This window comes from Leucobacter salsicius M1-8 (assembly GCF_000350525.1).
In the GTDB taxonomy this organism is placed as follows: Bacteria; Actinomycetota; Actinomycetes; order Actinomycetales; family Microbacteriaceae; genus Leucobacter; species Leucobacter salsicius.
The window spans coordinates 113,892-171,562 of sequence record NZ_AOCN01000015.1 but is presented as its reverse complement, the minus strand read 5'-3'; the positions used below and the strand labels follow the sequence as shown (position 1 = coordinate 171,562).

Here is a 57,671-nt window from a genome sequence, read left to right as displayed (position 1 = left end):
TCTGGCTGAGAAATGCGGCGAGCGCGCCGCGCACCAGAAAGGTACCCGGGTGGGATTCGCCGTACACCTCGAGGTAGAGCGGGATCAGGGCGCGTAGCTCGGCGACCGCCTGATCGTATTGGCCCGAGACGCCCAGTGCCTCGGCAAGCCCGCCCCGCGCCTCCAGCGTCTCTGGTGAGAGTGGCCCCACCATGGCTGAGAGGTCGGCAATGACCGTTTGAAACTGGCCGATCGCCTCTTCAGCGATTCCCACCTCACTCAATTGGCGGGCCAGGTCGCGGCGCACCGAAAGGGTCGCGATGTGGTGGGTGCCCGCGAGTCGCTCCATATCGGCGAGCAGGGTGCGCAGCTCCTCGATGGCGTCACCGGCTCGACCCGACTCCCCCATCCACTCGGCGATAACGAGCTGCATAGCCCCTACGGGGGCGACCTGGTGTTGGGAGGCGGCTTTGCCGGGGAGGCGGTGATCGCGCAGGTACTCGGCCGGGTAGTTTTCGCCCAACACCTGACGCAGCAGTGCCCGGGCTCGTCTGCCGTGAGAGATCGCCTCGGTGTAGTCGTTTCGAGCGGCCGCATCGCACGCCATGCGCCAGTGCGCGGCGGCGAGCGCCTCGGTCGGCGGGGGCGCGGCCGTCGCAGCCATGTGCGGGCCGGGCACGGGGGCGGGCGCCCTCGACAGCGCGATATACCACCGCGCGAGGATGGAAGCCGTCTCGGTCGCCGGAAGCGTGTATTCGTCGTGGGTGGCATCGATCCATCGCTCGATGTGGCGCCGCACGATCGCTCGGAGTGCGGTTTGCCCCTCTGGGGCTCGCACTGCGGCGCGTGCAACATCGGCGAGGAGACCCTCGCGAAAGTACAGTACGCCGCCGTCTTCGCGGCACCAACCGGCCGGTTCCACGGCCGCCGCGAACGCCTCCTGCAGCCGCTCGGGGGTTGCCGCAACGCCCAGGAACTCGGCAAACGCGGCGGCCATCACCTCAGGCACGACGTGCACGAGCCCGTCAGCGGCGAGCCCATCGACCGCGACCGGCGCGGCCGAGCGCCGACTCGCTGCGTGCGACCTGGCCGCGAGCGGATTCGCGACCACCGCGCACGAGAGCACCGCCCGCACCACCTCGGGCAGCCCGTCCCACTGCGCGGCCAACACCTGAGCGGCATCGGCGGGCAGGCTCAGCTCACGCAGCTCCAGGGCGCCGCCGTGTAGCTGGATGTGGCGGTGCACGGCGTCCGAGGTGAGCCACAGTTTGAGCGAGAGCGGGCCGCCCAGCCGCGCAACCGTTCGCATCGCCGTCGCGTCATCGGTCCGAGGCGCGGCCTCTCGCAGCATCGAGATCAGGTCTGCGGCGGGCAGCTGCACCACGTCAATGCACTCGACGAGGTCACGCAACCTCGCCATCCACCGTACAAACTCGGGGTGCTGCGGCGCACCGGCCTCGACTGTTCCGATGATAAGGAGCGGCCGATCCGGATCTGGCATGCTCGCCTCCTCGACCAGCGCCGCAAGCTCCGCCCCCATGAGATGCGCGTCCTCAATCACGATCACGCCGGGCAGGCGCGGGTGGCTGAGCGAGCGCAGGGCGCGCCCCAGCGCGATGCCCTCGCTGGGCACCTCGCCCGGGAGGTTGCGCACTGCGCCCCCGGCCGCTTCGTTCCGTGCGCGCGCCAGGGCCTCCGCGTGAGCCTGCCACTGCGATCGCACCTCGGCGGCGAGGCTGTGGGCCACGCCGGCGTTGAGGCGTTGGCCGTCGAATGCCCACCACCCAAACCCGGGCTGGGCATCGGTCGGCCCCACAAATCCCCTGCCCGGCGGCGCAATCTCCTCGCGGGCCAAGATCGGGCTTGCAGCGCCGGATCGCGCATCGCCCGCACGCTCGGGCCAGTACTGCGGGGCCCCGTTCTGTAGCTCATCGTGCTGCGCCCGCAGCCGCGCGAACAGCTCCCGAATGATCCGGGTCTTGCCCTCACCCGCGGCAGCATTCAGCAACACCACGCGGGACGCCGCAAGATCGCCGCGCTGCAGCGCGCGCAGTCGCGAGGCCAACTCCTCGACGATGCGCCTGTGCCCGCCCAGCAAGATGTCTGCCATAAGGCTCACACTACCGCGCCATAAACACACCGGGGCTCCCGGAATCTTGAGATTCTGGGAGCCCCGGTGCCGCTTCTCACGGCCGCTGTTAGCGGTGGTTGCTAGCGGTAGTTCACAAACTGCAGCGCGGTGTCGACGTCAGCACCCTTGAGCAAGGCCATCGTGGCCTGCAGGTCGTCGCGGCTCTTCGAGCTGACGCGAAGTTCGTCGCCCTGGATCTGGCTCTTGACGCTCTTGGGGCCTTCGTCGCGGATCAGCTTGTTGAGCTTCTTCGCGGTCGCCTGGTCGATGCCCTCCTTGAGCTTCGACTCGATGCGGGTCTCCTTGCCGCTGGGGTACGGCTCCCCCGAGTCGAGCACCTTGAGCGACATGCCGCGCTTGATGAACTTCGACTGCAGCACGTCGAGGACCGCGAGTGCGCGCTCCTCGGTGTTCGCCTTGATCATGATCGTCTCGCCCGAGAGCGACACGTCGGCGCCCACGTCCTTGAAGTCGTAGCGCTGTTCGACCTCCTTGCGGGCCTGGTTCACCGCGTTTTCGACCTCCATAGAGTCGACCTTGCTCACAACATCAAATGAAGAATCAGCCATACCTCTAAGCGTAGACGAAACGAGGCAGGCATGCCCGGGTTGGCAGGCATGCGAGGCTAGTGTGGGCCGGCGGCCGAGTGCTGCAGGCGGGCAGTGTTGATCTTCCGTGTGAGCCGGGCGAGAAACGGCCTCAGGTTTCGCAGGTCGTGTGAGGTCAATACGAGCACCTCCCAGCCAGCGTCACGCATGCGTTCGCGGCGCTCGTTGTTGAACTTGGCCTGCTCTGCACCGTTCTCAAAGTGATACGCACCGTCGTACTCGATCGCGATGCGCCACTGCGGGTAGCCGAGATCCGCGTGCAGTCGTCGCCCGGGCGTCTGTACCGGGCAGTTCGTCAGCGGTTCAGGGAGCCCTGCGCGAATGGCCTCCAGTCTCACCTTCGTCTCGGGCGGCGAGGCAACACCGCCTCTGACTTGCGGCAGCGCCTCGCGCAACCGGCCGACTCCCCGACACCCCGTGAACCGGTCGACTGCGTCTACGAGTTGGTCGAACGTGCACCCGGGGGTCTGCTTCTTTCGCACCTGCGAGATGAGGTGATCCGCCGCAATGACGAGGTCTTCGACCCCAACGACCGCGCCCATGAGCGCCCATACATCAGCGGGTTCAGGCAACCAATTGGGCGCGGCGGGCACCGAGTTCAGCACACCTGGGAGCACCTGATGCGCAATGACGCCTCGACGATCCGGTGGGCGACGCGGCCGAACTGCTCCGACCTCGAACTGAATTGGAACACTCGGGCCCTCCGGCGCCCAAGGTATCGGGATCTCTAGAAGCTTGGCAGCGCTGCGGCGAGACACGAACTGGCCCGGGGTGAGCACCAGTTGCAGCCCGGCCGCGCGCGCCTTCCACGTGGTGCCGTCAATGTTCGGGCTGGCCCGTGTGCCCCGCATAGGCACGTCAAGATCGCTGCAGTAACGACGCCAGCGTTTCACCCCGGCGTCTCGCAGCTCGCTCACTCGCACCACTTCGGCGGTGAGCCCGGGGGCGTTGATGGGAGAAAGTGGCCTCATGCATCCTGACGCTAGGGTGCATTCGACTCGACAAACGGCAATCCACAGGCTCACCTCTCCACTGCCCATTTTTGGCTAGTTACTGCGCCCTGTGGACGACCTGCAGGTCTCCCGTCACCCCATATGCCCCGTTCGCCCAAAATATGCGGGGGAACTTCCGTCTATGAGTGACCAGTAGACGGAAATAGTCGCGCAGATTTTGGGTGACCCGCATTACAGACGGGAAGGGTTGGGCGGTGAACGCAACACAGCGCAACGTTGCACTATAGGTGTCATAACGAAAGCGAATATGTGCGTATACTCGATACGGCCCATTTCGCGGCTCGCGCCCCCCCTCAGCCCGAGCCGCTCATCAACGAGAAGGAAACCCCGTGCCACTCGCCGAGACCCCCACCGCCACAGCGGCAACGCCGCACCCGGCACCCCAGCCCAAGCGCCGCCTGCCCGCATGGACCACCTCCTTCGGGTGGCAGATCCTCGCCGGCCTCGTGCTCGGCCTCGTGCTCGGCGGGGTCGCCATGACTCTCGGGCCAGATGGCGAAGGCAACAAGAACGGCCTCCACGCCACGCTCGCCGCGATCGGCGGCAGCTACGTTTCACTGCTCAAGGCAGCCGTCGTTCCGCTGATCTTCACCGCTATCGTGTCGAGCATCGTCGGCCTGCGCAGGGTGACCAATGCCGCCCGCCTCGCCGGCCAGACCCTGCTGTGGTTCGCCATCACCGCGCTCATCGCGGTGACCGTCGGCATCGTGCTCGGCCTGGTGCTCAAGCCCGGCGCCGCCGCCTCGCAGTCCGAGCTGGCGACGGGCGACCCCTACACGGTCGGCACCTGGTGGAACTTTCTCATCGGCCTCGTGCCATCGAACTTTCTGGGCCTCGGCATCGGCGGCAGCGTCGACGCCGACACCGGCGCGCTTGCCGCCTCGGCAAACTTCAACGTCCTGCAGGTGATCGTGATCTCGGTCGCGGTCGGTATCGCCGCGCTCAAGATCGGCGAAAAGGCCGAACCGTTTGTGAAACTCACCGAGTCGGCACTCGCGATCATCCAGAAGGTGCTGTGGTGGATCATTCGCATCGCCCCCATCGGCACCCTCGGCCTCATCGGCAACGCCGTCGCCGAGTACGGCTGGAACAAGATGGGATCGCTCACCTGGTTTGTCGCTACCCTCTACCTGGGTCTGGCAGTCGTGCTCTTCGTCGTCTATCCCGCCCTCATCAAGGCCCAGGGCCTCTCCATCAAGCAGTACTTCTCGGGCGTCTGGCCTGCGGTGCAGCTCGGATTCGTGAGCCGTTCATCGATCGGCACCATGCCGCTCACCGAGCGCGTTACTGAACGCAACCTCGGGGTTCCCCGCGGATACGCCTCGTTCGCGGTGCCCCTGGGCGCGACAACCAAAATGGACGGTTGCGCCGCGGTGTACCCCGCCGTCGCCGCGATCTTCATCGCTCAGTTCTTCAACATCGAACTCACGATCGTGCAGTACCTGCTGATCGTGCTCGTGTCGGTCGTGGGCTCGGCGGCCACCGCGGGCACCACCGGCGCGACCGTCATGCTCACGCTCACCCTCTCGACGCTGGGCCTGCCGCTGGAGGGTGTTGGCCTGCTGCTCGCCGTCGACCCGATCGTCGACATGGGCCGCACCGCGGTCAACGTGGCTGGCCAGGCGCTCGTCCCCACACTCGTCGCCAAGCGCGAGGGCATTCTCGACGAGTCGCTCTACAACGCGCCCCGCCGCGGCCTCGCCTTCGACAACACCGATGTTGAGGACACCGCTGTGGAAGGTGCCGCGCACACGGCCGATCCGGCGCAGGTTCCGGATCCGGCACCGCGTTAAGCCCCCGGGCCCCTCATGAGCGGGCGGCGAGTGCGCCGCGAGCAGCCACGCTCGCGGCGCACTCGCCGCCAGTCGGCATTATGACGCCGCGTGACACGCACCCCAGTGCACACTCACACAATGGTTCACTGAAATTTATGGAATCCAGAAGCAAGATTTCCTAAGCCCGGTCGACGCCGCACAGTAGACTCAGAACCAATTACAGCCGCCAGTCGCCTTAGATGCTCGCCATCGAGGTCGGTTCTTGGAGAAATCAATGAAGATTCGTCATGCATTCATCGCAGTTGCCGCCGCTTCAGCCCTGGGCCTCACGGCCTGCAGCGGAGGTGGCGGGGCAGCTGCACCCTCGAGCCCCGTCGAGTTGAAGGACAGCGGCAAGGAGATCGACTCTGTCACCGTCGCGTTCCCCGGGTCCCTCGCCAACCTGTACATCGGGCAAGAGTCAGGCATCCTGAACTACTACCTCGCCGGCAACATGCAGGAAGGCCTCGTCGCCATCGACGCCGACGGCAAGTTCGTGCCAGCCCTGGCAACCGAATGGACCACGCCCGACGACTCCACCTATGTGTTCACGCTGCGCGACGACGCCAAGTTTCAAAATGGCGACCCGGTCACTGCAGATGACGTCGTGTTTAGCGTGCAGCAAGCCGCAGATGCCGAGGTCTCACCCGGCACATCGTTCTATCTAACGAACATCAAGTCGGTCGCGAAGACCGGCGACCACGAGGTCACCTTCACGCTCAACAAGCCCGACGCAGCATTCCTCACCACCATCGCCAATGTGGGTGCACTCGTGGTCACCCAGCAAAAGTTCTGGGAGGAGTATGCCGGCAAGGTGGGCACCAGCGAATCGCTACTCCTCGGCTCGGGGCCCTACCAACCCACCGAGTTCGTCCCCGATTCGCACGTCACGCTCGATCGCGTCGACACCTGGTGGGGCGACCAGCCCAAGGTCAAGCAGATTCGCGTCGACTTCATTCCCGACGAAAACACCCGGCTGCTCGCCGCGCAGAAGGGCGACATCGACGTTGCATTCAATGTTCCACTGAAGCAGGCCGAGCAGTGGAGCAAGATCAAGGACGGCCGCGTCGAGGCCACCAACGATCTGTCATATGTTGGGTTGCTCTTCGACAACACCGTCGAGCCGTTCGACGACCCCAACGTGCGCGCCGCGATCGCCAGCGCGGTCGACCGCGAGGCGATCGTCGAAAAGCTGCTGCGCGGCTACGGCGAGGTGGCCACCGCGATCATGACGCCCGAGTCGCTGAGCCAGGCCTACGACCCCGAGCAGGCACGCGAGCAGTTGGACACCATCCCTCAGCATGATTTCGACCTCAAGGCCGCCGAGAAACTGCTCGCCGACTCCGCGGGCGCCGGTGGATTCAAAGCCGAGCTCACCTACCCCAACACGGGGCCCCAGCTGGGCACAGCAGCGCAGTCGATCGCAGAAAACCTGAAGCCGCTCGGCATCGATATCACGGTGCGAGAGGTGCCCATCGAGGAGTGGCTCGCATCCCTCGGTGACGGCGAACACGGCCTGGGCTTCATGTGGTATTTCTCGACGACGGGCGACCCGGCCGAGGTGAACAGCTACCTCCTGGGTGCCGGCAACGACAGCAGCATCGAGGACGCCGAGGCACAGAGCCTCATCGATGCGGCAAGCGCCGAGTCCGATCCCCAGAAGCGCATCGACATCTTGCTCGAACTCGAGCAGCTCAACGCCGAAAACACCTACGCCGCGCCGTTGTGGTGGGGACAGTCCCTCACCTACTTCGACAACAGCATCGGCGTGCACGAGTTCACGCCGTTCACGTTCCTCGGGTCCTGGGGCGCCCAACTGTTCTCCGCAGAGCCCGCGGGCGCAGCAGAGTAACGACGCCCATTGGCCACCATCGAGTCACTCGACGCGGCCCCCGCCCCGACAGTCCGGGGCGGGGGCCGCGCGCAACGCGCCCTCACACGCACGATCCTGCTTCGCATCGTGGGCGTGCTCGTGATCCTGCTCGTCATCTCGTTTCTCACGTTTTCACTCGTCTACCTCACCCCGGGTGACATCGTGAAAAACCTGCTGGGCAATCGCCCCTCGTCGCCCGACGCCATTGCCGCGATCCGGGCGCAGTACCATCTCGACGACCCCTTCCTGGTGCGCTATTTCGACTGGCTGTGGGGCGCAATCCGGGGCGACTTTGGCTATTCGATTCGCATGCAGCAGCCCGTCACCACGGTGATCGGTGCCCGCATCGGCAGCACGTTGGCCCTCGTCGTGCTCTCGTTCTTGGTCGCGGTCATCACGTCGATTCCGCTCGGAATCATCAGTGCTGCACGCGAGGGCCGGCCCACCGACCGCCTCGCGAGCGTGGTCTCACTCATCGGGCTCTCCGCGCCGTCGTTCGCCCTCGCAATCTTGCTGCTGTACGTGTTCTCGATGCTCATTCCGTTGTTTCCCGCGTACGGCGGTGGCAGCGGTGGCCTCGACACCCTGTGGCATCTGACGCTGCCAGCCGTCGCGCTCGCAGCTGGCATCGGCGCGATCCTCATGCGCATGACCCGCGCCGCAGTGCTGCGCGAGCTGCAGAGTGACGCCATCACGTTCGCCCGCGCCCGCGGGCTCTCAGAGCGCGAGGTGCGCACGATCGCGTTGCGCGCCGCGGCCATTCCGATTGTCACCAGTGCCGGTCTCATCCTCACCTTCATCGTCGGAGGCACGATCATCGTCGAAACGGTGTTCGCACTACCCGGCATCGGTTCGCTGCTTGAGGAAGCCGTACTGTTCAAGGACTTCCCGGTGGTGCAGGCGCTGACCCTGCTGGTGGCAGCCGCCATCGCGGTGATCACGATTCTCGTGGACCTGAGCTACCTCCTGCTTGACCCGCGGGTGCGCGCGAAGGAGCTGAACCGATGACCACCGTTCCCCTACGCCCCAAGACGCGCACCGTTACCCTCAAGCGGTCGCACCCAAACTGGGCCGTGCGCATCTCGACTGCGCTGCTCATCCTTGTCGTGTTGGCTGCGCTCGCCTCCCCGTTTTTGACCGAGGCGGCGAGCGCCCAGAGCATCCTTGATGCGCTGGCCCCTCCCGGCACTCCCGGCCACCCACTAGGCACTGACGAGCTGGGCCGCGATATCTTGCTGCTCACGATTGCGGGCACCGGATCGGCCGTCGTTGGCCCGACCGTTATCGCTGCCGGCTCCATGATTCTTGCCGTGATCTTCGGCACGCTTGCCGGCTACCGGGGTGGCATTACTGACACGGTGATCGGCCGGATTGTGGATGTACTGCTCTCGCTCCCCGTGATGCTGCTCGCGATCGTCGTCGCCGGGCTCTTCGGGGCGGGCTACTGGGTGACGGTCATCATGCTCGTGATTCTCTTTTGCCCGTCTGACATTCGCATCGTGCGTGCCGGCGTCGCTGAGCAGGCTCCCCGACCCTACGTGGAGGCGGCCCAGATGCTGTCATTGTCGTCGTCGCGCATCATGTTTCGGCACATCGTGCCCAACGTGTGGCCCCTCATTCTCACGAACTTCATGCTCAACCTCGGTATTGCGCTCGTGACCCTGTCTTCGCTGTCATTTCTCGGTATCGGCGTGGCGCCCGGCACCCCCGACTGGGGGCGGCAGATCGCTGACGGGCGCAGCGTGATGGGCGATAATCCCGCGATGCTGCTCATTCCCGCGCTCTTGATCGTGGGGGCCACCATGGCCATCAACCTACTCGGCGATCATCTTGGCGAACGCCTGCGTGAACGGGGGCTCCAATGAGCACGACCACCGGCCTTGAGGTGCACGGCCTCGCTGTCGAAGGGCCTGCGGGCACCATCGTCGAGCCCATCAGTTTCTCGGTACCTGCGGGGCACACGCTCGCGGTCATTGGCGAATCCGGATCTGGCAAGACCATGACCGCCCGGGCCCTCACCGGCTTACTCCCCCGGGGCACCGCTGCGCGCGGGATCGCCACTATTGACGGCGAACGCTTCAACCTCGCGAGCACGAGCGACTCCGAGTGGGCTCGCGTGCGAGGGCGGCGCGCAGTGCTGCTCCTGCAGGACCCGTTTACGAGCTTGAGCCCCGTGATCCGGTGCGGCGACCAAATCGCAGCGACTATTCGCGCCCGCGCCCGTCAGGCGGGGGCGTCGACTCCCGCACGAGCCGCGCTACAACGCGAGGTGACGCAACGCCTTGACGAAGTGCGTCTTCCCGCGGCGGTCGCACGCAAATATCCGTCTGAACTCTCGGGCGGCATGCGGCAGCGTGTCGCGATCGCGGCGGCGCTTGCCGCGGAGCCGCGTCTGTTGATCGCCGACGAGCCCACGACCGCCCTCGACGCGAGCACCCAGGGAGATGTGCTCGACCTCCTGGGCGAGCTGCAGCGTCGTCACCAGATGAGTCTGATGCTCATTAGTCATGACCTGGGGGTGGTGGCTGGGCGCGCAGACCAGCTGCTGGTGATGCGACACGGCGTCGTGGTCGAAGCGGGTGCTGCGGCGGCCGTGCTTGGCGCCCCCCAGCACGATTACACGCGGGCGCTGCTCGATGCGAACCCGACGATCGGCGACGCCCCGCCTGTGGCCGCCGCGCCGGGCCAGGTTGTGCTTGAAGCGACGGGTCTCTCCAAGAGTTTTGGCGCGACGCAGGCACTGCACGACGCCTCGGTGACCGTTGCAGCGGGCGAGATTGTCGCGCTCGTCGGCGAATCCGGATCGGGCAAATCCACGTTCGCCCGCTGCATCGCAGGCCTCGACCGCCCCGACACCGGCTCGGTACAGCTCGGGGGGCGCTTGCTCTCGAGCGGCCGTGCGGGGCGCAAGCCCGGCGAGATGCAGATCGTCTTCCAAGACCCCTACTCGACCCTGAACCCGACGTTCACCGTCGAGCAGGCGCTCGCGGAGGCGCTGCACAGCGCGGGCCGCACCGCCAGCGAGGTCCCCGACCTGCTGCGGCTCGTCGAGCTCGACCCCGAGTTCGCGGGGCGGCGCCCTGCACAACTGTCGGGCGGGCAGCGGCAGCGCGTCGCGATCGCCCGTGCGCTCGCCCCCAACCCGCAGTTATTGATCTGCGACGAGAGCGTCTCTGCCCTCGACGTTTCGGTGCAGGCGCAGATCCTTGATCTGCTCACCCGGCTACGCGACGAACTGCAGCTTGCCATGCTGTTCATCACGCACGACCTGGGTGTCGTCGCGCGGTTGGCCTCCCGAGCGATCGTGTTGCAGCGAGGCGTGATCGTCGAGTCTGGAGACACGTCACAGGTGCTACGAAACCCGCAACACGACTACACCCGCATCCTCGTGCGTGCCGCCGAACGCGACAGCATGTATCGACAAGCCACCTCCCCCGAACTTCCCGCCTCGCCCCAACCGAAAGACTGACATGACCGCGCACGTATCCACTGACGTTTCTGTTCCCACGGGCTACACCGTGGATCCCGCCCGCGCTGCGCTCTGGGAAACCGCCCGTGAGTTGTGGGCGCCCCGGCACATCGCGGCTGGCAACGGCGAGGAGCGCGCGGTCGCGCTGGTCGCGGGACGCGCACACACCGCCTACCGCAAAATCGTCGACGTCCTGGCTCCCGATGCCGCAGGGTTTGCGCGCGCGGTCGCGGCGGCCGTCGCAGACCGCTCCTTCGTCGATGCAACCCACCCCGCCCCCATCCTGATTCGGTTCGAGGAGCACCCCACAATCGCCCCGCTCGACGAGACCCGCCAGGCCGCTCTTCGCGAGCTGGGGTTTGAGCGGGATCCGGATCCGGTGCCGTCCGTGCCCAGCACGCGGCCGGGCGAGCCCGCCCACGCCCGCAGCTGGTCGCTCTGGTTGGGCGACCGGCCGCAGCGCACCGTGCCGTATTACGGCCAGACGACCGATGTCACTTGCGGGGCGGTCACCGCGCTGATGATGCTGGAGCAGGAGGGCCTCACCAAGTTTGGTGACAGCGGCGACGCGAACCAGGAGCGCGAAATCGATTTTTGGCGCCGTGCCACGAACCTCCCCGCGTGCGACCCAGTTGGGCTGGCGGTGACCACCGCCCGCGAGATCTCGAGCGAGGGCCTCGCAGTTGGAGCCCCCAAGGTCTTCATGAGTGCGGCCGGGCTCGTACTCCTTGAGGATTTTCAGGACGATCCCTACGAGCTGCGGCTGCGCGAACAACTACAGCATGACTCACTGCGACAGGCCGCTGCCCTCGGGCTCGAGATTGAACGCCGCTGGATCGAGGTCGCAGAGATTCGCGACCTGGTCGCGGCTGGCAACGACGTGTTTCTGCTCATCGCGCTCGCACCGCTCATCGGCGACCCCGCCCCGCACTGGGTGCTCGCGCACGACGTCATCGATGACGCACTCATCGTGTCGGATCCGTGGGTCGAGGCGGCGCACGGGGAGAGCTGGGTCGACACCAGTTGCCTGCCGATCCCGCTCGCCGGAATCGACCTCATTATGCGTTGGGGCGACCCCGAATACCGCGGCGCCATCGTGGTGCCCCGGTAAATCGTTGGGCCGGTGTTGATCCGGATCGAAAATGCGGGGGTTTGTCTGCTTCTGAATCGTTCAGAAGCAGACAAACCCCCGCATTTTTGACCCAAGGGCCGACTCGTGCCGCGCTATCGCACCGATGCGCGACGCATCGCGAACCAGGTCGCGATGAGTGAGACCAGCATGATCGCACCAGCGGCGAGGGCCAGGTCTGCCCCGGTGATCGAGGCGAAGATCTCACCAATGTTGGGGGCGACAATCAGCAACGCAATCGCCGCTGCGAGTCCCAGAGCGAGGCCGAGAATCGCTGGCCCCTTCGACCCAAAGCGCACCCAGATGGCGCCGAATACGCCACCGATCGTCAGGCAGCCGAGCACTCCCAGGAATCCTGTCACGAGCAGGATCCACGGATTGCCCGCGCCCATCACGTACGTGTCGAGCACGTACGAGTTTGTGAACCAGTGCCCGGTGGCCAGTTCGAGTCCCAGCAGCGCAAGCAGCAGCAGCGCGACATAGGCCGCCTGCAGTGCGTTTGCGAGGAACGTGCCGAGGATGAAGTTGCGGCGTGTGGTGCCGAGCGCGAGCGCAAACGGGTAGGTCGTCGAAACCGCCTGCACACCGTAGTAGATGAGGAAGCCGGGCAGCGACCAGGCGATTGCCGGGTTGTTGCGCGCACCCTCAACATAGTCGGCCTGATCGGGAGTGACGCCGGCGCGCTGGAGCGCGAGGCTAATGATGATCGACGCGAGCATGACGATCGCGAGGATGAAGACTGGGGTCAGGGCGAAGCCGCTGAGTTTAACCAGCTGCAGCTTCGTCACCTTGAGTGTGCGGTTCATGCTGCGCTCCGTTCCTTGCGGCCGCGAGTGCTCGCGGGGTGATCTGTGGGGGATGCTGGGTCTGATCCGGATCCGGCGGCGCCGGCTGCACCCGTATCGACGAAGCCGTAGGCGGCGACGAGTTCCTGCAGCGACACCGCGCTGAGGTCGAGGTTTTGGCTTGCGGCAGCGCCACGGTCCTCGGCGGGGAGGCTGCCCTCGACGACCGCGGTGGCGAGGCCGCCGATGCTGCGCCGTGAAAGCACCTGTCGGCCAGCGACAAAGTTCTCGAGCGCCTCGGCGCGGCCCGAAACCTGGAACGCGCTGGCACGCAGGTCGTCGACATCGTCGTGCTTGACGACCCGCCCCTGGTCGAGCACGATGACGCGTTCGAGCAGGCGGTCCATCTCGTCGATGAGGTGCGTGGAGAGCACGATCGTGCGGGGGTGTTCGGCGTAATCGCGCAGCAGCTCATCGTAGAAGATGGTGCGGGCGGTGGCGTCGAGGCCCAGGTAGGGCTCGTCGAAGAAGGTGATGGGGGCGCGGGCCGCGAGCCCGATCACGATGCCGAGCGCTGAGAGCTGGCCGCGCGAAAACTTCTTCACGATGCTCTTGGCAGGAATGCGGAACAGCTCGATGAGCCGGTCGGCGAGCGGCTGCGACCAGCCGGGGTAGGCGATGCGGGCCGCGCGAATCGCGTGCCGCAGCTTGTAGTCGTCGGGGTAGCGCTGGTTGTCACGCACGAAGCACATGCGCTCGCAGATCTCGGCGTTCTCAAACGGCTCGTGTCCGTCGACGCGGAGGACGCCGGAGCTCGGCTGATCCTGCGCCGTGATGAGCGACATGAGGGTGGTCTTGCCCGCTCCGTTGCGGCCCAGCAGCCCGGTGATGACGTTCTCGTGAATGTCGAGCGTCACATCGTCGAGCGCCGTGGCGCCGCGGTACCGGCGGGTGAGCCCCCGAGTTTCAATGGCTATAGCGGTCATTTCGCCGCCTCCTTTGCGGTGAGGTCCTGCGGTTCAGTGTCTGTGGGGGTCGCGGCGGTGCTGCCGCGCGGCTGCTCACGCTCGGCGTGCAGCACGGGGATCTCGGGATCCGCGGTGCTCCAGGCACCCGCGTTCTCAATGAGCCGGATCACGTCTCGTTGAGCCAGCCCGAGATTGCGCGCCTCGGCGACGAGTGGCTCAACGTAGCTGGCGACGAAGTCGCCCTGGCGCTGCGACCCGATGAGGGCCTTTGCGCCGGCCGACACGAACATGCCGATACCGCGGCGCTTGTAGAGCACTCCAGCGTCGACGAGGCGGTTGAGCGCCTTGCCGGCCGTGGCGGGGTTGATGCGCAAGAATGCGGCGAGTTCGTTGGTGGAGGGCACTTGGGCCTCCTCAGCGTAGACGCCGCGCAGCACGTCGTCTTCGATCTGCTCGGCCAGCTGCATAAAGATGGGGCGGGCGTCGTCGAACATGAGCCACCTCCCTTCGCGGTTCTCGGAGTAGCTGCCGTAGGCGACCGCCACTCCGTTGGTTAGTTACTTCACTAATGAACCTAGGAGGTGCGGGTTTCGCTGTCAACCCCTTGGCGAAAGTTTTTGCCGGTATCCCCACAATCCACGCGGATAGGCTGGCTCACAGTCAACGAAAGGACGGGACATGGGAGTCAGCCGCGTGCGCGAGCACCTCACCGAGCAGGGTTGGTCGGGCGAGATTTTGGAGTTCACCGAGTCGAGCGCGACCGTTGAACTCGCGGCCGAGAAGGTCGGCACCGCCCCCGCGCGCATCGCCAAGACGCTCGGCTTTTACGACCCCGAGACGCCCGAACGCGCGGTGCTTGTCGTGGCCGCCGGCGACGCGAAGGTCAACGGAGGCATGTTCAAGCGGCAGTTCGGCGGCAAGCCCCGCATGTTGCGCAGCGAGGACGTCGCACCGCTCACCGGTTACCCCGCGGGTGGGGTGTGCCCGTTCGCGAACCCCGGCGAGGCACGCGTGTACCTCGACGAGTCGCTGCGCCGCTTCACCACCGTCTTCCCTGCCGCGGGCACCGCCGCCTCAGCCGTCGAGATCAATATCGATGCGCTTCAGGCGCTCAGCGGCGCCGTCACTTGGGTCGATGTCACGACCGGCTGGCGCGAGGCGGCTCCGGCAGAAGCCTAAGCTCCATCGCGCGCATCACCGCGCGGGTGCGGTCGTTCACCCCCAGCTTCTCGAACACGTGCAGCAGGTGGGTCTTCACCGTCGACTCTCCGATGAACAGCCGGGCCGCGATGGCCGGGTTGCTGAGCCCCTCGGCCACAAGCCCGAGAATCTCGGTTTCTCGCGGCGTCAGCTTGGGGGCGGCCTGGGGGCCGGGCCCAGATCCGGATCCCAACCCCATCGCACCCGATGCTCGCGCGACGAGCTGGGCCGCGATCGAGGGCGCGAGCACCGTCTGACCGGCGGCGACCGCGCGCACCCCGGCCGCGAGCTCTTCGGCCGGGCCCGCCTTCACGAGGTAACCGCTCGCACCGGCCTCGATGGCGGCGAGGATTTGGTCGTCGTCCTCGTAGGTGGTGAACACGAGCACGCGGGGCGCTCCGGTGCCGGTGGCCACAATGCGCCGCGTCGCCTCGACTCCGCCCACGCCGGGCATGCGCAGGTCCATGAGCACCACGTGGGGCCGCACCGACTCGAGGAGCTCCAGCGCCGCCTCCCCCGAGGCGGCCTCGGCGACGACCTCGAAGTCCGGTTCGGTTTCGAGCAGCCCGGTCACGCCCGAACGCACTATGGGGTGATCGTCGACGACCATGATCCGGATCATGCCGCGCCCCCTCCGCTGCCCGGGAGCCGGACCTGAAGCAGCGCGCCGCCGCGCTGCCCGGGCCCGAACTGCACCTCGCCGCCCACCGCGCGCACTCGTTCGGCGAGGCCGCTGAGGCCGAAGCCATCTGCATGGGCGAGGTCGCCTGGCCCCACTCCGTCATCCGCAATGCTCAAGTGAGCGCCCCCGTTCGGTTCGTTACTCAGAGTCACGTCAACCCGGGTGGCGCGCGCGTGCTTGCGGGCGTTCGCGAGCCCCTCTTGGGCCGCGCGCAGCAGCACGACCTGCGCCTCGCGGTCGAGCGCGACGGGCTCGATGACGCAGTCGATCGCGAGCCCGGTGTCGGCGCGCATGCGCGAAGCCACCCGTGCAATTGCGGCCTCGAGCCCGCCATCGCCGAGCGGCTGCGTCGTCGCGACGAGTGCCCGCGCCTCCGCCACGGCCTCGCGCGCCGCCGATTCGACCCGTTCGAGGCGGTCGCGAGCCCGCCCCTGGTCGCCCGCGTCGAAGGCTCGGGTGGCCTGTTCACTCAGCATGACCAGCCCCGCGAGCGTCTGGGTGAGGGTGTCGTGCAGTTCGCGCGACAGGCGCTCACGCTCCTGGGCCGCCCCCGCCTCGGTCGACAGCGCGGCGACCTCCCGCTGCGTCCGGCGCAGCTCATCCGCGATGGCCCGGTACCGCTCGGACTGCGCGAAGATGCGGGTGATCCAGGTGCCCAGAATCACCGAGAAACCGAACGAGATCCCGGCGATCACAAGGGCCGTCCAGATCGGATCCTCGATTCCTACCCGCACATACGCAATGCCCGACCCAATGCCCACGGCGGAGGCCAGCAGCGCGCTCCAGATGATGGCATTGCGGTAGCGAACCACGATGATCCAGGTGATCGGGTGCGCAAGCGCCTGCAGGCTGGCATAGCTGGGCTCGACCGCGGTGGCCACCCCGAGCACGAGCACGAGCGAGGCGAGGTAGGCGAAGCTACGCCCAGTAGGCTGCTCGTCGCATATGCCCCGCAGCAGTGCCCCGCGACCGAGCACCACATACAGCAGCACGAACGCCGCGAGCACGCCGAGATTGAGGGCGAGCCGGCCGCCCCAGCCCTCGGCAGTGTCGGACCAGTCGAGGGCGCCCGCTCCACCCGGGATGCACAGCACGAGGGCGAGCCCCGCAATGCCCACGTCCCACCACAGCAGCGGCCTGCGGGTGAGGGGCGGGGCGTCGATCATGTGTTCACTCTCTCACGAGCCAGCGACATTAAGGCGGGCGGGTGTGCCCCCGAATCGGGCACGAGTGCCCCTAGAACACGCGCTGTCCGTCACGATCGCCGCACCCACTTGAAGGTGAAGAAACTCAAGACGAGCCCCGCGACGAGCCAGCCCACGAGGTTGAGCGCGACGAGCCCCAGATCCCACGATCCCCCCACCTCGGCCGCCGCGAAGTGATCGGGCAGAAACACGCTGCGCATGCCCTGCGCGAGCCACTTCAGCGGAAACAGCGAGGCTGTGTCTTGCAACCACCCGGGCAGCATCGAAAACTGCAGGTAGACACCCGAGATGAACTGCAGCAGCAGCACGATGGGCAGCACGACCGCGGTGGCACTGCGCGATGACCGCGGCAGCGCGGAGAGCGCGACACCCAGCAGCGTCATCGTGGCGAGACCCAACACGAACACCCACGCAAACCGCAGCCACAGGGCCGGGTCACTCGGCAGCGAGACGCCGAGCGCAAACACCGCGAACGCGATGAGCAGCGCGGTCTGCGCGATCGAGGTGACGAGAATCATGCCGGCCTTGCCCAAGAAGTAGGACACAGGCGAGATCGAGGTGCCGCCAAGCCTGCGCAACCACCCCTCGCTGCGCTCGCGCGCGATGTCGATCGCGAGGTTTTGCACCCCCGACAGCAACAGCCCTGCGGCCACCATGCCCGGCAGATAGTACTCGGCCATCGTGATGCCGCCGGTGCCGTCGGGCAGCGCCCCAATCTTGCCGACCGATTCAAATGCGACGCCAAAAATGCCCAGCATCAGAATCGGAAACAGGAAGGTGAAGAACACCGTGTCTGGCGTGCGAAAGTAGCCGCGCAGCTCCATGCGCATCGCCGCGGCGCCCGCGCGCAAGAAGCCCACGGGTCTACCTGCTCCCGCGGTGTGCGATCCGGATCGCGCCCCGCCCGGGCCTACCTCGGCCGTGTGCGCCAGTTGCTTGTTCATCGTGTCGCCTGTGCTTTCTTGTGCGCCGGGTCGGCATTCGCGCCAGGCGCAGGCTCGGCGGCCTGTTGTGCCTGCGCACCGATCAGGCCGAGATAGATGTCTTCGAGCGACGGCCTGCGCACCTCGAGCCCGTTGGGTTCCCCCTGCGGGCCGAGCTCGCTCACGAGCGCGCTGACGAGGGCACCCGGGGCGTCCGTGCGCTGCTCGTGCCACGTACCGTCATCGCTACGCCAGCGCACGATCGGCACGCGCGCTTCAGCCCCGCCCAGCAGCTGCGGCGGCGCCTCGGCAACGATGACGCCGCCGGTGAGCACGCCGACGCGGTCGGCGAGGTGCGCCGCCTCGTCGAGATAGTGGGTGGTGAGCAGAATCGAGGTGCCCTCGTTCGAGAGCCCGCCCAGCATGTCCCAGAACTGGCGGCGGGCCTCGGGGTCGAAGCCGGTGGTGGGCTCGTCGAGGAACAACAGTTCAGGGCGACCCACGATGCCGAGCGCGACGTCGAGCCGGCGCTGTTGGCCGCCCGAGAGCTTCGTCGCGCGCTTGCCCGCGTGGGCCGTGAGCCCGACCAGGTCGAGGACTTCGTCGGTGCCGCGCGGGTTGGGTGCGAGCGACCCGAAGTGCTGCACGAGCTCGCGCGGCGTGTAGCGGCCGAGGTCGCCCGTGCCCTGAGCGACGATACCGATGCGCGACCGCCAGGATCGCGGCGCGTGAAGCGGATCCTCCCCCAGCACCCGCACCTCCCCGCCGTCGGGTCGCCTGATTCCCTCGAGCATCTCGATGGTCGTGCTCTTGCCCGCACCATTCGGCCCGAGCAGCGCGTAGGTTTCACCACGAGCGATGTCGAGGTCGACGCCGTCGAGCACGAGCTGCGCACCGTAGCGCTTCGTGAGCCCTCGCACCCGGAGGGCGCTGGGTTCGTCATGAGTGTTCATGCTGTCAAGCTTTCCCGCTTTGCAGCGCGGGCAACAGTGACCGAGCGACTGAAATCGGCATCCACCGGTCGGTGGATGGCGGGCACCGCAGCGCCGCTCTCGATGCCGCAAAGTTATCCACATTTCACCCCTCAACCTGTGGGCAACATTGTGTGGGGCGCGCCCGGGCGACGCGCGGACCGACTAAAGTTCGTTGAGTTCATAACGAAGTTTGGGCGCTTTTCGTTCCCACAGCTGTTGAATTACACGGCTGTAACTATCCACAGGCACGCGCCCTCGGCCCCGACAAACCACCCGAAAGTGGCACTGCAGGCAGACTCAACGGCCGCACGCTCCCCCGAGCCCCAAATTCGCAGCGTTAACGCGGCCAAAAGTGTGGAATTCTGGGCGAACGAACCCACCCTCGAGGGCACATCCTGGCGCGGAAGTTATTCACACCCCCATTTTCAGAACTACACCGATGTAACTACTCACAGCTGGGGATAGATCTGTGGGTAACTTGTGAAAAACGAGACTGCGACTCGGGCGCGGCGGGTAATCCACAGGCACCAGCACGCTGTTTTCGATTTCTCCACGGATTGTGGAGGAATCCGACACTGTTATACACAGGTGGATAACCCCTGTGGATAACTTCGGGGATAGCTCCGTGGATAGGTCCACAGGGCTGTGCATAACCGCGATCCGTGCGCGCCCGGAGTGCCCGAAGTCATAGGCTGGACTCGTGACTCAGACGAACTCCAGCAGTGCAGCTACCCGATCATTCGCCTCAGACAATTGGGCGGGCGTGCACCCCGAGGTGCTTGACGCGATCGTTGCCGCCAACGCGGGCTACGAACCCGCATACGGTGGCGACTCCCACACGGCGCAGTTTCACGCGCTCGCGAAGGAGCTCTTTGGCGTCCATGCCGAGGCAGTTCCCGTACTGAACGGCACCGGGGCGAACGTGCTCGCGCTGCAGGCGATTCTGCCCCGCTGGGGAGCGGTGATCTGCGCCCGCACCGCGCACATCAACTGCGACGAGACGGGGGCGCCCGAGAAGACGGGCGGGCTCAAGCTCCTCACCGTCGATACGCCCGACGGCAAACTCACGCCCGAGCTCGTCGCCCGCGAGGCGTGGGGCTGGGGCAATGCGCACCGCGCCCAGCCGCTCGCGGTGTCCATCTCGCAGGTTACCGAATTGGGCACGTGCTACACCGCCGATGAGATTCGCGCGCTCGCCGATCAGGCGCACGAGCACGGCATGCTGCTGCACGTCGACGGCTCGCGACTCGGCAATGCGGCGGCGCACCTCGGGGCGTCGCTCGCCGAACTCACGACCGACGCGGGCGTCGACATCGTGAGCCTAGGCGGCACGAAGAACGGGCTCATGGGCGCCGAGGCCATCATCGTGCTCACGCCAGGTGCTGCTCAGGGCATGGAATTCCTCCGCAAGATGAACCTGCAGCTCGCCTCGAAGATGCGATTCATCTCGGCTCAGCTCAACGCCCTCTACGAGGGCGACCTGTGGCGTCGATCTGCCACGCACGCCAACGCGATGGCGGCCCGGCTCGCGGCCGGCATTGAGGCGCTCGGTGCCGCGGATTCCGCGATCCGGATCGCCCAGCCCGTCGAGTCGAACGCCGTGTTCGCGCTGCTGCCGCAGGGCGTCGCGGTGCGTGCGCAAGCCGACTTCCGGTTTGGGGAATGGCCTACCGAGCCGGGACTGTACCGGCTGATGTGCGCGTTCGATACGCGCGAGGAAGACGTCGACGCGCTGCTCGCGGCGCTCGCGGGCTAGGGCACGCCAACGTACAAAACCGGCCGGAGATCTCAGATCTCCGGCCGGTTTTGTAGACGCCCGCGACTACTTGCGCGGGGAGAGCCGTGCGAGCGCGATCGACAGCACGAGCGCGGCCAAAATGCCAATGACGGGCGGAATCCCCAACTCGTAGAACCCGGCAAGCCAGGCGAGCAGGCACGAGAACAGGTAGATGCCGAGCGTGACCAAGTTGAAGCGCGGCAGCTTCTCACCCTCGGGCATCTGGGTGCGACGCCAGCGCGCGAGGTAGTCGCCGATGATCACGCCACCGAGGGGCGGAATAAACGTGCCGAGCATGCCGAGATACTGCGGCAGGTGCTCGTGCACGCCGACGAGCGCGAGCACGGTGCCGATAATGGATCCCACGATCACGAAGCGGGTCTTGCTCGGCTTCTCGAACATCTCGGCGCCGGCAACCCCGAAGGAGTAGGCGGCGTCGGCGTTCGACTTCCAGAGGTTGCCAAACAGCAGGAAGAGCCCCCAGCCGATGAGGCCGAGCTGGTACAGCACGAGCACGAAGTCACCCTCGCCGAACGAGATTGCGCCGACCGCACCGAAGAAGATCATCAACGCGTTGCCGATCAAGAACCCGGTCGCGCAGGCGAGCACGGCCTGACGGCCCGACTTGGCGAAGCGCGTCCAGTTGGGGGCCTGCGATCCGGCCGACACGAACGTGCCCACGACCGCCGTGATCGCGACCGCGATCGTCATCTTGGATTCGGGCTGAATCGCGGCGAGGCCCGCCCAGCCACCGACCTCGTCGAGCGAGCGCGACAGCACCCAGAACGCGAGCACCAGAATCAGCGGGGTCGAGATGAGCGACACCCAGTACATGCCGCGGTAGCCGTAGCAGGCGGTGACGCACATGAGCGCGCTGACGGCGATCATGATGGCGGCCCTGGCGCCGTAGCCTTCCCAGCCAAATGCCTGCGCGGTCAGGTCGCCGATCATGCCGATGCACACGCCGTACCAGCCGACCTGGGTGCCACCCAGCAGCAGCGAGGCGAGCTTCGAGCCGCGCGTGCCCAGCGTGTAGCGGGCCATCACCACGGTCGTGAGGCCGGTGCGGGCACCGATCCAGCCGAGCGCCGCAACGTAGGCTCCGAGCACGAGCGAGCCGAGCGTGATGACGATCAGCAGATCGGTGAGGCCGAAACTCTCGCCGAGCGAGGCGCCGGCCACCATCGTCGGGGTGAAGACCGTGAAGCCGAGCAGCACGACCGCGAGCGAGAAGAACCCCTTGCGCGCGTGGGTCGGCACCGGGGTCACCGGGTAGTCGAGGTCGATGACCGGGGCGGTGTCGGCCTCGGGCTTTTGGGCAGCCGTCATGGGCGCAGACTCTGTCTGCGCCGTGTCTCGCGGGCTCACGCGGTCGTGGTGTGTGCGTCGGCGCTATTCTCGCGCAGGTCGCTCGTCTCGACTCCGATGTCCTCGGCCCAGATCTCGGGGCGCTCGGTCATCATGCGGTCCATGAGGCCGATGCAGGTCGCGTCGTCGGCGACGACCAGCTCGGTACCCTTACTGCGCAGCCACTCTTCGGAGGCCTGGAAGCTGCGGTTCTCTCCGATCACGATACGGGGAATGTCATACAGGATCGCAGTGCCGGCGCACATCGTGCAGGGTGACAGCGTCGTGTAGAGGGTGCACTCGCGGTACACGCTGGCCGGCAGACGGCCCGCGTTCTCGAGGCAGTCGGTCTCGCCGTGGCGGATCGCGCTACCCATCTGCACGCGCTGGTTGCGGCCGACGGCGAGCACCTTGTCGCCGTCCTTGCTGTGATGCACGAGCACGGCTCCAATGGGAACGCCGCCCTCATTCCATCCGAGCTCGGCCTGCTCGATGGCGAGGCCAAGGTACTTTGCGTCGTTGTCACTGAGTTGCATACCAAAATCGTACCTTGCGGGTGTTGCGTTGCTCAGCCCCGGGCGAATCCGGATACCGTGCGTTGGCCTGTTCTTGAGCGCTACGGCCGCTGCGCTCCCACCAAACACTCGCGCACCTCGACATTCACCCCGAGCTCGCTTGCGATGCGAGCTGCCAGGTCGTGCGCGCGGTCGACCGTGCCGACCCGCACAGCCCATACCCGGGATACCCCGGTCACGCCGCCCGCCCAGGCCTCGCCGTCGGGGCTGACCACGCGCGACCTGTCAACGGTTCCGAGCACCTCGCTCCACTCAAGCTCCGACGACGCCAGTAATTCGTCGTCGAACCTCGCGGCGAACGCGATGTCGGCCTCGATCCGGCCCGCGTCGCGGGCAGCGACTTCCTCTGACGTGGACCCTTGAACAAGCAGTAAATAACGCATCGTGCGCTCCAATCTTTGAGCGGTCTGAGCGCGACTCCGCTGGCGCACCCGGGTCACCCCATCGTGTCACGAAGCGGGCGATGCGTCGAGAGGCTACCCACCCAATGCGTCCCGCGCACCCGCCACAAACCGATCAATCGTCTGCTGCGCACTCGCGAGCGCCTCGTCCGATTCCGCCGGCCGATTCAAGTACCCGTGCGCCACGCCCGCCTGCGTGTACTCAACGACACGCACCCGCGCCATCGCGAGCTGCTCAGCAAACTGCTCGCCCGAAGCGCGCAGGTCGTCGAGCTCGGCGTTGACGATCACAGTCGGGGGCAAGAGCGCGAGCCGTTCAGCCGCAATTTCCCCCGCTACGAGACGCGCCGGGTCGAGCCCCGCCCCCTCGGCATCGCCCAGATGCGTCGCGTACATCTGCTCGATGCGATCCGGATCAAATCGCAGCCCCTCAGCGAGTCCCGCAGTCGCCGTCGCGATCGCGGCGTCGGCACGCTGCACCCGGTGCATTGTGGGGTACTCGAGCAGCAGGGCCGCGGCCGCCTCGCCCTCACCGGCCGCGGCCGCCTCGGCACGGTCGAGGGCGGCGAGCGTCGCGAGGTGCGCACCCGCGCTCGCCCCGCCGATGAGCAGCGGGACATCCTCGGTGCGCGCGACCCAGCGGGCCACCGCGGCCACGTCGTTCGCGGGAGCCGGCGCCTTCACGGTGTCGCTCGCGAGGACGTAGTCGACGGAGTACACGCGCATGCCTGCCGCTGCGAACTGGCGCGCTGTCCAGTCGGCCTCGGGCATGTCGAGCCCGCCGCGCACGAACGAACCCCCGTGGGCCCACACGAGCACAGCCCAGGGCTCCTCGCCGCCAGCGGGGTCGTAGCGGCGCACCGGGATCTCCGCGGATCCCACGCGGTTGATGCCGCCGGTGGGCTGGGCCTGTGTGGCTCCGGATCGAGCCGCGGGGCCCGCGACGATGACATTGGTCACGGGGCTGTCGGTCGCGGTGCTGTACGTCGCGACGACGTCGTCCACGGCGGCGGCCTGCGGCTGCGTGTGGTCGGCGTGTGATCGCGCGCCACCGGGGCGAGTGTCACCGCGCCACAGCACCGCCACGAGGCAGGCGGCGAGCGCCGCGCACGCCAGGATTACGCCGATCAGGGGTCCACGTCGCATGCTCACACCTTGAGTGTATGCGGGAGCACGATGACCGTGCAGCGCCGGGGCATTCGTTATTGTTCTCGTTTCGCACTCGCACGCGTCCCGATCCCGCTCCCACTCCCGCTCCCGGAGCGAGTCGAGAGCAACGCGGCCAGCACGATCCCGGCCACCAGCGCCCAGAAGGCGGAGCTGAGGCCGCCGGCGCTAACGCCCGACGCTGCGACGGCGAGCGTGACCGCCGCTGGCAGCCGGAGAGCGGGGTCAGCCATGGCGCTCGTGCATGCCGAGGCGAAGGTAGCGAATAGCGCAATCCCTGCGACCGTCTGCACGATCTCTTCGGGGGCGGCGAGCACCGCGGTCGCGAGGCCTGCGCTCAATATTCCGAGAACGACATAGCTCACGCCAGCGGAGACTCCGGCGATCCAACGCCGGTCTTTGGGGCCCGCCTCAGGGCCTGCGGCGAGTGCGGCACTGAGTGCGGCGAGGTTGACTGCATGGCCTCCCATCGGGGCGCTCACAATCGAGGCGATGCCGGTGATCGTGAGGGCTGGCCGCCAAGGCACGGTGTATCCGAGGCTCGACATGACTGCGACGCCGGGGATGTTCTGCGACGCCATCGTCACGATGTACAGCGGCAGCGCCACCCCGGTCAGGGCCTGCAGCGTCACCGTGGGGGTGGTCCACTCGATGTGCGGGACGAGCGCGGCCACCTGGGGCACCGAGCCTGAGAGGTTCAGGCTCACGACAATTGCGATCATCCCAACCGCGAGCGCCAAGGGCACCGCCCACTTCGGGCTCACTCTCATCATCACGAGCCAGGTCACCACGATCGGGACGACCGGGAGGGGGTTCGTCACGAGCGCCGACACCGGGGCGATGCACAACGGCAGCAGGATCCCCGCCAGCATCGCCTGCGCGAGGGGAACCGGGATCCGTTGCACGAGCCTGGCGAGCCCCGGCCACAGCCCGGTGACCGTCAGCAGCACGCCGCAGGCAATGAACGCGCCGACCGCTGCGGGCCACCCGCCCGTGACGAGCCCCGTCGTCATCAGGAGCGCAGCGCCGGGCGTTGACCAGGCCGAGGTGATGGGCATTCGGTAGCGCCACGACAGCAAGATGCTCGCCGCACCCATGGTTACGGTGACCGCGAGCAGCCCGGAGGCGGCCTGCCGCGGGGTGGCCCCGACTGCCTGCAGCCCGCTGAGCACCACTGCGAAGGCCGCCGTGAACGCCACGAGGCTACAGACGAGACCCGCCCCCACGGGCACCCATAGAGCGGCACGCCCGCGCGTTCCGTTAACGGAACGTTTCATATACAGAACGTATCATGGGCTCATGCCCCTCCTCCATCTCGGCGCCCGCCTGCGCGAACTCCGCACTGAACGTGGATTGAGTCTGTCTGAGCTCGCGCGCCGCGCCAATGTCGGAAAGGGATCCCTCTCTGAGATTGAGACCGGCCGCCGCAACCCCACGGTCGAGACGCTCTATGCGATCTGCGAGCCCCTCGGGGTTCCTCTGACGGCCTTGCTCGGTGAGGATCCAGGCGCCGACTCGGTGTCGGAGAATGGCCTGCGCACCGTACTCCTCTCCGTGCGACATTTGCCGGAGCATACGGTTGAAGTGTTTCGGGCAGAGTTTCCGGTGGGAGCCGATCACACCTCGCCTGGCCACGGGGCAGACGTCACCGAGCACCTCACCATCACCTCGGGGGCGATGCGGGTGGGCCCGGTCGGCGACGAAACCACCGTCGAGGCAGGTGAGACATTCACCTGGTCAAGTGCTGGTCCACACCGCTACACCACCGTGCGCGGGCCCGGCGAGGGTATCTTGGTGATCATCACCCCGCGAGACCGGACGCAAGACCGGACACAAGTCTTGGGCGACGGGAGTTCCCGCCCAACATGAGGCGCATCACTGCCCCCGAGCACCTCGCGCCACCCGGGCCCGGATCCCGTCGATCAGCAGGTCGAGACCACGGTCGAACATCAGCCGGTTGCGCGCTCGGCCCACCGGGTGCACCGAGAGCAGCTCGGCAAGCTTGCCGTCGGCTTCACCCGGCTTCATGATCTCGTCGGGTGACATTGCATCGAACGCTGCACCAAAGGTAAATGCGTCGAGCACTTCGACCGTGGTGAGCACTTCATCGTCGGGCACCCCCGCCTCCCTCAGCGCGTCGACGAGGCTCGTGTAAAAGCGCAGTACCGCGGGCTCGTCGATAACCACGGTAAGCATCAGCTCGAGCACGCGCGGGTGGTCGGCGTACATGCGCCAGGTCGCCTCGACCTCGCCCCGCACGCGGGTCGCCCAGTCGGCCCCCTCGCTCACGGGCACATCGGGCACGTACTCGGCGACCAGCACCTGCCGCATCGCTTGGATCACCCCATCGCGTCCCTTCACATGGTGGTACAGCGAGGAGACGCTCACCTCGAGCTCGTGCGCGAGCGGCACAAGCTGCAGATTATGGCCGGCCTCGACATAGTCGATGGCGGCGCGGCCGATGATCTCTCGACTGAGACGGGCGATACGGGGTCGTGCCACGGGGGTCCTCCTTGAGCCTGCTTGACAGATCTTCCCACAGCGGGCACGATTGCAACGAATAACCGAAATGATTTCGGTTAAAATTGCTCCCACAGCATGCCACCGTCAGCGAAGCCGGAAACGAGACGACCATGACCCCCAACAATGCAGGCCCCACAGCCGCAGCTCCACGCACAGGCTCCCCCATTTCCGGGCCCGCGGCAGCGGCGTCACCTCAGGCCGACCCGCGTTTTAAGCTCAACGCCCGTAACGGCAGCGCGACCTTCATCGTCGCGCTCGCGAGCCTCATGATGGCGAACCTTGCGCCACACATTCTCACCGCGCTCGGCAGCCTCGGCTTCGACCCCATCGCGGGTGGCAACGTGCTCACCTGGGCGCTGCTCGCATCCGCGCTGGTGGGTCTCGCGAGCTCACGCCTCGCCTCGGGCAAGCTCCGCCGCCCGCTCGCGGCCGCGGGGCTGCTCCTCGCCGTGATCGCGTTCGGTGCGGGCGCGTTCATCGCGAGTCCCGCCGTCGCCGCAGCCGCCCTCGTGGTCGGCGGTGCTGGCGTCGGCACCGCGATCTCCACCTCGGGCGCGGCCATCGCCGCGCTGCGCAACCCGAACCGCGTCTCGGCCGCAAGCGGCCTCACCAACCGCATACTCATCACGATTGTGCTCGCGGCGTTCCCGATCATCGGCATCTCACAGCTCAGCGTCTTCGCCGTCCTCGCGCTCATCTCGCTCGCGGGTCTCGCGCTCGTCGCCTGGCTACCCAACTCCCCCGAGCACGCCGCGCCGGTCGACGTCACCACGACACTCAAGATCGCGGCTCCCCGTCGCATCACGTTTGCGGGCATCGCCGTGCTCGTCGTGTTCGCGCTCTGGGGTACGAGTGAGGACGCGATCTGGACGATGGCCCCCGTGCTCGGCGACGCGGTCGGCGCGAGCGAGCAAGCGCTGGGCTTCACGCTCAGCCTTGCGGCCGCGGGCGGGATCCTCGGCATGCTCATCGTCACGATCGCGGGCGACCGCATCGGTCGCGCACTCCCCCTCGCGATCGCCCTCGTACTCGGCGGCGCCGCAAAGATCGGCATCGGCCTCACCGACGATGCGTTCACACTCTTGGCCCTCATCATCGTGGTGAACGCGGTCTATGCCTTCGCATTCTCCCTCTTCATCGCTACCGCCGCAGGCCTCGACGCCCGCGGCCGCTGGTCGGGCCCCCTGCTGGGTGCCTACCTCGTCGGCTCGAGCTTCGCACCGCTGATCGGCAGCATCTTCATCGAGGCGCTCGGCGTGCCCCTGTTCACTCTCATCATGGGCCTAGTCAGCTTCGCAGCCATCATCCCCACGGTCGCGATCGCCCGGGTCTCAATGGGTGCGGAGCGCGCCCTCGCGCGCTACCCGCAGGGTGAATAAGCACCGGATCCGGATCAATCACCAACACCTCAACCCAGCCCGGGCCAGAACGGCCCCGGCCCGATAGCCTCAATCACATACCCCTCAGAAAGTGAGCCCGCATGAGCACCGTTGCACAGAGCCCCGAACAGCAGAGCCCCGAAACGACGATTTACACGAACGCGACCGTGTTCACGGGCGATGCAGCCCAGGCGACGCGCGAGAGCGTCGCCGTGCGCGGCGACCGGATTCTCGCGGCCGGCGACCTGGTTTCGGTGCGCAGCGTGGCCGGCTCCGGGGCACGCGAGGTAGATCTCGATGGCGCGCTTGTCACGCCGGGAGTGATCGAGGGTCACGCCCACATGCTGATGCTGGGCGAGGCACTGTCAAAGGTGCAGCTGCGTGACGCGGGCACGCTCGAGGAGGTGCAGCGCAGGCTTGCCGAGCGCCGCGCTGCTGACCCCTCTGCCACCGTGCTGACGGGCACGAGCTGGATGTTTGACCTGTTTGCCGAGGGCGAGCAACCCACCGCGGCCGTGATCGATGCCGTCGTTGCCGACGTACCCGTGCTGCTCGACGCGAACGACCTGCACTCGGTATGGGCGAATACGGCGGCACTCGAGGCTATGGGCATTACTCGCGAGACGCCCAACCCCGTTGGCGGCGAGATCGTGCGCGATGCGAACGGTGACGCAACCGGGTTCCTCGTTGAGACCGCCGCGGTGCAGTACGCGTGGGGGTACTTGGAGAGCGTTTCGACCGATGCCGACCGCGACCGCTACCTCGCTGCTGCGTTCGCCGCGTACCTCGAGACCGGCGTGACGGGCGCGACCGAAATGTCGTTCGGGCACGCCGAAGTGGCGACGTACCGCCGCCTGCTCGAGCGTGACGGACGACTGCCGTTCCCGGTGAACGCGCACTGGCTGCTCACCGCTACCGGTGACCTGGATTCGGATCTTGCCCAGATTGCAGAGGTCGTGGCGGCACGTGACGCACTCGCCGCTGATTTTGGTGATGAGTGGTTGCGGATCGTGGGCGTGAAGTTCATTCTTGACGGCGTAATTGACGCGTGCACCGCATCGATGCGTGACCCGTTCGTGAATGGTGCTTTGCCGAGGCCGATCTGGGAGCGTTCTTTCGCCTTGCCTATGGCTGTTGCCGCCGACGCCGCCGGACTGCAGCTCGCGCTGCACGCGATCGGCGACGAGGCGAGCGCGATCGCGCTCGACATGGTCGAGGAAGTCATTCGCGTGAACGGCGCTTCCGCATCGCGTCGCCCCCGCGTCGAGCACCTCGAGTACGTCGCCGACGACACGATCGCACGCATGGCCGCGCTGGGTGTTACGGCTTCGATGCAGCCCGTGCACTGCGACCCCGCCGTGCTCGACAACTGGATGGCCGTGCTGGGGTCCCCGCGCGACACCGCTGGTTTTCCGTGGGACAAGATGCGTGATGCGGGTGTGCCGATCGCGCTCGGCACGGATGCGCCAACCGCGCCGCACTTCGCCCCCGACAACCTGTTCATCGCGCTGACGGGGCGTTCGGCTTTGGATACCTCTCGTGCGGCCTACGAGCCGTCGCGAGTGTTCACGCCGGCGCAGGCGCTTTCGGCATTTACATACGGTGCCGCCTACGCCTCGTGCGTGGAGGATTCGGTCGGGCGCTTGGCCTCGGGCTACCGCGCGAACCTGGTGGTGTGGGGCGCGCATGCACTCACTGACTCGCCTGCCGCATTGCTGGGGTCGCGGTCTGTGCTGACGCTGGTTGATGGGGAAGTGGCGTTCGAGGGGTAGTTGCGGTTGATGCGGGCGCCGTGTCGGTGCCCGCATCAAGCAATGTCAGAGGTAGCTCCGATACTGAGGTTGCAACTTGCATAGGGCAGGATGCAGACCTTGAGGAGTTCAGAGATGGCAATCGAAATCACCCACGTTCGTTACGGAAGCCTTCCGAGGACTGAACAAACCATTAGCCACTATCAATGGCGTGAGCTCAACAGCGCCGTCACCGGATCCGATGACAAGCAAACGCTGGTTAATTGGCTAGAGAAGGACAACCGGGCCTTCATTCGGAGCGGGTCACAATACGTGGCCGTAGTTGTCGTGAACGCGAATCCCAAGTGTCTGCGGAGTCTTGGTGACGGCCAGGTCATCAACAATCTCGCGAACTTGCCCGAGTTTTGAGATCGCCGGGGTTCTCGTTCCTAACTCCGAGAGCCCCGTGGCTGGAATCCCATAGTGTCGGTGGCACGCCCGCCCTTCTGACAGCGGAAGCGCCTGAGCTCAAAGATCAGCTGCCCTCGGTGTGGTTGATCATTCATTTGGGCTTCCCTCGATCTAGGCGTTCTTGACAGATCTTGCCTAGATTATTGCCGGCTTACTGCCCGTGACCAAGTAGTCATAGAGGCTTTCATTGATGGGTGATTCGAGGTGCAAATTCATTGTGACGACATCAAGTGATGCGCCATCTTTACCGGGCATCGTTTCTTGCAACGCACTCCGTGACTCCGCTTGGCCCAGATAATAGAAGTCCAACCCCTCGGCGTCGTCCTTCTTCACGAACAAATGCAGCGGAACTTCTTGGGCAACGATTGCGCGCACTTCTGCGCTCTGAAGGGTCCGCCTCGAGCGCGTAAACCATCGCAGCGTCGAGTGGTCAAGGAGCTCATCCTCGTACTGAGTGCTCTCTGAGACATCATCGTCCTTGTGATAGGTCACAAATATAGGGCAAGACTGGGACTCTCGGTCTACCTTGTACCCATAAATAGTGCTGTACTCATTAGCACGCCAGTTGAGCATACGACAGACATCCTTGCGGGAGTACATGGCGCCGACCTGGAGTTCAGCAGTCCAGTTATTGCGGTGCCGCGCAAGGTACAGACCCGTCTCGATCGCATCGTCAACCTGACCATGAAGAAAGGCTGAGGCCTTAAGTAGCTCATCGACTTTCGGGGCCAGCTTGTAGGAGCCGGGCGTGACCTCAACAAATGGCAGTCCGCCATATGTGGCCCTTTCACCCTCCGTGAAGAACCTAAGGGACACGATGCGGTCGACCGACCGAATCGTATCTTCCTTAACAGTGCACCCTGCAGCAACGAGCTTTGCAGCATACTCAGTGCGCGGTAGCTCTCCTGCAGAAATAAGCCACTTCAGCAGCAACAGTTCATGCGGTCGCTTGCCATTCAACAGTTCGGCGGTCACAAAGTTAAGCAGAGCGGCCTGATCCGGATCCGGAGCTTCGCTCACCGCCCCCATTTTCAGTAGGAAGTTCCAGTAGTTCTTGTTTTTTCGTGCGAGAGTCACTGGATCAACAGTGTCGAACCGCGCGTAATCGAGCAGATCGGGTGCGCGCCCCAGCCGCTGGTGCAAATCAAGATACGCATTCTTGAAGTTCTTCATGCTGTCGAGCTTGATGCTCTCGAGCGAACGCAGCACGCGTTCTCGTGAGATGCGATCAAAGTTGATACTGGAGATGCCCGAGACGACGCCCGCCGTGTCTGCGTCCACGAGCTTGCGACGTACAACGTCCTTGTTGAGCGAACTATCGCCAGTGAGCGCAATTGGGATCAGGTAGTTGTTGGCATAGTTGCCGATGAAGTCGATCACGCGCACATGATCCTTGCCAGAAGCCTTGCGCAATCCGCGACCGAGCTGTTGCGTAAAGATAATGCTCGATTGCGTCTGGCGCAGCATGACAATCTGATTCAGCGTGGGGATATCGATTCCCTCGTTGAATACATCGACCGTGAGGATGTAGTCGAGTTCACCAGCTTCCAACCGTGTGATCGTCGATTCGCGGAATGGGACCGTGTCTTTGCCAGAGAGCGAGACCGTTCGCAACGGTGCCCCATGCACCGCCCGCTCGTTGAGTAGCTTCGAGAGCTCGCTGGCCTCCTCGAGCCGGCTGCAGAACAAGAGTCCCCTCACGCCTTCCGCGTGGCCGTAACGCTCTAACGATTTGATGATGTGATCGACTCGTTCGCTCGTCACGAGCTTCGAAAACGAGGTCACATCGTCAACGGTGACACCGTCAGAGTCGATGTAGTCGGTCACCCCGTAGTAGTGAAATGGGGCAAGCATGTCGACTTCGAGGGCCTTCTGTAGCCGAATCTCGTAGGGGACGTTGTAATCGAACATCTCGTAGATGTTGAAGCCGTCGGTTCGCTCGGGAGTCGCCGTGACACCGAGTAGAAACGTGGGGCGCAGCCGGTCGAAGACCTGCCGATATGTATCGGCGCCAGCACGATGTACCTCGTCGACGAGGATGTAATCAAATTCCTCGGCATGGATCTGATCAAGCACATCAGCCCGCGAGAGCATCTGAATGGTCGCAAAAACATACTTGCGGTCGAGCTGGCGCTGGCCGCCCGCAAGCTTGCCGAATTCACTCGCGGGTTCACCTAGCACTTGCTGGTAAGCCTGAATTGCGGCGTCGAGGATCTGTTCACGATGCACCACAAACAGCATCTTTCGCGGCGCTGCTGCTCTCACGTCGAGAGCCGAGAGAATTGTCTTTCCGGTGCCCGTAGCAGATACAACGATCGCCCTGTTCTCGCCAGCTTCACGCACCTGTGCAATCGCTTCGAGTGCCTCGAGCTGCATCGAGTTGGGCACGACTCGACCAGACCCGTGAAGCGTTTCTCCCAGCGAAGCACTCACAACGCCCACAGTTTCCCTGATCACCCGCGGTTGCTGCAGCACATACGTTTCGCGATAGCGTTCGATCCAAGCTACCGTCAACGGCACAGATGCTTCGACCTGGCGGGCTGTCGCAGCCCGCAACTGATCCACGATGTCCCCCTCGGGCAACGCTGAAAACTGGAGGTTCCACTCCTGATTCTTGACCAGCGCGTTCGCCGTGAGGTTCGCGCTGCCAATAATTGCGGTCGTATGCGCACCCTGGTTAAACACGTACCCCTTGGCGTGAAAGCCTGCTGGGCTTTCGTTCACGTACGTGGTGATTCCATCAAGACTCAGCAGCTCTGCAAACGCTTCAGGCGCATTGAACCCGAGGTATGTCGAGGTAATGATCGTCCCGGCGCCCTCGAACTCAATGAGTGCCTGCTTCAGGAGCGCGAGCGCGCCAGAGGTTATGAACGCTACCGAGAAGATAAATGAGCGCGAACGACGTAGCTCCCTGCGAATTGCACGCAGCATAGTGTTCTCTGCTTCATTAGCCACGAGCTGCGGATGAAACAGCTGGGGCGCCTGTATCGACGCGTCAATAAACCCGAAGCTAGTGTCAGCCGAAACGTTGCCGCGCAGACTAGGAATCATGGCGCGAGAAGTTCCACCAAACGATGCACAGCGGGAATATCTGCAGGCGCCCACTCGAGCAAGGGGAGCTCAAGCACGGGGACCCAGCGAATCTCAGCGTGCTCAGTCGCGATCGGCGAGCTCTCTGTCAACGTGCAGAGAAAGGTCGTGAGGCTCACGATTCCAAAATCGTATTCATAATCAGTGGTGTCGACGTGCTCACCAACTTTCGCCTGGCACAGTAGCTCTTCCTCGAGCTCACGCACCAACGCTTCACGAGGCGTTTCACCAGGCTCAATCTTACCGCCCGGAAACTCCCACATTCCGGCGAGAGACATACCTTCTCCGCGCTGAGCAGCAAGGACTTCGGTCCCGTTGAAGATTGCGGCGGCCACGACTTCAATACGCTTCTTAGGCTTCACATTCGCAGATTCAGTAGTCATCGTTACCAGCCTAACGACGTTCTCAACGGAACCACTGGCCCCGCGCCAATGCATCGCACAAACGGCGACACCGAGGCAAGTTCGATGCACGTCGATGAGCTCCCGCCCTGGCGCCGCCCATCCGAACAGGCCACAATAGGCTCATGAACCCCGCTCACGATGAGGTACCCCCCGGCGCGCAGCAACCCGCGTACTCCACATTCACGTTCGAAGACGCACACGACGTCGAGATCACGGCGTACGAGTGGCGGCCCGCGGGCGACGAGGAGCCGGTCGCCATCGTGCAAATCGCGCACGGCATCGGCGAGCATGCGAGGCGCTACGACGCCTTCGCGCAGTACCTCACCAAGGCGGGCTTCGCGGTCTACGCCGACGACCATCGCGGCCACGGGCAGACCGGGCTCAACCAGCACGATGGAGACGTGTCCAAGCTCGGCAAGCTCGGTCCCGGCGGCCTCGCGGCAGCAGAGAACGCGATCCTGCAGCTCACCGCGATCATTCGCGAGCGGCACCCCGACCTGCCGGTCGTGATGTTTGCACACTCCTGGGGCTCGCTCATGGCGCAGCGCATCCTCAACTCGCACCCGCGCGCGTGGGACGCGCTCGTGCTCTCGGGATCCGCGCTGCGCACCTTCCGCCACATGGAGAGCGGCGATCTCAACGCCAAGTGGGCCGGCGAGGGCGCGAACGGCTTCGAGTGGCTCACCCGCGACGAGGCCGAGGTCGCAAAATTCATCGCGGATCCCCTCTGCTTCGAGGCCGACATCCTGCGCCTCTTCGGCGTCGCCGACGGGCTGCGGCTCTTCGGCCGCCCGGTCGCCGGCCTCGCGCCCGAAGTGCCGATCCTGATCGTCTCGGGCAGCGAGGACCCCATCACCCGCGGCGACGGGCTCACGCAGCTCGCCGAGGCGCTACGCAAGCGCGGAGTGCGCGACGTCACGCTCAAGCTGTATCCGGGCGCGCGGCACGAGACACTCAACGAAACCAATCGGGATCAGGTGTTTGTGGATCTCTCGACTTGGATGCTCGATCGCGTCGCGAGCGACTAGGACCGCTGTCTTGCTCCGGATCTTTCCAAGCTGACACTGGGCCCTCGGGCCCAGTGTTTTGATCCGGATCATGACCCGCACACCCATCAGCAGCCGTTATAACTCCGTTATCAATTGAGGGCCGATTTAGCCGATTTTCGACCCATTTCGGAGGCCCGTTGTCGGTGGTCAGCGAGACCATAGTCACATGGAACTCTTCACCTCACTCACGCAACAGCTGGCAGCGGTACGCCAGCTGGTGGGTGAGGTGACCGAGGCGAGCGCGATCCCCGAGATGGTGCGGCGACTGCCTGACGACGAGGTGCTGGCGGTGCTCGAGGCGGCCGCCACGGTGATGCGCAGCGTTGAGCGGTTTCAACTTGCGGCCTCCGGGGTGGTGGCGGAGCGTTCGACCCGCTCCAGCGGACATTCGGGGCTGGCGCAGTCGCGTGGACACCGCAATCCGGCGTCGCTCGTGCAGCAGATCACCGGTGCCACGCGTGCTGAATCGGCTCGCGAGGTGCGCGTAGGTGAGTCGTTGTTGGCCGCGGCCGGGCCCGAGGGCGACTCGGGAGACGGCGGGGCTGCTGGCGGTGCTCATGGCGAAGCTGGAGGTGAGTCAGCTGGGACGCCGGCCAACGGATTGGCAGCTCCAGCTCCGGTCCCGTGGCATGCCCCGCTGCGCACGGCCCTGCTCGATGGCACGCTCTCGAGCCCGCAGCACGACGCCATTCAGCAGGGGCTGGGGGAGCCGCCCGTGCCCACAGATGCCTCGATCTCCCTCGCAGAGCGCCAATGCCATGCAGAGGCAACCCGTGAAGCCTGGCAGCTCGCGGCAGAGGAGCTCGTACGAGAGGCTCAACACCGTACGGTCGAGGAGCTGCGGCAGGCTGCGCGATCGGTGCGCGACATGCTCGATCCGGTCGGTGCCGAACAGCGGGCTCAGGCCCGCTACGAGGCGCGGTCGTTCCGCCTGTGGCGCGATGCCGAGGGAGCATATCGCGGCTCGTTCACGTTTGACGATGAAGCCGGCGCCTGGGTGCGGCATCTCATCGATGCGGCGCTCCGGCCCCGTCGGGGTGGCCCGCGATTCGTCGATCCCGACGAAAAGGCCCGCGCCCAGGAACTCATCGACGATCCCCGCACCAACGACCAGCTCACGCACGATCTTCTCATCGATGTGCTCCGCGGCGGCACTCTCGCTGACCCGGCGCAGGTGATGGGCGCACGGCAGGCCGGAGTGCGCGTCGTCACCGTGGTCGACACCTTGGTCGACACCGTCATTGATGCAGAAGCCGGCGCGCAAGGTGTCGGCGCAGTGACCTTCCTCGAAGAGGACGGCATCGTTGTCGGGGCCCGTGCCGCGCAGCGGCAGACCTGCGACTCGGGCATCGTGCCGATCAGCGTGGACCGGAGAGGCAACCCGCTCAACGTGGGCCGCGAACAACGGCTCTTCACCAGTAAGCAGCGCATCGCACTGTCGATTCGAGACGGCGGTTGCCGCTGGCGCGACTGTGACCGCACGGCCTCCTATTGCGAAGCTCACCACATCGACGAGTGGGCTGCCGACCAAGGCCGCACCGATATCGACCGGGGCTTGCTGCTCTGCCGGTTCCACCACATGCAACTGCACAACGGCGGATGGCGCATCACTCGCGACGGTACCGGCCCGTTTCTCCTCCACGATCAACACGGTGCAACGTTTACATTGCCACCGCGCACCTCCCGGACCACGGCATGGAGCACTGCCTTGAACTTCAGCGGGCTCGAGGTACCCGCAGCTCGATTCTTCCCGGAACGGCGGCCTCGACCTGCCGCTCAGGTTCCCTCCAAGATGGAAGCACGGCCAGTTTCAGCGCCGATGGCGCTAAATGATTCCCCGCCACCCCCGCCGATCGGCCCACCGCCGGGCCTACCTCCAGACTCGAATTTCAGTAACTTTCCAGGAGCTCCGCCAGGTGCACCACCGGGTTAGGCCTCGACTCGCCGGCAGTGGACATCGGGTTCAGAGAGCGCAGCTGCACGTCATCCCCAATCGATCCAGATTCCTTCCCCCGGCACTGGCCCGTCACTGATTCCTACGGGACCTGGGCCGATAAGACCATCAGCACCGCCAATGTCCGACGTCTAGGGCACCATAAGGGCATGGATTTCTTCACCTCGCTTCAGCACCAACTCGACGCACTGCAGCGCATCGTGGGCGGCGCTCCAGCGACCGGCACTTCACCGGCTGGCCCATCGGCGACCGGATCCATCCCCGAGCGTCTCCATCGGCTCAGCGACGGCGATCTCCAAGACGCGCTCGAGATCGCAACGTCCATCCAACGCCAAGCCGAACGGCTGCGTCACTCCTCCACCAGCGTGCTGGCCCAACGCACCCACATGGCCGCACAAACGCTGCGCACTCACGCCGCAAGCTCTGAGCGGCGCCCCAGCGCGGCAACACACGCGCAGAGCACCAACATGCGCGTACGCGCGTAGCGCCAAACTCATGCGGGGCGTACGCTAAAGCTATGAGCACACACGGCGAGTTCAAGGTTCCCGGCGGCAAGCTGGTTGTCGTCGACTTCGACGTGGCCCACGGCCGCATCAAAGACTTTCGGCTATCGGGCGACTTCTTCCTCGAGCCCGACGATGCCCTCGAATGCATCAACGGCGCCATTGAGGGCATGGACCCCAACGCCACCATTGAGGACTTCGCGATCGCCATCCAAAAGGCGCTCCCGTCAGAGGTACACCTGCTCGGCTTCACTCCGGGGTCGGTCGGCGTCGCCATTCGCCGCGCCATCACCGGTGCCGCCCACTGGCGCGATTACGACTGGCAGATTCTGCACGAGCCGCCCGTCGCTCCCGTCATGAACGCCGCCCTCGACGAGGTGCTCACCATCGCCGTGGGCGAGGGTCTGCGCGGCCCCACCCTACGCATCTGGGAGTGGAACGAGCCCGCCGTGATCATCGGCAGCTTCCAGTCGATCAAGAACGAGGTCGACGAAGACGAGGCCGCGGCCCGCGGGGCCAAGATCGTCCGCCGCATTTCGGGTGGCGGCTCCATGTACATGGAGCCCGAGGCCACCATCACCTACGCGCTCTACGTGCCGGGCGAGCTCGTGCGCGGCATGACCTTCGCCGACTCGTACGCCTACCTCGACGAATGGGTTCTCGAAGCCCTGCAGGCGCTCGGCATCAACGCCAGCTACAAGCCCCTTAATGACATCGCCAGCCCCCAGGGCAAAATTGGGGGCGCAGCCCAGAAGCGTCTGGGATCCGGAGCAGTCTTGCATCACGTCACCATGGCCTATGACATGGACGCCGAGGCCATGACGCAGGTACTACGCATCGGCCGCGAGAAGCTTTCCGACAAGGGCACCGCCAGCGCGCAGAAGCGGGTCGACCCGCTGCGCAGCCAGACCGGGCTCACCCGCGCCGAGATTATCGAGAAGCTCATCGAAGTCTTCACCCAGCGCCACGGCGCCACCATGGGCGAGGTCAGCGAGGGCGAGTGGGATGCCGCCGAGCGGCTCGTCGAGCAAAAATTTGACACCCTCGAGTGGATTAAGCGCGTTCCCTAGCCCGTTCACTAGGCTCAGGACATGCACACCGACGAGCCTCAGTTCATCGAAGAACTGCGCACCGCCCTAAAGAGCCCCTCCCCGGCCGCTCTCATCGAGGGTGCCAGCATGCTCGCCGCGCTGCAGGATGTCGCTGATGACGAGTTCCAAGCACAGCGCGAAACCACCCCCGGCGAGGCTTACCCCTACGCCTTCGCAGTGCTCGAACTCGCCCCCGTGTTTGTGGAGTCGGACACCCCTGAAACCAACGCGGTGCTGCGGGTCTGGGCCGAGATGCTGGGCGACGACATGTTGCGCCGCCGGGTGCTCAACTCGGTGAGCACGCGCGAGCACCCCGACTGGCTCGACGCACTCGACCGCGCCACCGTGGCCCGTGCAATGTCGATGGGCGATCACTTCGGCGAGGAAGAAACCGTACTGCTCGAGGTGCACGTCGACGGCCACGCCATCACTATGGCCTGCGCCTTGCAGCATCTCGGCACGACAAGCCTCGATGACGCCTATCTCCTACCCGTCGCAATTACGACGGCCTTTGGCGATCTACCCGCAGACGTATCGGCCCGCACGGTCATGCGCGACCTCGACCTCGTCACCACCCGAGACCTCCTCTTGGAGGCCCTGGAGTTCACGGAACACCTGTTCCCGCCCGTCGAAACCGACAGCTGGCCCGCCACGAAGCCCGCCCTCGAGTGGCTACTGCGGCTCCTGCCGGCCAACCCTGACGACTCCGGCACCGACTTCGACGCGCAGCATGAAGCCGCACAGGCCGCCCTGCGCGATCAGCTCGAGCACGAATTTGCGGCCTCTCCCGATGGCCAGGCCCTCCCCCCGGAGATGCGTGACGAGGTCGGGCTCGTGCTCGAGCTGCAACACGATTACGGCACTGGCGACGCCCTGCGCTGGGGCCCCACGTTCGTCGAGTACCTCATGCTCGACCTGTATCCACGCAAGTATCTAGCGCCGGATCGTGTCCTGCTGCAGCTTCCACGCTTGCTGACCGCGATCGTCACCTGGGCCAATGCCCGTTCGGGCGTGCCCGACGAGTCAACCCGTGCGGTACTCAAACTCATCAGGGACCTGACGCCCGAGTACCGCGAGATCGTGCAGAACGGCGATGCGAATCCGTATCCGTTCGGCGCAGGCGCCCTCAGTGACCCCAACTTCCTCGAAACGATCGGGCTCGGGCACCAGCTCGAATCGGAATCCGGAGGCTCACCCCTCGAGGATCAAGACCACACAGAGCAAGACCCTCGCGATACGCCCGGGCCACCAACCCCTTAGCCAGCTCGAGAATCACGCTCCGAGAATCACACCTCGAGAATTACCTTGCCCGTCGTGCCACGGCCCTCAAGCGCCGCGTGGGCGGCAGCAGCTTCGGCGAGCGGGAACCGGGCACCGATACGCACGTCGAGTACACCCCCGACGACCCCGGTGAACAAGTCTTCGTATCGCTTCGCGCGCTCCTCGGGGGTGCGGAGGAAGTGCGCGAGCGTGGGGCGCGTTACCCGGAGCGATCCGCCCGAGTTCAAGCGCTGCAGGTCGAACGGCGGTACCGGCCCACTCGCCGCACCGTAGAGCACGAGATCCCCGCGCACGCGCAGCGACCGCAGCGAATCGTCGAACGTCGACTGCCCGACCCCGTCGAACACAGCTTTCACGCCCTCGCCGCCCGTCATTTCAAGCACCCGATCGGCAAACCCGTCGTAGCCCGTGGCGAAGAGCGCCCCGGCGCGCACGCTGAGCTCCTGTTTCTCGGGCGTCGACACCGTCGTGATCACGCGCACGGCCCGCGCCGCGAGCAACTGGGTGAGCAGCAGCCCGACCCCGCCCGCACCCGCGTGCACGAGCGCGGTGTCACCGGGGCCGAGCCGCACGATCGAGTTCGCCAGGTAGTGCGCCGTGAGACCCTGCAGGGGCAATGCGGCCGCGACCTCCGGGCTCACTCCCTCAGGCACCCGCACCGCGCGGGCCGCCTTGACGACGAACTGTTCAGCGTACGTGCCCACGCCCTCGGCGGTCGTGACCAGGTCACCCGCTCTGATGGGCTCGGCGGCAGGCTGATCCGGATCGCCCATCGCAGGCGCCGCAGCCACCGGGGGCCCGACCGCGATGACGCGGCCGCAGGCCTCGGCACCCGGGGTGAAGGGGAATGGCACGGGGTAGAGCCCCGAGCGCTTGTAGGTGTCGATAAAGTTCACCCCAGCAGCAATGGTCTCGACGAGCAGCTCGCCGGGGCCGGGAATGGGGGCCGGCACCGAGGCGAGGCTGAGGACCTCAGGGCCGCCGGTGTGCTGGGCAACGATCGCGCGCATCATGTCTTGAGCCTACTCACCCGGCCGCCCAAGCGCTCCTCGCTCTTCGTCCCTCGCCCGCACCCTTGCCCTTGCCCGCTGGGAGCGCCGTTACCCCTTGCGGGCGCGTGCCACCGCGAGCGCGGTGAGCACGAGGCCTCCCGCCGCCCACAGCGTCAACACGATCGCAGCCATTCCGGCGCCCGCCGCGTCGGTCGCAACCGACTGGAAGCCAGCGAGCGCGGCTCCAATGGGGCTCGCATCCCCGACTGCGGCCAGCGGCCCGGGAACAGTCGACACAATCCCCACCGCAAACGCCACCACGAGCAGCGTGAATGCGATGAACCGGCCGACCCCGCCCAGCAGCGCCGCGAGGCCCTGCACTAGCAACGAGAAGGCGACACCCGCGAGCACCGCGAGGCCGAAGAAAGCGAGGCCCTGCGTGACGCCGTACCCGAGGGCAATTGGCAGCGCGATGCCGGCGATCGCGCCCTGGGCCGCGCCGATCGCGGCGGCTGGCAGCGCACTGCGCAGCGTGATCCAGCCGACCCCTCGGGCCGCGTCCCGGGTGCGCCGCCACAGCGGCGCAAGCAGCATAAACATGGCGAGTGCGCCCGCCCACAGGGCAATGCCCGCGAACAGCGGCACACCCGACGAGTTGAACAGCTCATCGCTTGCGCCCTCGGCCTTCACCGGCGTGATCGCGGTCTTCGAGATCTTGTCGCGCTGGCCCTCGGTGTAGTTGGGGATTCCACTCGCGGCTTCCCCGAGACCCTCGGCCAGGGTCTTGGCGCCCTTGGCTGACTTATCGGCGCCGTCAGCGAGCTGCGTCGCGCCGTCGGCGAGTTCAGGCACACCAGCGGCGAGCTCGGACGTACCCGTCGCGAGCCCTGCAGTGCCCTCGGCAAGCCCCGCAGCACCGGTCGACAGCGCGCCAGCGCCTGCGGCCACGCCGGAGACACCGCCCGACAACTGCTCAGCGCCAGTCGCCAGCTGGCTGCTGCCGCTTGCGAGACCCGCCGCGCCACCCGCGAGCTTGTCCGCGCCGTCGACGAGCACGTTAGCGCCATTGGACAGGTCGTGTGCGCCAGCAGCCGAGGCTGCGACGCCCTGCGCCAGTTGTTCTCCACCGGCCGCGGCTTGCGCCGCGCCAGCCTTCAGCGCGGTGCCCGCATTCTTCAGGTTATCGATCTCGGGGATCGCACCGTTCAGCCCCGCAAGCGCCTGGTCAATTGCCGCGATCGCCTTGTCCTTCGCCTCCTGGTCGGGCATCGGTATTGTGCCGTCCTCGATCGCCGCACGCGTGGCGTTGAGCTGCTGAATCACGACGTCACTTCCGGCCGTCACCTGGTCGAGCATGCTGTTGATGCCGTCGGTGTACTGCGCGACACCGTCCGACAGTCCGGCGAGCCCTGTGTTCGCGTCGGTCCCGTCACCGGTCGCGAGTACCCGGGCACCGCCCGCAAGCTGGTCCATGCCCGTGGCGAAGCCCGAGAGACCCGGGTTCCCGGGTGTCCCGTTCCCCTGGGCGAACTCGCGCAGCCCCTGCGCGAAGCCCGAAATCCCGTCTGACAGTGAGCTCGCTCCATCGGCGATGCCCTTCGTGCCAGTCGCGACGCCCGAAGCACCGGCTGACAACGCGCCGGCTCCATTCGCGAGGTCCGAGGCGCCGCCCGCGAGGGATCCGGCGCCCGCAGACAGTTCACCCGCGCCATCCGCGAGCTGCCGCGTGCCGTCGGCGAGCAGGATCGTTCCGTCGGCCAGCTGCGTCGCGCCCTCGGCGAGCTTTGTGCCGCCGCCAGCCAGCGCATCCGCACCATCGGCGGCATCGCTGATGCCGGACTGCAGCTCGGTCATGCCAACAAACACACTGCCCACAAACTGCTCGCCAAGCTGCTGGTTCAGCACACTCGTCGCGGTCTGAGTGACGATGCCCGAAAGCGCGGTGTCGATGAGGCGGCCGCGATCACTCTCGGCGATCTCGATGTGGGCCTGCTCGGCCTCGTCGGGGTCGCCCGAGAGCGAGGTCGCCGCGGCCGAGAAGTTCTTCGGGATGGTGATGACGGTCGCATAGGTGCCGTCGTCGAGGCCCGCTTGCGCGTCGCTCTCGTCGGTCAGCACCCACGTGAAGTTCTGAGTGGTTTCCCCCTCATCGGTCGACTCGGTGCCGTTCGTAATCAACTCGGCGGAGAGCACGCGGCCCAGCGGCACCAGCTGTCCGTCAAGTTCGACCGGCTCGTCGAGGTTCACAACGGCCGCGGTGATGGTGCCGAGCCGCTCGGTCGGGTTCCACAGCCCCCACAGCAGCACCCCGGCCACGGTCAGCGGCACGAGCAGAATCCCGAGAATCGTGCTCCAGCGCACGGGCTTCGTGCCCTTCAGGCGTGAAAGCGATGCGCTCATCGGGTGCCCTCCTCGGGGGTCTGGAAAATATGCGGGGATTGTTCCGTTACTGGGGTCGTCATGCGCGGAACCTCCCGCGCATACTCTGACTGCGACGCTGCGGCGCCAACCAGCTCCGGATCACGCTGGGCTAGATCACGCTGCCCCGGATCATCCAGCTCAACGAACCGAGCGTCGTGCGGCAGCAACTGTTCAGCGTGCTCCCGGCTGCCGAGCACCACGAGCGTGGTGGGGCCGGTGTCGCCGTGGCGGGTCAGCGCAGCAAGCGCCGCCAGCGCGGAACGAGCTCCCTCTACTTCGGCGTAATCGAGCGGCTGCGTGGCCGCCTTGCGCAGATCGAGCACGAGTACTCGCGGGCCGTCGCTGAGCGCATCGCGGAGCTGGGCCGCCTCGGCCCACGCTGCGCGGGCGCGCAGACTTCCACCGCGCTCGGGCAGCAGCAGGCCCGCAACCTTCAGCGTGCCGGCCACAAACTTGCCGCGCCCCACCAGGGCCTGTGCGAGGGGTAGAGCCGCCGGTGCTCGCGGATCGAGCACCAGGGTGTCGCCCGGCGCGATCCGGAGCCGCGGCACCGAGACGCCGTGCGCAAAGAGCAGCCGATCGGCCGCGATTGCGGAGTTGGGTGCGTCCTCGGGCCAGTTTTCGTGCGCGATCTCGCGGGTCAGGCCCTCACCCTCGACGTCGAACGAGGGCAGGATCTTCGACAGCCAGCGCGGCATCCACCAGGCACGGTCGCCGAGCAGCGCGAGCACCGCCGGCACGAGGGTCATGCGCACGATGAACGCGTCGACGAATACACCGACCGCAAGCCCCAGTGCGATCACCTTGATCGACGGGTCCCCCTCGGGCACGAACGCCGCGAACACGGCAAACATGATGAGGGCAGCGGCCGTGACGACCTTCGCACTGCCCACGAAGCCGCGTTTGATCGCGTCTTGTGCGTTCGCACCGTGCACGTACTCCTCGCGGATGCGGGCCACCAGGAACACTTCGTAGTCCATCGCGAGGCCAAACAGAACACCCATCAAGATGATCGGCATGAAGCTCAGCACCGGCCCCGCCGAGTGCACGTTGAGCGCGTCGCCCAGCCAGCCCCACTGGAACACTGCCACGACCGCGCCAAACGCGGTGCCTACCGAGAGCAAGAACCCGAGGGTCGCCTTGATCGGCACCCACACCGAGCGGAACACCATCGCGAGCAGAATCAACGACAGGCCAACCACGAGAATGCCAAACGGCACCAGTGCTTCAAGCAGCAGCGTCGACACGTCGATGCCGACGGCGGTGAAGCCCGTCACCGCGAAGCTCACGCCGAACTTGTCTTGCCACTCATCGTGCTTGTCGCGCAGCGCGTGCACGAGCTCGGTCGTGCTTTCGGCATGCGGGCCGGCCTCGGGCACGATCTGCACGATGCCGGTGTCGGCGCCCTGGTTGGGGGTCGACATGGGCACGTCGGCGACGCCGGGCACCTTGCGCACCTCATTGGCGATGTCTTCCATGAGCCCGAGCGGGTCGGTGCTGCCAATGATGGATCCAGTGAGCAGCAGCGGGCCGTTGTAGCCCTCGCCGAAGTGCTCGCCCGTGAGTTCATAGGTCACGCGCGCCGGGTTGTCGGCCTCGAGCGAGGTCGCGTTGGGCAGCGCAAGGCGCAGGTCGAGGGCGGGGATCGTCGCGACGCCGAGCACGGCGAGCACGGCAACGATGGTGATGAGCGGCTTGCGGGTCACTCCGCGCACCCAACCGGCAAAGAAGCGGTCGGCACGGGTCGGGGCGGGGGCCACGGCGGCAGTCGGGGCGTCGGCGTCGGCGTCGGCGCTAGCCCCAGCGAGCGCGCGGCGGTGCTTGCGCGGCAGGATCCGGATCCCAGCCATCGCGAGAATCGCGGGCGTCAGCGTGATCGCGATCAGCACCGAGATCGCGACGGCGGCCGCGGCGGCCACGCCGAGCGCCGTCAGGAACGGGATACCCGCGACCGAGAGGCCCACGAGCGCGATGATGACGGTGAGGCCGGCGAACACGACGGCCGAACCGCTCGTCGCGGTCGCGCGCGCAATCGATTCGTTGATGGGCATGCCCGCGCGCAGTTGTTCTTGATGCCGGCTCACGATGAAGAGCGTGTAGTCGATGCCCACCGCAAGTCCCAGCATCAACGCCAGCATGGGGGTCGTCGACGTTAGCTCGGCGAACGCGGTGACGAAGAAGATGCCCGCGATCGAGACGCCCACACCGATCATCGCAATAATGAGCGGCATGCCCGCGGCCAGTAGCGAGCCGAGCGTCAGCAGCAGCACGACGAAGGCGATGATCACGCCGATAGCCTCGGTGGGACTGATGCCCGGCACCGCGACCGAGAAGGCATCGCCACCCCAGGAGGTCTCGCCGCCCTGAGGTAGTTCAGCTCGAATGTCGTCCGTGACCTGCTTGATGCCCGCCTCGGTGGACTCGGCGACGCTTCCCGTTTCGGCATCGAGCTGCACGGTGATGAGCGCCGCGCTCTCGTCGGCCGCGAGCCCCCCGGTGCCGGGGTCGGCTTCCTTGCCCGTCGCGTCGACTTGGGTTCCCGCGAACGGTGACTGCACGGCGACGGCGTCCGTGATGCCCTCAAGCTCATGGGTCGCCCGAATAATGCTGTCCCGGTACGGCTCATCGGTGACCTTCTCACCCGGCGCCGCCGCCACGATCACCGTCGCGCTCGTGCCGCTCACCTCGGGGAAAGTGTGGCTGAGCGAAGTGATGGCGTCCTGCGACTCGGTGCCCGGAATTGAGATCGGCGCATTGGCGCCCTGCCCCAAAAACACGGCGCCAGCGCCCAAGAGCATGAGCACTGCGATCCAGAGTGCGAGCACAAGAAACTTTGCTCTTGTGGCCCACCGGCCAAGAGCATAAAGGACGGTCGACATGCGTACCTTCCGGGTTGCGGTTCGATGCGGGCACCGCTCACCACAAGGCAAGGGGCTTTCGATACAGTGATGTATCGTGTTCGATACAGTAGTGTATCCGCAAGGCCCCGCGGGTTGCTGAGTGTCCCCCGCATAGCGCGCACTCAGATGCTCGCGAAGGCGGGCGCCGCTCGGATGCGGCGGGCAGTGAGGGGCACGTCCGCTTCGATCCGGATCGTGCGCATACCGCCGCAGCCCAGTCACACCGCGCAAGAATAGAGGGATGGAACGCATGGAGACGCAGTTCGACGCTGGCGAAGAGCCCGCCGCGCCGCCCAGCGCGCGCAGGCGCGAGACGCAGCTGCGCTTGCTCGATGCTGCGACCGAGGTGTTCACGGAACTCGGGCTGCAGGGGGCTTCAGTCGAGGCAATTTGCGCCCGTGCGGGCTTCAGCCGGGGCGCCTTTTACTCAAACTTCTCAAGCAAGGAACAGCTGTTTCTGGCACTACTCGAGCGCGAGTTTCGGCGCCGCGCCGACGATGTCGCATCGAAGGCTCTCGAACTTGAACCCCTCATCGCCTCGCACGATGGCAGCCTGAATGCCACCGAGGCGGCCTCGTACATCGCGCGGTTCTTTGGCCCGTCAGACGACGCGACCGCCTGGTTTGTGCTCGAGGCCGAGTTCCTGCTGCTCGCCATGCGCGACCCCGAACTGGCCCCCGGTCACGAGGTATTTATGTACGGCTTCTACGCGAGCATCTCCGGCGTCGTTGAGCGCGTACTCACCGCAGCTGGCCGCAAGTTCTCGCTGCCGACGCACCGCGCAATCCCAGTGTTGAGTGGGGTCTACGAGCGGGCGCTGCGCGCTGCCGCGCTTGCTGGCCCCGGCTCGCGCGCCGACCTTGACGAACTCGGCGAGCGCCTCGCCGAGTTGCTGTTTGCCATCACGGAACCACTCGATCCGGGCACGCGCTAGCACCCACGGCCTCAACCTGAGGCGCGCCCCGTGCTAGGCGGCGCGGTGCGCATTAGACTGGGGTTCGTGCTGCTTTCTGATCGTGACATCCAGGCCGAACTCGCTTCCGGTCGCATCGGGCTTTCCCCGAGCGAGCCCGAGATGGTGCAGCCGTCGAGCGTTGACGTGCGCCTCGACCGCTACTTTCGGCTGTTCGACAACCACAAGTATGCCGTCATCGACCCTTCGCAGGATCAGCCCGAGCTGACCCGCCTCATCGAGGTCGACCCCGAAGAGGGCTTCATTCTGCACCCCGGCGAGTTCGTTCTCGGCTCGACCTACGAGCAGGTCACCCTGCCCGACGATGTTGCCGCGCGCCTCGAGGGCAAGAGCTCGCTCGGCCGCCTCGGCCTCCTGACCCACTCGACCGCCGGGTTCATCGACCCCGGCTTCTCGGGGCACGTCACCCTCGAACTGTCGAACGTAGCCACGCTGCCCATTCGCCTGTGGCCCGGCATGAAGATCGGCCAGCTGTGCTTCTTCCAGCTGTCGTCGCCCTCGGACCGGCCGTACGGCTCGGGCGCGACCTTCTCGCGCTACCTCGGCCAGCGCGGGCCGACCGCTTCGCGGTCACACCTGAACTTTCACCGCGCCGACGTGACGCGCACTGAAGCGGGCGCCCCCGGCGCGTAACGCGCGAGGCACCGCATGCCCTGCGGGCGTGCACGTCTGCGCCCCGAGGCAGCTGGATAGGTGCCCGTCTAGTCCCGGGAGCACCTTCTCAATCTGGTGACGAGCGCCTAGGTTTGGCACGAACGTCTACGGTTTTCACCTCGCTGGGTGCGGCCATTCCCTAGGCCGCGGTGCCAAAGATAGGCGCTCGTCACGCCGATCTGCCGCACGTCGCTCCGCCGCGAGCCAAGAAGCGCCCGCAAGAAGTGAGCCTGCGGAATGCCTGGCCCGGGGCCAGGATCTGGGCCCCCGGAGACCGGGGATCCGGGAACTGACATCTGAGATCCGGATCAATCATCGCGCGCACCCGAAGCGTGCGCGCAAGCCATTCCTCGCACTCACCCACGTGCCCCCTTGCGGGCGACAGATCGCACGAGGCCCGCAATCGAGCGAACCCTAGCGCGTGATCTTCTCGTCGCGGGCGGCCTGCTTCGCAAGCATCTCGTTGTACTCGTTCAGCTCGGCCTCACCCGAGCGGTCGGCGTACCGATCCTTACGCTTCTGCTCCTTGTCGTCGCTGCGCGCCCACTGCACCGCCACAACGAGCGCGAGCGCGAGCGTCGGCAGCTCGCCGATACCCCAGGCGATTCCACCGCCCATTCCCTGATCCTCGAGCGGCGGCAGCCCCCAGGTACGACCCATCGCGCCGAACCAATCGGCGAGCATCAGCCCCTTCTCGGTCATGATCGTGACGCCGAAGAACGCGTGTGAGGCCATCGTTGCGAACAGGGTCACGATGCGCAGGGCGTACGGGAACCGGTAAGGCACGGGATCGATCCCGACCATCGACAGCGCAAACAGGTAGCCCGAGATCAAGAAGTGAATGATCATCCACTGGTGACCGAGGTGCTCCTCCATCGCCCACTGTGACATGGGAGTGAAGTAGAACACCCAGAGCGAACCGACGAAGATGACGGCCGCGACCACGGGGTGCGTGATGAACTTCGAGTACGGCGAGTGCACCGCCCACATGATCCATTCGCGGCCGCCCCACGAGCCGTCGTCGCGCTTGTGCGTGGCCCGCAGCGCGAGCGTCACGGGAGCGCCGAGCACCAGCACGAGCGGAATCAGCATCGCGAGCGCCATGTGCCCCAGCATGTGAATGCTGAAGACGTAGCGTTCGTAGGCGTTGAGCGCACCGTTCGTCGTGTAGAACAGCAGCAGGAAGCCGGTGAACCACGCGATCGTGCGACCAATAGGCCACTTGTCGCCGCGGCGCGCCAGGCGAATCACGCCGGCGATGTAGATGGCGACACCGAAGAAGCAGACGAGCGCCCACGCGAGGTCAAACTTCCATTCGGTGAGGAACGCGGAGGGCACCGCCTCGGGCGGCAGCGGGTCGCCCGTGAGCCACTCGGCCGGGCTGATGCCTTCGCCACCCTCACGGGCCGGCTCGAGCGCGACCGGGGTCGCGGTGCGGCCGAGAGCCCCCGCCATGCCGCTCGCGACGCCCATAACGGCGAGCTCGGCGAGCACGAACCAGACGAACACGCGGCTCCCTTTGGCTGCGGCCCCGATGCGCGGAATCAGCCGGGTGCGCTGCCAAGCACCAAAGATGCCGAGGGCCACGAGCGAGCCGGTCTTCCACAGCACGAGCTGGCCGTATCCGGTGTTTACGAGCGCGTCCCACGAGCCGATTCGCAACCACGCACTCACCACACCCGACGCCGCGACCGCGATGAACGCAAACAGCGCGAGCGTCGAGTATCGCGCCGTGATGGCGGCAAGCCGTGACCGGTCGACCGTGCGCGCCACAAAGGCGAGCGTGACGAGTCCACCCAGCCACACCGCGGCTCCCACCAGGTGCACGAGCAGCGAGTTCACCGCCTGCGAGTGCCCCGAGGCGCCAGCCGCGTGCCCCTGCTGCGCGATGGGCAGCGTGGTGAGCAGCGCGGCGGCCAGCACGAGGAGGGTGAGCTTGCGCCCGCGAATCGCGAACGCCATCACCGTGGTGGCGGCGGCGAGCAGAAGTTCAAAGATCCAGAGCTGGCCGAGCTCAATCTCGGTGATGAACTGTGCGAGCCCGGCGCCAAAGGTTGCGTCACCCGAGAACGCCAGCCCCGACACATTCACATAGGTGAACACCAGAGTGGCGGCGACGGCGACGGTCAGCACTGCGGCTGCGGCCGCAGCCAGGTCCATCGCGACCCGATATTCGGGGCGTTCGGTCGCCAGCGCCCAAACGGCCATCGTCACGGAGCCGATGAGCACCGCCATCGAGATGTTGACCAGTGTGCGGGCGATCGGCATGCCGTATCGCACAACCGCACCCGGGTCGGCCAGCGCGCGCGGCGCCGCTACGTCTCCAATCGCGAGCCCGATCAGCAGAAACGCAAGGGTCGAGGCGATCAAAATGGCAGGGGCAAAGACGCGCAGATAACGTGGCACGGGTCAAGCCTACGCGCTGCGCCTGAGGCGAAACGCGCCTCACACCCAGCCGCGCCCCGGGACACGCAGCCCCACCCAGGCCGGTGCCGCCACTGTGGACGCCACTCACTCACTCCGCACAGCACAAAGCCCCCGGGTCCATACGGACCCGGGGGCTTTGTAACCGAACGTGAAGTTACTTCACGGCAGCCTTGAGCTTCGAACCAACCGAAACCTTGACGCGCTTGCCGGCAGCGATCTCGATCGACTCGCCGGTGCGGGGGTTGCGGCCCGTACGAGCAGCGGTGGTTGCGGTCTCGAACGAAAGCCAGCCGGGGATCGAAACCTTCTCGCCTGCAGCGACGGTCTCGGAAACGGCGGTGAAGAAACCGTCGATCACGCTGGAAACCGCGGCCTGGCTCTGGCCGGTCTCTGCGGCGATCTTGGCAACGAGCTCGGTCTTGTTGAGTGCCATGTTGTGTCCTTCCAGGGCGATGACGCACATGGCGCCGGCCCCTGATCTGGTTCAGGTATCCCACCAGGTCGGCGGGCACGATCGGTTGATCGCTACGAATCTACCCCAATTTGGCGGAATGATGCGGATTCTGGAGGGAATTTCGCCCCAAACGCCCAAAATACGCCACGCGAGAACATCCCGAGAGCTTTTGGATAGCAAAAAAGTGGGCGTGGATCCCAAAGGATCCACGCCCACTTTCGAAAGCTAGTGCTTACCAGCTCGACTTGGTGATACCGGGCAGCTCGCCACGGTGTGCCATGTCGCGGAAGCGAACACGCGAGACGCCGAACTTCGACAGGACGCCACGGGGGCGGCCATCGATGACGTCGCGGCTACGCACGCGAACGGGCGATGCGTTGCGGGGCAGCTTCTGCAGGCCCACGCGTGCGGCTTCGCGGCTCTCATCGGTCCCGTTGGGGTCGATGAGTGCCTTCTTCAGCTCAAGGCGCTTCGCGGCGTAACGCTCCACGATGGCCTGACGCTGCTTGTTCTTCGCAATCATGCTCTTCTTAGCCATGTTTAGCGCTCCTCTCGGAAATCGACGTGCTTGCGGACCACGGGATCGTACTTCTTGAGCACGAGGCGGTCGGGGGTGTTGCGACGGTTCTTGCGAGTCACGTAAGTGAACCCGGTACCGGCCGTCGACTTGAGCTTGATGATCGGACGTACGTCCTTATCCTTAGCCATGTTAGATCTTCACCCCACGCTTCTGAAGGTCAGCAACAACAGACTCGATGCCACGAGCGTCGATGCGCTTGATACCCTTAACCGACAAGGTGAGCGTCACCTTGCGGCCAAGCGAAGGCACGAAGTAAGTCTTCTTCTGGATGTTCGGATCGAACCGACGCTTGGTGCGACGGTGCGAGTGCGAAATGTTGTGACCAAAGCCGGGAACGGCTCCTGTCACCTGGCACACTGCTGCCATGATGTTTCCTCTCATACCGTGAGACCGGACGGCCTCACCCAAGATTTCTTGTCTGCCAGAGCGCCCGGGCCGAGAAAGCCTCGGTCAAGAATCACTCCTGCGGTCTGCGCACTGGGACGGCGCACAGCCAAGGGTCAAGTTTAGGTGAGAATCGCGACACGCGCAACCTGAATCTGCAGACGACGGACTCGGCCGGTCAAATCAGCGCAACCTGAACGGGAGTCACGCGCCCACTCTCGATCACGAACCCACGCCCCGGAACAAAATTTGCGCGCTTCACCCGCCCCAGATTCTCACGGAATGGACTCTGGCTCTCGCCCTCATCGGGCTGCAGCGACAACCCCCAGGTGGGCTGTTTGAGCGCGGAGAGCAGTTCCCACACCGAGGCCCCGGCGCCCTGCTCAAATTCGAAAATCACCAGCGCGTTCGCCCGCCGCGCGGCTTTCGCCAGCGCCACAAGCTCGGCAAGGGCGACCGTGCCCTCTGCCTCGGCGGGCCGTTCAACGACCACAACCAGGCGCTCTGAGCCATGCAAGCTGCCCTGATCCGCGACGGTTTCTTCTACGACTTTGCCGGCATCGGGCTTGCCGGCATCGAGTTTGCCGGTATCGACCGCGCCCGCGGCCGGCACTCCCGCGAGCAGACCGACTGGAACCATGACCCGGGGCGGCTTGCCGCCGAGCTCGAGGGTCAGTTCGCGCGCGAGCGCAGCCACTTCGTCCTCACCACACGCGATGCGGTCCCATCCACCAACGGGGGCGGATTGCGCTGACTCGCTCTGCGCCTGTTGCAGCCCAGCTCGGGCAAACGTGAGCAGAATGCGCCGCGCTGGCTCGTTTCTGCCTCGCGCCCAGCGCACGTACGCCGCCGCGCATGTTGCGGCCGCCGTGGAAAGCCCAGCTCCCGAGGGCCCGGCGATCACAGCAAGGCCCGCCACCGGCAACCCCACGGCCGCAAACCCGACCTCCCGGGCGGGAACGCTCGCGTCACCAGCGTCAGACTCATCGCACGCGCCGTCGACTATCGCCATCGCGGTGCCAATCCCGAACACGGGGCGGCCGCGCACCTCAACAGGCAACGCACTGAGTTCAATTCGATCCGGAGCATTGCGCACCTTCGGCAACTCAGCCACCCCGGCCGCACGCAATCGCGCACCCAGTGCCTCGACCGCACGTGTCTGCGCATGGAGCTCGGGCTCACCGCCCGCGAGTGCGAACTGCAGCTCGCTCGGCGCCACGGCGGCCCCGCTGCCCGAACGCTTGGCAACCCCGGCCAGCACCGCTCGCCCCGCAGGCGCGTCCTCGAGCACGTCGGGCGGAACCCCAAAGTACGCGTAGTCATGCGGGCTCGCGAGGCGCAACACATACTGCGCTTGCACGCTCGCGGCGAGCGCCACCGGGAGCGCTCCGGGGCGATCGGCGGTGACCACAACGTGTACGCCAGCGGCCCGCCCCGTAGTCGCAATCTCGGTGAGTTGCTGCAACAGGGCAATGGGGCCTCCGATCGCCTCGGCGGTCTGCCGCAGTGCCGCGAACCCGTCAATGAGCAGCACGATCCGGGGTTCACGCTGGCCCTGCGGCGTCGCTCGATACGCAGCCAGGCCGCTGCATCTCGCGGCGGCGAACCGGGCGGATCGGGCCGCGAGCGCGGCGAGCACGCGCTCCAGCACCCGCCCCACCAGCTCGGTATCTGCGAGCGACGCGACGGCCCCCACTGTCGGGAAGCTCCGGATCGCGTCGAGCGCACCCCCACCCGCATCGATGCCATACAGTTCGATCGGCCGGTCGACGGCGCCTCGCGAGAGCGCGGATGCCAGCGCGATCAGCGCGCTCGTCTTACCCGTGCCGCTTGAGCCAATAATTGCGACATTGCCGACGTGTTCGAGGTCGAAGAGTTCGGGGCGTTGTGCCTGCTCTTCGGGCACGTCCCGTACTCCCACTGCAACGGCGTCTCCGTGTTCGACGCCTCCACCCATCGCCCGGTCGCGAGACCGCGCGCCGGGGAGCGGGCCGGGGAGCGTTTCGAGGGCGAGCCGGTCGGGAAGCGCGTCGAGCCAGGGTCGCCGCGGGGCGCGAAGGCCAGCGGAGAGGGCGGCCGCAACGATGCCGTCACGCAGCCGCTCGATGTCGCGGGGCCGCTTCTCTGGGCGCCGCGGTCTCGCCGTCGGGGCCGCCCCTGGTTTAGGCGCGGCTGCCTCGGAATCCGTGCTGTCGGGTGCCACGTGCCACAGCGGGCCCTCGCTGAAGCCCAGTGAGCGCAGCTCCAGCGTCGTGTCTGCACCGCCCTCCTGTTCGCGACCTCCGAGGTAGCCGGTTTGAAAGTGGGTGATTCGGCCGGGCCCCACTTTGATGGCTCCGCGGCCCGGGGTCTCGGCGTCGAAGTAGGCGGCGTCCTTCACCCCGATCACGTCGCTGCTGTCGGCCTCATCGGCCATGCGTAGTGCCACCCGCAGGTTGGTGTTGGCGCGCAGGTTGTCCTTGATGACCCCCGCCGGCCGCTGGGTGGCGAGGATCAGGTGTAACCCGAGCGAGCGTCCGCGTTGCGCCACGTCCACGACCCCGTCCACGAACTCGGGCACGTCGCTCGCGAGCGCCGCGAACTCGTCGACCACGATCACGAGTGTGGGCGGTGTGGCCGGGTCGCTGCGGCGCTCCATCGTGGTGAGGTCCTTCGCCCCGTGTTCGGCGAGCAGCTCCTCGCGATAGCGCAGCTCGGCCCGCAGGGAGGTGAGGGCACGGCGCACGAGGTGCGGGCTGAGATCGGTGACGAGCCCCACGGTGTGCGGCAGGTCAACACACTCGGCGAACGCGGCCCCACCCTTATAGTCGACGAGCAAAAACGTGAGGCGATCCGGACTCACGTTCGCCGCAAGGCTCATGATCCAGCTCTGCAAGAATTCTGACTTGCCCGCCCCGGTCGTGCCGCCAACGAGCGCGTGGGGCCCGTGCAACCGCAGGTCGATCGTGGCCGGGCCGTCGGCCCCCTGTCCCACGGCGGCGGCGAGCGCGACGGGCTCGCGCTCCGCTCCGCGCACCCAGTGCGCGGTCAGGGTGTCGCCCCAGGCCTGCAGGATCGGGGTGGCTCCCGCAGTCAGGTCGACCGCGTGCACCTCTCGCAAGGCCACGGCCCTGGGCAGGTCGCTCTCGTCCAGGGCGCGGGCGGCCGCATCGGCGACCGGCGCGAGGCGCCTGGCCAGCCGCACCGCTACCGGGGTGTCAACGTGTTCCACGCGGCTGAGCGGCACGCGCGCGCCCTCGCGCACGAACCCCACCTCGCTGGCTCCCTGGCCGACGCTGTCGTCTGCACCTGTGGCAGGGCCCCCGGCCCGCTCCCCGGTCCCCGTGCCCGCGCCCATGCCCGTGCCGAGCGCCACAAACGTGCGGCAGGCGGCGGGCAGCTCGGCCTGGGAGCGCGCCACCCAAATGACGTGCACCCCCACCGGCGGCCCGTCCTCGGCCAGCCCAATCAGCCGCGCTGGCACCGCATGGGCGCTGGTGAGCACGAGCACTACGACCGCGGGCACGAAGCGTGCGTGGCCCGCGGGTGACGACTTGGATCGGGCCGCGATCAGTCCCTCCAACGCAATCAGCAGTCGGGTCGTCGAGGCCTCATCGTCGGCGAGCTGCCAGGCCGATATCGGGCTGTTCACGGTGTCGACGTGCGGCAGCCACTTGAGCCATTCCCATTCAGCCGCCCGCTGCGCATCGGCGAAGCACGCCACGACCAGCTCTTCGGGCGAATGAAGCCCCGCGAGCTGCAGCACGAGCGACCGAGCCAGCCCCGCCGCGAACTGCGGATCACCCGCCACTCCGACCGCCCCGCACCGGTCAAGCCGCTCGAGCACGGGAACCGGATGCACCGTCGCAAAGTCCGACTCGAGCCGGCGCACGGCCTCCCAGTGTTCGGCGTCGCCGTCACCACGCGCCGGGGGCGTGAGGATCGTGCGACTCGGTAGGCTGCCCTCCCCAAACCGCACCTCGAGAAACCGGGGGTGCTCGGGGCGCCTCGCCCACAGCAGCCCCGAGTGTTCCTCGACGGCCCGCGCCACCTGCTCAAGCGTGGGTGACTCCTCGCCGCACATCTTGATTTCCCTGGCCCGCAGGGCCTCAAGCTCACCCCGCTCTGCGGTGAGCGCCGCACGAAACGCGGCCCCCTCGCCGCGATGCTTGCGCCGCGACCCGAACTTGGCGTCGATCCACGACCCGATCATCATCACGGGCGAAAACGCCATCATCATGAGGCTCATCGGTGAGCGCGTCACCGCAAACATCACGCCGCCCATGATCATGGGCGCGAGCATCGCCAGCATGGGAATGCGCCCGGGTGGCACGGGGGTCGGGGGTGCCGGGAGCTCGCGGGTCGATGCGGGAAATTCCGGAACCACCCGCGGTGAGCGGGTGTGCACGACACGGTCCGTGAGCGCGCACGGCTCCGGCCTCCCCGCCGCCGAACCCATGGCCCCCGGCGGACCCACCGCACCCGCCGAACCCGCTGCTCCCGGCGGCCCCGGGGTAAACCGCAGCGCGACACCACCCAGTTCGATCTCGGCCGGGCCACACAGGGTCGTATTCGCAGAAGCCGCTGACACCACCCGGGTGCCGTTGACCGACCCCAGGTCACGCAGCACGGCCTCCCCCGACGCCGCAATCTCAAGCAGGGCGTGCCGCCGCGATACCTCCGGGTCACCGAGGTAAGCGCGTGCCGTGGGATCGCGCCCCACGAGGTTGCGGCCGGGCAACAGGCTGTAGAGCGCACCGGTTTGGCGCCCGCTCAGCACCTCGAGGTACCCCGCGGGCTCCCGCACTCGCGAGGCCGCGTGAACAAACTCCGCGACCGGCTCAATGATCCAGCCGTGCTGCAGCCCCGACGTTGCGATCGCAGCACCGGGATCCAGCAGCACCGGAGCACCCCCGGCAGCGCCCGTCCCGGCACCCGCGGCGGCACCCTCGGTCGCCCTGCGCGCCAGCACCGTCACGGGCTGCAGCCGTTCGGCGGCGAGGCGCGGCAGCAACGGGTCGGCCCCGTATCCGGCGCTTATCAGGGTGCGCGCGAGCTCGGCGACGGTCGCTGTCACGTCACACGCGAGCGTGACGTCGTGGCTGTCACCGTCGGGGTGCTGCAGGGACAGGCGAAGCTTCATCGGCGCCGCCCCTCACGGCTTTGGCACCCTCGTCTCATCACCATGCGACGACCGTAACCCGCTGCGCGGCGAGGGTGGGCGACACAGCGCAATCTGTGGACAAGTCGCGCCGCACTCGGCGCAACCGGCACCTGTGGACGACGTGATCGCGGCACCAGCGCGATACCAGCGCCACACCCTCACCACGTCACCGTCACGCCCCACACAACACAAAGCGGCGGCCCGAATCAACCTGATCCGGACCGCCGCAACGCGTCAGCATCTGAGGCACCTGAGGCACCTCAGCCCCTCACGCGCCAAATTCCCTACGACAGTGAGTGCTTCTCAGCGGCCTCGCCGGGCAGCACCTCGACGTCCTCGTCGATCTCGTCCTGCGGCTGCGCGCCGAGCCGGCCACGCGTCAGCTTGTTCACGATCAGCGCGAGCGCGCCGTCGCCCGTCACGTTCGTGGCGGTGCCGAAGCTGTCGAGCGCGATGTAGGCCGCGAACATCAGGCCGATCTCCATCTCGCCGAAGCCGAGCATCTGCGCGAGCAGACCCGCGGCCGCGGCGATCGCGCCGCCGGGCACGCCGGGCGCCGCGATCATCATCACGCCGAGCATCAGGATGAATGGCATGTATGCCCCGAACGACACGTCGCCGCCGGTCAGCAGCAGCACCGCGATCGAGAAGCACGTGATCTTGACCATCGAACCCGACAGGTGGATCGTGGCGCACAGCGGCACCACAAACCCGGCCACAGAGTCCGAGACACCGTTCTTCTTCGTTGACGCGAGCGTCACGGGAATCGTGGCGGCCGATGACGAAGTGCCGAGCGCCGTGAAGTAGGCGTCGCGCATGTTCCACAGCGCCTTCAGCGGGTTGAGGCCGTTCAGGGCGCCCGCGATCGTGTACTGCGCGAGCAGCACGACGAGAGTGAGCGCGAACGAGACGACAACCACGAGCAAGAACTTCGTGACGACCGTGACCGCGTCGCCGCTCGCCGACAGGTCCAGGAAGATGCCGAAGATGAACAGCGGCAGAGCGGGCACGATGATGCGGCGAATCAGCAGCTCGATAATGGTGCGAAACTCAACCGCGCCGCGGAAGATCACGCGGCTGTGGAACGCGGTAAGCCCAATGCCGACGACAAACGCGAGCACGAGGGCGCTCATGACGTCGATCACGGGCGGCAGCACGATCTCGGTCGCGCTGCCCGTGGCGCTCGCGGTGATGGACACGTAGGGTGCGAATCCGGATCCGGATCCCCCCTCAAGCTCCACCAGGCTG

Annotated in this window: 47 protein-coding genes (2 of these 47 cut by a window edge); 19 read left to right on the top strand and 28 right to left on the bottom strand. The window is 66.5% G+C overall.

Translation table 11 applies throughout. The features are described from left to right. The 3 genes from C795_RS0105965 to C795_RS0105955 form a co-directional block, all read right to left on the bottom strand. Positions 1-2,089, bottom strand: partial view of a tetratricopeptide repeat protein gene (locus C795_RS0105965; RefSeq protein WP_017792848.1) — the 5' portion only. Its footprint begins 527 nt before the window's first position; the window shows 2,089 of its 2,616 coding nt (coding positions 1-2,089); its start codon is at positions 2,087-2,089; the stop codon falls past the left edge of the window. A 101-nt stretch (positions 2,090-2,190) separates the two neighbouring features. Next, complete coding sequence (locus tag C795_RS0105960; RefSeq protein WP_017792847.1) at positions 2,191-2,679, bottom strand: YajQ family cyclic di-GMP-binding protein; 489 nt, start codon at positions 2,677-2,679, stop codon at positions 2,191-2,193. Positions 2,680-2,735: 56 nt separating this feature from the next. Beyond that, positions 2,736-3,689, bottom strand: a complete 954-nt coding sequence (locus C795_RS0105955; protein WP_017792846.1) for a hypothetical protein — start codon at positions 3,687-3,689, stop codon at positions 2,736-2,738. 371 nt (positions 3,690-4,060) lie between these two features. Between C795_RS0105955 and C795_RS0105950 the strand changes: the two genes are divergently transcribed. The 6 genes from C795_RS0105950 (at position 4,061) to C795_RS0105925 (ending at position 11,998) form a co-directional block, all read left to right on the top strand. Further along, complete coding sequence (locus C795_RS0105950) at positions 4,061-5,524, top strand: dicarboxylate/amino acid:cation symporter (protein ID WP_017792845.1); 1,464 nt, start codon at positions 4,061-4,063, stop codon at positions 5,522-5,524. A gap of 256 nt (positions 5,525-5,780) precedes the next feature. Next, positions 5,781-7,397 carry an ABC transporter substrate-binding protein gene (locus C795_RS0105945; RefSeq protein ID WP_017792844.1) on the top strand — a complete coding sequence of 539 codons (1,617 nt, stop codon included), beginning with the start codon at positions 5,781-5,783 and terminating at the stop codon, positions 7,395-7,397. Positions 7,398-7,406: 9 nt separating this feature from the next. Further along, positions 7,407-8,426 carry an ABC transporter permease gene (locus C795_RS0105940; protein WP_017792843.1) on the top strand — a complete coding sequence of 340 codons (1,020 nt, stop codon included), beginning with the start codon at positions 7,407-7,409 and terminating at the stop codon, positions 8,424-8,426. Beyond that, positions 8,423-9,283: an ABC transporter permease gene (locus C795_RS0105935; RefSeq protein WP_017792842.1), complete on the top strand. Its 861-nt coding sequence runs from the start codon at positions 8,423-8,425 to the stop codon at positions 9,281-9,283. Before C795_RS0105940 ends, C795_RS0105935 begins: the two co-directional genes overlap by 4 nt. Then, positions 9,280-10,887: an ATP-binding cassette domain-containing protein gene (locus tag C795_RS0105930; protein WP_017792841.1), complete on the top strand. Its 1,608-nt coding sequence runs from the start codon at positions 9,280-9,282 to the stop codon at positions 10,885-10,887. The genes C795_RS0105935 and C795_RS0105930 overlap by 4 nt, the downstream gene beginning before the upstream one ends. 1 nt (position 10,888) lies before the next feature. Next, positions 10,889-11,998 (top strand): peptidase C39 family protein, encoded by a 1,110-nt coding sequence (locus C795_RS0105925; protein ID WP_017792840.1) that lies wholly within the window; start codon positions 10,889-10,891, stop codon positions 11,996-11,998. A 113-nt stretch (positions 11,999-12,111) separates the two neighbouring features. On the opposite strand, the gene C795_RS0105920 is transcribed toward C795_RS0105925, so the two are convergent. From C795_RS0105920 to C795_RS15350, 3 genes are read right to left on the bottom strand one after another with little or no spacing between them, the layout of a single operon-like run. Next, on the bottom strand, positions 12,112-12,822 hold the full coding sequence (locus C795_RS0105920) for a hypothetical protein (protein ID WP_017792839.1): 711 nt from the start codon (positions 12,820-12,822) through the stop codon (positions 12,112-12,114). Then, complete coding sequence (locus tag C795_RS0105915) at positions 12,819-13,787, bottom strand: ABC transporter ATP-binding protein (protein WP_017792838.1); 969 nt, start codon at positions 13,785-13,787, stop codon at positions 12,819-12,821. Before C795_RS0105915 ends, C795_RS0105920 begins: the two co-directional genes overlap by 4 nt. Further along, entirely contained in the window at positions 13,784-14,263 is a 480-nt protein-coding gene (locus C795_RS15350) for a GntR family transcriptional regulator (RefSeq protein WP_083879153.1), read from the bottom strand. Before C795_RS15350 ends, C795_RS0105915 begins: the two co-directional genes overlap by 4 nt. A 184-nt stretch (positions 14,264-14,447) precedes the next feature. On the opposite strand from C795_RS15350, the gene C795_RS0105905 reads away from it, so the two are divergent. Then, complete coding sequence (locus C795_RS0105905) at positions 14,448-14,948, top strand: YbaK/EbsC family protein (RefSeq protein WP_017792836.1); 501 nt, start codon at positions 14,448-14,450, stop codon at positions 14,946-14,948. Here the strand turns inward: C795_RS0105905 and C795_RS0105900 are convergent. The 4 genes from C795_RS0105900 to C795_RS15345 form a co-directional block, all read right to left on the bottom strand. Next, positions 14,908-15,591: a response regulator gene (locus tag C795_RS0105900; protein ID WP_026139485.1), complete on the bottom strand. Its 684-nt coding sequence runs from the start codon at positions 15,589-15,591 to the stop codon at positions 14,908-14,910. The genes C795_RS0105905 and C795_RS0105900 overlap by 41 nt on opposite strands. Then, positions 15,588-16,817, bottom strand: a complete 1,230-nt coding sequence (locus tag C795_RS0105895) for a sensor histidine kinase (RefSeq protein WP_017792834.1) — start codon at positions 16,815-16,817, stop codon at positions 15,588-15,590. Before C795_RS0105895 ends, C795_RS0105900 begins: the two co-directional genes overlap by 4 nt. Before the next feature lie 89 nt (positions 16,818-16,906). Further along, the gene (locus tag C795_RS0105890) at positions 16,907-17,800 is read right to left on the bottom strand and encodes an ABC transporter permease (RefSeq protein ID WP_017792833.1); all 894 of its coding nucleotides are present in this window, start codon (positions 17,798-17,800) and stop codon (positions 16,907-16,909) included. Continuing rightward, on the bottom strand, positions 17,797-18,732 hold the full coding sequence (locus tag C795_RS15345; RefSeq protein WP_017792832.1) for an ABC transporter ATP-binding protein: 936 nt from the start codon (positions 18,730-18,732) through the stop codon (positions 17,797-17,799). The genes C795_RS0105890 and C795_RS15345 overlap by 4 nt, the downstream gene beginning before the upstream one ends. A gap of 721 nt (positions 18,733-19,453) precedes the next feature. Here C795_RS15345 and C795_RS0105880 point away from each other — a divergent pair. Then, a complete protein-coding gene (locus tag C795_RS0105880) occupies positions 19,454-20,509 on the top strand; it encodes a threonine aldolase family protein (RefSeq protein WP_017792831.1) in 1,056 nt (351 codons plus the stop codon). Between the two features lie 66 nt (positions 20,510-20,575). On the opposite strand, the gene codB is transcribed toward C795_RS0105880, so the two are convergent. From codB to C795_RS15340, 5 genes are all read right to left on the bottom strand, one after another. After that, positions 20,576-21,859 carry a cytosine permease gene (codB, locus tag C795_RS0105875; protein WP_017792830.1) on the bottom strand — a complete coding sequence of 428 codons (1,284 nt, stop codon included), beginning with the start codon at positions 21,857-21,859 and terminating at the stop codon, positions 20,576-20,578. Positions 21,860-21,894: 35 nt separating this feature from the next. Then, a complete protein-coding gene (locus C795_RS0105870) occupies positions 21,895-22,413 on the bottom strand; it encodes a nucleoside deaminase (RefSeq protein WP_017792829.1) in 519 nt (172 codons plus the stop codon). Between the two features lie 80 nt (positions 22,414-22,493). After that, entirely contained in the window at positions 22,494-22,835 is a 342-nt protein-coding gene (locus tag C795_RS0105865; protein ID WP_017792828.1) for a YciI family protein, read from the bottom strand. 93 nt (positions 22,836-22,928) lie between these two features. Then, on the bottom strand, positions 22,929-23,999 hold the full coding sequence (locus tag C795_RS0105860; protein WP_017792827.1) for an alpha/beta hydrolase: 1,071 nt from the start codon (positions 23,997-23,999) through the stop codon (positions 22,929-22,931). Positions 24,000-24,055: 56 nt separating this feature from the next. Beyond that, the gene (locus tag C795_RS15340; protein ID WP_051053764.1) at positions 24,056-25,297 is read right to left on the bottom strand and encodes a benzoate/H(+) symporter BenE family transporter; all 1,242 of its coding nucleotides are present in this window, start codon (positions 25,295-25,297) and stop codon (positions 24,056-24,058) included. A gap of 22 nt (positions 25,298-25,319) precedes the next feature. Here C795_RS15340 and C795_RS0105850 point away from each other — a divergent pair, with 22 nt between their 5' ends. Then, complete coding sequence (locus C795_RS0105850; protein WP_017792825.1) at positions 25,320-25,889, top strand: helix-turn-helix domain-containing protein; 570 nt, start codon at positions 25,320-25,322, stop codon at positions 25,887-25,889. A gap of 6 nt (positions 25,890-25,895) precedes the next feature. Here C795_RS0105850 and C795_RS0105845 read toward each other — a convergent pair whose 3' ends face one another. Beyond that, a complete protein-coding gene (locus C795_RS0105845; protein WP_017792824.1) occupies positions 25,896-26,522 on the bottom strand; it encodes a TetR/AcrR family transcriptional regulator C-terminal domain-containing protein in 627 nt (208 codons plus the stop codon). Between the two features lie 131 nt (positions 26,523-26,653). Between C795_RS0105845 and C795_RS0105840 the strand changes: the two genes are divergently transcribed. The 3 genes from C795_RS0105840 to C795_RS15335 all read left to right on the top strand — a co-directional run bounded on the left by C795_RS0105840 (position 26,654) and on the right by C795_RS15335 (position 30,081). Continuing rightward, positions 26,654-27,922, top strand: coding sequence for an MFS transporter (locus C795_RS0105840; protein WP_017792823.1), 1,269 nt, complete (start codon positions 26,654-26,656; stop codon positions 27,920-27,922). Between the two features lie 101 nt (positions 27,923-28,023). Next, a complete protein-coding gene (locus C795_RS0105835; protein ID WP_017792822.1) occupies positions 28,024-29,694 on the top strand; it encodes an amidohydrolase in 1,671 nt (556 codons plus the stop codon). A 114-nt stretch (positions 29,695-29,808) separates the two neighbouring features. Next, complete coding sequence (locus tag C795_RS15335) at positions 29,809-30,081, top strand: DUF3892 domain-containing protein (RefSeq protein ID WP_017792821.1); 273 nt, start codon at positions 29,809-29,811, stop codon at positions 30,079-30,081. Between the two features lie 177 nt (positions 30,082-30,258). Here the strand turns inward: C795_RS15335 and C795_RS0105825 are convergent, their stop codons facing one another. Next, on the bottom strand, positions 30,259-33,054 hold the full coding sequence (locus C795_RS0105825) for a DEAD/DEAH box helicase (RefSeq protein WP_232225445.1): 2,796 nt from the start codon (positions 33,052-33,054) through the stop codon (positions 30,259-30,261). A gap of 116 nt (positions 33,055-33,170) precedes the next feature. Continuing rightward, complete coding sequence (locus C795_RS0105820; RefSeq protein WP_033349201.1) at positions 33,171-33,596, bottom strand: (deoxy)nucleoside triphosphate pyrophosphohydrolase; 426 nt, start codon at positions 33,594-33,596, stop codon at positions 33,171-33,173. A 143-nt stretch (positions 33,597-33,739) separates the two neighbouring features. On the opposite strand from C795_RS0105820, the gene C795_RS0105815 reads away from it, so the two are divergent. The 5 genes from C795_RS0105815 (at position 33,740) to C795_RS16540 (ending at position 39,474) form a co-directional block, all read left to right on the top strand. Further along, positions 33,740-34,645: an alpha/beta fold hydrolase gene (locus tag C795_RS0105815; RefSeq protein WP_017792818.1), complete on the top strand. Its 906-nt coding sequence runs from the start codon at positions 33,740-33,742 to the stop codon at positions 34,643-34,645. 187 nt (positions 34,646-34,832) lie between these two features. After that, a complete protein-coding gene (locus C795_RS0105810) occupies positions 34,833-36,599 on the top strand; it encodes an HNH endonuclease signature motif containing protein (RefSeq protein WP_017792817.1) in 1,767 nt (588 codons plus the stop codon). A 170-nt stretch (positions 36,600-36,769) separates the two neighbouring features. After that, on the top strand, positions 36,770-37,105 hold the full coding sequence (locus C795_RS0105805) for a hypothetical protein (protein WP_017792816.1): 336 nt from the start codon (positions 36,770-36,772) through the stop codon (positions 37,103-37,105). A 32-nt stretch (positions 37,106-37,137) separates the two neighbouring features. Next, a complete protein-coding gene (locus tag C795_RS0105800) occupies positions 37,138-38,193 on the top strand; it encodes a lipoyl protein ligase domain-containing protein (protein WP_017792815.1) in 1,056 nt (351 codons plus the stop codon). A 21-nt stretch (positions 38,194-38,214) separates the two neighbouring features. Then, positions 38,215-39,474: a hypothetical protein gene (locus C795_RS16540; RefSeq protein ID WP_017792814.1), complete on the top strand. Its 1,260-nt coding sequence runs from the start codon at positions 38,215-38,217 to the stop codon at positions 39,472-39,474. A gap of 26 nt (positions 39,475-39,500) precedes the next feature. Here C795_RS16540 and C795_RS0105790 read toward each other — a convergent pair whose 3' ends face one another. The 3 genes from C795_RS0105790 to C795_RS15325 form a co-directional block, all read right to left on the bottom strand. Continuing rightward, positions 39,501-40,508 (bottom strand): quinone oxidoreductase family protein, encoded by a 1,008-nt coding sequence (locus tag C795_RS0105790; RefSeq protein ID WP_017792813.1) that lies wholly within the window; start codon positions 40,506-40,508, stop codon positions 39,501-39,503. An 87-nt stretch (positions 40,509-40,595) separates the two neighbouring features. Next, complete coding sequence (locus C795_RS0105785; RefSeq protein WP_017792812.1) at positions 40,596-42,887, bottom strand: YhgE/Pip domain-containing protein; 2,292 nt, start codon at positions 42,885-42,887, stop codon at positions 40,596-40,598. Continuing rightward, on the bottom strand, positions 42,884-45,787 hold the full coding sequence (locus tag C795_RS15325) for an MMPL family transporter (RefSeq protein WP_051053763.1): 2,904 nt from the start codon (positions 45,785-45,787) through the stop codon (positions 42,884-42,886). The genes C795_RS0105785 and C795_RS15325 overlap by 4 nt, the downstream gene beginning before the upstream one ends. A 262-nt stretch (positions 45,788-46,049) precedes the next feature. On the opposite strand from C795_RS15325, the gene C795_RS16535 reads away from it, so the two are divergent. Both C795_RS16535 and dcd read left to right on the top strand, forming a co-directional pair. Further along, entirely contained in the window at positions 46,050-46,742 is a 693-nt protein-coding gene (locus C795_RS16535; RefSeq protein ID WP_232225444.1) for a TetR/AcrR family transcriptional regulator, read from the top strand. A gap of 66 nt (positions 46,743-46,808) precedes the next feature. After that, positions 46,809-47,414 carry a dCTP deaminase gene (gene dcd / locus C795_RS0105770; protein ID WP_026139484.1) on the top strand — a complete coding sequence of 202 codons (606 nt, stop codon included), beginning with the start codon at positions 46,809-46,811 and terminating at the stop codon, positions 47,412-47,414. A gap of 435 nt (positions 47,415-47,849) precedes the next feature. Here the strand turns inward: dcd and C795_RS0105765 are convergent, their stop codons facing one another. The 7 genes from C795_RS0105765 to C795_RS0105735 all read right to left on the bottom strand — a co-directional run. Continuing rightward, positions 47,850-49,841, bottom strand: a complete 1,992-nt coding sequence (locus C795_RS0105765; protein ID WP_017792808.1) for a cytochrome c oxidase assembly protein — start codon at positions 49,839-49,841, stop codon at positions 47,850-47,852. Between the two features lie 175 nt (positions 49,842-50,016). Beyond that, positions 50,017-50,295 (bottom strand): HU family DNA-binding protein, encoded by a 279-nt coding sequence (locus C795_RS0105760; RefSeq protein WP_017792807.1) that lies wholly within the window; start codon positions 50,293-50,295, stop codon positions 50,017-50,019. Between the two features lie 253 nt (positions 50,296-50,548). Continuing rightward, positions 50,549-50,854: a 30S ribosomal protein S14 gene (gene rpsN / locus C795_RS0105755; RefSeq protein WP_017792806.1), complete on the bottom strand. Its 306-nt coding sequence runs from the start codon at positions 50,852-50,854 to the stop codon at positions 50,549-50,551. 2 nt (positions 50,855-50,856) lie between these two features. Next, a complete protein-coding gene (gene rpmG / locus C795_RS0105750; protein WP_017792805.1) occupies positions 50,857-51,024 on the bottom strand; it encodes a 50S ribosomal protein L33 in 168 nt (55 codons plus the stop codon). 1 nt (position 51,025) lies between these two features. Further along, entirely contained in the window at positions 51,026-51,262 is a 237-nt protein-coding gene (rpmB, locus tag C795_RS0105745; protein ID WP_017792804.1) for a 50S ribosomal protein L28, read from the bottom strand. A gap of 196 nt (positions 51,263-51,458) precedes the next feature. Then, positions 51,459-56,402: an FtsK/SpoIIIE domain-containing protein gene (locus C795_RS0105740; RefSeq protein WP_017792803.1), complete on the bottom strand. Its 4,944-nt coding sequence runs from the start codon at positions 56,400-56,402 to the stop codon at positions 51,459-51,461. Positions 56,403-56,707: 305 nt separating this feature from the next. Further along, positions 56,708-57,671: the 3' portion of a dicarboxylate/amino acid:cation symporter gene (locus C795_RS0105735; protein ID WP_017792802.1), read on the bottom strand. It continues 317 nt past the right edge of the window; only the last 964 of its 1,281 coding nucleotides appear in the window; the start codon falls outside the window, past its right edge; its stop codon occupies positions 56,708-56,710.

What these genes read in the sequence shown, in the direction of transcription:
- C795_RS0105960 (WP_017792847.1), bottom strand. Translation starts at nt 2,679, where the DNA reads ATGGCTGATTCTTCATTTGATGTTGTGAGCAAGGTCGACTCTATGGAG.
- C795_RS0105955 (WP_017792846.1), bottom strand. Translation starts at nt 3,689, where the DNA reads ATGAGGCCACTTTCTCCCATCAACGCCCCCGGGCTCACCGCCGAAGTG.
- C795_RS0105945 (WP_017792844.1), top strand. Translation starts at nt 5,781, where the DNA reads ATGAAGATTCGTCATGCATTCATCGCAGTTGCCGCCGCTTCAGCCCTG.
- C795_RS0105935 (WP_017792842.1), top strand. Translation starts at nt 8,423, where the DNA reads ATGACCACCGTTCCCCTACGCCCCAAGACGCGCACCGTTACCCTCAAG.
- C795_RS0105930 (WP_017792841.1), top strand. Translation starts at nt 9,280, where the DNA reads ATGAGCACGACCACCGGCCTTGAGGTGCACGGCCTCGCTGTCGAAGGG.
- C795_RS0105925 (WP_017792840.1), top strand. Translation starts at nt 10,889, where the DNA reads ATGACCGCGCACGTATCCACTGACGTTTCTGTTCCCACGGGCTACACC.
- C795_RS0105920 (WP_017792839.1), bottom strand. Translation starts at nt 12,822, where the DNA reads ATGAACCGCACACTCAAGGTGACGAAGCTGCAGCTGGTTAAACTCAGC.
- C795_RS0105915 (WP_017792838.1), bottom strand. Translation starts at nt 13,787, where the DNA reads ATGACCGCTATAGCCATTGAAACTCGGGGGCTCACCCGCCGGTACCGC.
- C795_RS15350 (WP_083879153.1), bottom strand. Translation starts at nt 14,263, where the DNA reads ATGTTCGACGACGCCCGCCCCATCTTTATGCAGCTGGCCGAGCAGATC.
- C795_RS0105905 (WP_017792836.1), top strand. Translation starts at nt 14,448, where the DNA reads ATGGGAGTCAGCCGCGTGCGCGAGCACCTCACCGAGCAGGGTTGGTCG.
- C795_RS0105900 (WP_026139485.1), bottom strand. Translation starts at nt 15,591, where the DNA reads ATGATCCGGATCATGGTCGTCGACGATCACCCCATAGTGCGTTCGGGC.
- C795_RS0105895 (WP_017792834.1), bottom strand. Translation starts at nt 16,817, where the DNA reads ATGATCGACGCCCCGCCCCTCACCCGCAGGCCGCTGCTGTGGTGGGAC.
- C795_RS0105890 (WP_017792833.1), bottom strand. Translation starts at nt 17,800, where the DNA reads ATGAACAAGCAACTGGCGCACACGGCCGAGGTAGGCCCGGGCGGGGCG.
- C795_RS15345 (WP_017792832.1), bottom strand. Translation starts at nt 18,732, where the DNA reads ATGAACACTCATGACGAACCCAGCGCCCTCCGGGTGCGAGGGCTCACG.
- codB (WP_017792830.1), bottom strand. Translation starts at nt 21,859, where the DNA reads ATGACGGCTGCCCAAAAGCCCGAGGCCGACACCGCCCCGGTCATCGAC.
- C795_RS0105870 (WP_017792829.1), bottom strand. Translation starts at nt 22,413, where the DNA reads ATGCAACTCAGTGACAACGACGCAAAGTACCTTGGCCTCGCCATCGAG.
- C795_RS0105865 (WP_017792828.1), bottom strand. Translation starts at nt 22,835, where the DNA reads ATGCGTTATTTACTGCTTGTTCAAGGGTCCACGTCAGAGGAAGTCGCT.
- C795_RS0105860 (WP_017792827.1), bottom strand. Translation starts at nt 23,999, where the DNA reads ATGCGACGTGGACCCCTGATCGGCGTAATCCTGGCGTGCGCGGCGCTC.
- C795_RS15340 (WP_051053764.1), bottom strand. Translation starts at nt 25,297, where the DNA reads ATGAAACGTTCCGTTAACGGAACGCGCGGGCGTGCCGCTCTATGGGTG.
- C795_RS0105850 (WP_017792825.1), top strand. Translation starts at nt 25,320, where the DNA reads ATGCCCCTCCTCCATCTCGGCGCCCGCCTGCGCGAACTCCGCACTGAA.
- C795_RS0105840 (WP_017792823.1), top strand. Translation starts at nt 26,654, where the DNA reads ATGACCCCCAACAATGCAGGCCCCACAGCCGCAGCTCCACGCACAGGC.
- C795_RS0105835 (WP_017792822.1), top strand. Translation starts at nt 28,024, where the DNA reads ATGAGCACCGTTGCACAGAGCCCCGAACAGCAGAGCCCCGAAACGACG.
- C795_RS15335 (WP_017792821.1), top strand. Translation starts at nt 29,809, where the DNA reads ATGGCAATCGAAATCACCCACGTTCGTTACGGAAGCCTTCCGAGGACT.
- C795_RS0105825 (WP_232225445.1), bottom strand. Translation starts at nt 33,054, where the DNA reads ATGCTGCGTGCAATTCGCAGGGAGCTACGTCGTTCGCGCTCATTTATC.
- C795_RS0105820 (WP_033349201.1), bottom strand. Translation starts at nt 33,596, where the DNA reads ATGACTACTGAATCTGCGAATGTGAAGCCTAAGAAGCGTATTGAAGTC.
- C795_RS0105815 (WP_017792818.1), top strand. Translation starts at nt 33,740, where the DNA reads ATGAACCCCGCTCACGATGAGGTACCCCCCGGCGCGCAGCAACCCGCG.
- C795_RS0105810 (WP_017792817.1), top strand. Translation starts at nt 34,833, where the DNA reads ATGGAACTCTTCACCTCACTCACGCAACAGCTGGCAGCGGTACGCCAG.
- C795_RS0105805 (WP_017792816.1), top strand. Translation starts at nt 36,770, where the DNA reads ATGGATTTCTTCACCTCGCTTCAGCACCAACTCGACGCACTGCAGCGC.
- C795_RS0105800 (WP_017792815.1), top strand. Translation starts at nt 37,138, where the DNA reads ATGAGCACACACGGCGAGTTCAAGGTTCCCGGCGGCAAGCTGGTTGTC.
- C795_RS16540 (WP_017792814.1), top strand. Translation starts at nt 38,215, where the DNA reads ATGCACACCGACGAGCCTCAGTTCATCGAAGAACTGCGCACCGCCCTA.
- C795_RS0105790 (WP_017792813.1), bottom strand. Translation starts at nt 40,508, where the DNA reads ATGATGCGCGCGATCGTTGCCCAGCACACCGGCGGCCCTGAGGTCCTC.
- C795_RS0105785 (WP_017792812.1), bottom strand. Translation starts at nt 42,887, where the DNA reads ATGAGCGCATCGCTTTCACGCCTGAAGGGCACGAAGCCCGTGCGCTGG.
- C795_RS15325 (WP_051053763.1), bottom strand. Translation starts at nt 45,787, where the DNA reads ATGTCGACCGTCCTTTATGCTCTTGGCCGGTGGGCCACAAGAGCAAAG.
- C795_RS16535 (WP_232225444.1), top strand. Translation starts at nt 46,050, where the DNA reads ATGGAACGCATGGAGACGCAGTTCGACGCTGGCGAAGAGCCCGCCGCG.
- C795_RS0105760 (WP_017792807.1), bottom strand. Translation starts at nt 50,295, where the DNA reads ATGGCACTCAACAAGACCGAGCTCGTTGCCAAGATCGCCGCAGAGACC.
- rpsN (WP_017792806.1), bottom strand. Translation starts at nt 50,854, where the DNA reads ATGGCTAAGAAGAGCATGATTGCGAAGAACAAGCAGCGTCAGGCCATC.
- rpmG (WP_017792805.1), bottom strand. Translation starts at nt 51,024, where the DNA reads ATGGCTAAGGATAAGGACGTACGTCCGATCATCAAGCTCAAGTCGACG.
- rpmB (WP_017792804.1), bottom strand. Translation starts at nt 51,262, where the DNA reads ATGGCAGCAGTGTGCCAGGTGACAGGAGCCGTTCCCGGCTTTGGTCAC.
- C795_RS0105740 (WP_017792803.1), bottom strand. Translation starts at nt 56,402, where the DNA reads ATGAAGCTTCGCCTGTCCCTGCAGCACCCCGACGGTGACAGCCACGAC.